Genomic DNA, 57671 nt, shown 5'->3' on the forward strand with positions numbered 1-57671 from the left:
GCCCAGGGGATGACTGTTGCCCGCTCCCGGAAGGCGGCAGCATTGTTGATGTCGTCATACGGCAGGTCGAGGTAGAAAGGGTTCTCTTTCGGCTTCATGTTGGCCGGCGCATAGCCGTTGGAACCTGACCGTGGCTCGGTCTCACAGCCGTCAGACGTGAGCCGGCCGTCACAACCGCCGTAACTGTCCATCCACTTCGAGTCATAGGTGGAGAAGACCTGGCTGCCGTCCGCGGCGTTGGGGTCAAAGACTTCTCCCACCCAGAAGGTGGTGGCCACAATGTTCGTGTGCCAGGGGTACTTCCCCTGAGACCGTTGCTCCGGCTCCGGAGGCGTGCACGCCGTGGCCACCATTGCCAGCAGCAGAACGGCGGCAGCAAGGCAGCGGAAACGGAACCGGCGGCGTTTGGAGCCTGGATCCTTCACTCTGGTCCCCCGAATCAATGAACTTCAGCCTGCGGTAAGAGAGTCCTGCGGTACACGTACAGCGGCGAGGGCGGCCGCACGTCCGGGGGGATTCCCCGGCTGCGCGGCCGCCCGTAGTGTCCAACCGGTGCGGGACCTGGCTACATTCCCTTCGGGAAGTTCAGGTTGTAGCGGTAGACAAACGCTGCCATGGCGTCCCTGCCGATCGGCTGGACCGGCCGGAACGTACCATCCGGGTACCCCGTGGTGATCGCCGTCGCTGCCAGCCAGCGGATCTCGTTGTAGAACTGGTTGCCGGTGGTGACGTCAGGGAACGTCGGGGCGGTAGTTGGTACGGCGGGCTTGCCGTTGTAGCGGTAGAGGAACGCCGCCATCGCGTCACGGTTCACAGGAGCCAGTGGCCGGTAGGTTCCGTCCGTGTAGCCCGTGGTGATGCCCTGGGCCGCCAGCCAACGGATTTCGTTGTAGAACTGGTTGCTGGGGGTCACGTCAGTGAATGTCGGTGCGTTGGCCGGCACTGCAGGGCTGCCCGCCAACCTGTACAGGAAGGCTGCCATCGCGTCCCGGTTGATCGATGCTCCCGGCCGGAACGTGCCGTCAGCGTAACCCTGGGTGATCAGGTTGTTGGAGAGCCAGCTGATTTCGTTGTAGAACTGGTTGGTGGCGGCAACATCGCTGAACGTCTTGATGCCTACCGTGTCGTACAGTTCATAGTCGTCCGTGACCAAGGTTCCGTTGTTGAGCATGTTCAAGCCGACGCTGATGGCCGTTGCACCGGCAGGAACCGCCGGAGTTGTGAACGACACCTGCGTCCAGACATTGTTTGTGGGCAGATACTGCGGGCCCGATGTCCAGTAGGTCCACGAGCCGGCGGCCGTTCTGTAGTGCAGATCGAACTGCGTATTTCCACCGGTTGATTTGTACCAGGCTTTGGCGAGGTACGTGTGCCCGGGGGTCGCGCTCGGAGCGCATTCGCCGGTGTCCAGCTGAGGCAGCAGCTTGCCGTCTCCGTCGGTGTAGCCCGAAATCACCAGTTGCTGGGCAGCCGTGGCTGTGCCGGCGTGGCCGGGCGTCACCGCGGTGAAGGCCCTGGTGTTGGTGCCGTAGCCGCCTCCCTGCCAGCAGCGCGGGAGCAGCGAACCGTTGAGTCCCGCAGTTTCAAGGCTCGGGTTCTTGATGAGGTTGCCGGCCGTTTGGGGGGTCGGCGCCGGAACAACTGCCGGAGCCGGCTTTGTGGTACCGCCAATGACTTCCTTCACGGTCTTGACCAGGACCGGGTTGGTGACGTTGGTGTCCCGCTGCCCCGCAAGCCAGTCGATGAACTGGTTGAAAGTGTCTGTGCTGACAGTCAGCGGATCCTTGACGGGCGATCCAATGAGGATGCCGGTACCGATGTGGTGGAAGGTCAGCTGCACCCAGCCGCCACCGTTGGCCTGCGCCTGGGTGACGAGCGTCTGGATGTCCGCGAGGGTCCACGTTTCATCCAGCTGGTCCGGGGCACCCGTGTAGTAGAGGTCGCCCGGCGTCAGGGATTCGGCGAACGGGAAGGTCTCCGAACCCACCACCTTGCTCCGGATATCACCCAGCCCGCGTGCACTGTTGTAGCCACAGGCCGCGACAGCGGCCGCGGCCGTGGGGCTGGACGAGGCAAACGGATAGGCGAAGTTCTGGACGTCCAGCCCGTAACCCATCAGCGTCGCGCGGTCGTTGCAGACCTGCCTGCCCAGTTCGTCGGTCCCCACCGCCGCAAGGTCGGCGTGAGTGACACTGTGCCCGCCGATCTCGTGTCCGGCGGCCTGCAACGCCTGGGCCTGGGCCGTCGTCATGTAGTTCGTTTGGTTCATGTAGCCGGAGGGCAGGAAGAATGTTCCCCGCATGCCAGAGGAAACCAGCTTGTCCGCGGCGGCGACCTGGTCGGCGTTGGCGTCGTCGAACGTCAGCGTGACGACGGTTTCGCCGACAGCGTTGGCGGCCGGGGCAGTCAACCCGAGCAGCGAGGCGGCGAGGGCCACCGTTGTGGAGGCGGCCAGCCAGCGGGCCTTTCGCCGGCCGGGAGGCCTTTCGGCCCTGTGCCGGGGCTCTGAGGCCGCAGTAGAGCGATGCAGAAGCGTCATGGAACTCAACTCTTTCGTCGAAGGTGCACATAACTTTTGACGGTTGCCGCCCCCCGTCCGGCGCGGCACCTCACGGACGGCTAGTTGGCCGCCATCGTGACTTTCCACCCGAGCGGGTCGGGTGCTTTCACCGGGCGGTGATCGGCCGCCACGTTCTGGATGATCTGGTCCAGCGTGGTCTTGGGGTCGAAGCCCACCAGATCTTTCGCTTTGCTGTTGTTTGGTACTCGGCGGCGCATATCCTCATACCCCTCCGCGTAGGCCTGTTCGTAGGGCACCAGGGTGATGGGGCTTTCGCTGCCGAGCAGCTCCACAATTCGCTGTGCGAGGGTCAAAATCGAGATCTCGTAGCTGCCGCCAAGGTTGTACGCGTTGCCGTAGGCGGACTCTTCCTCCGAGATTTTGGTGATGGCCGGGACGATGTCGCCGACGTAGGAGAAGCATCGCGTCTGGTGTCCGTCTCCGTAAACCGTCAACGGCTCGCCGGCCAACGCCTGTTTGACCAGGCGCGGAACCACCATCCCGTATCGGCCGGTCTGCCGCGGACCCACTGTGTTGAACAGCCGGACGATGGCAACCGGAAGGCCGAACTGCCGCCAGTAAGCGTGCGCGAATGCCTCGTCGATTCCCTTTGCCGCCGCGTAGGTCCACCGGGACTTGAGCGCTGAGCCAAGGATCCGGTCCGACTCCTCGGACAGGCTGTCCGAGGTGTTCTTTCCATAAATCTCACTCGTGGACGCCAGGAGCAGCGTGGCACCGGACTCCAGGACGGCGTCCAAGACCACTTCCGTGCCGTGGATGTTGGTGCGCAGGCTCTCCAGGGGATGCTCCACGATGAGGTTGACGCCGACTGCTGCCGCCAGGTGGAACACCCGGTCGGCACCGGCCACTACTTTGTCCACCGCCGCGCGGTCCAGGATAGTGCCCTCCACGAAGTGGAAGTTCCGGTGGCCAATCACCGTCCGGAGGTTCTCCAGGCGACCGGTCGAGAGGTCATCCAGTACGGTGACTGTGTCTCCGGCCGCGAGGAGATGCTCCACGAGATGGCTCCCGATGAAGCCGGCTCCGCCGGTGATTGCTGTTTTCACGTCTCCTACTTTCTTTTGAAGCCCAGCGGGGCCGCTGGAATCACAACCTGAATTCACAACCTCGTGACATTGGTTCCGGCCGGAAGCCGGTAGGTGGTGTCGAGGACGGCCGGCGCGTCGCGCAGCCACTCGATGTCCATGGCCGAGTGCCTCGTGTGAAGGATGACCAGGTCTGCGTCCCAGCCCGAGGGATCCTCCAGCGATTCGAGGGCACTTCCCTGGCCGTCGGGAGCCGTGGGGCACCACGGATCGTGGTAAGCAACTACAGCGCCGTGGGCGACCATTGCGGCGATGATTTCCAAAGCCGGCGATTCGCGGAGGTCCTCGACGTCCGGTTTGTATGCCACGCCAAGAACCAGCACACGGGCTCCGCTGATTCCGTGGTTACGGTCCGAGAGGATGCGGCGGGCCTTCTCCACCACCTGATGGGGCCTTCCGGCGATGCCCGCCATGGCGTGCTCGATGACCGGCGCCGTGACCCTTGCCTTCCTGAGCTGCCACAGCAGGTAGTGCGGATCGCAGGGAATGCAGTGGCCGCCGACGCCCGGGCCGGGGGTGAACGGCATAAAGCCGTATGGCTTCGTCGAGGCCGCGTCAATCACGTCCATGACCTCCATGCCCAGCTCGTGGCAAATATCCGCGAACTCATTGGCCAGCGCGATGTTCACCGCGCGGAACGTGTTTTCGACAAGTTTGGTCATCTCGGCAACATCTGCGGACGGCACCACATGCACCAGCTTGGTGCTGGCCTGGAGCAGTTCCGCGGCGGCCTCACCGCAAGCGGGCGTTACTCCGCCTACCACCCGGGGGACGTCTTCATGCGAGAAAGCGTCCACTCCCGGGTTGATCCGCTCCGGCGAGAAGGCTACGAACACGTCCGTGCCGGGGATCAGGCCCTTGGCGGCCAGCGGCACTGCCAGGAGATCCCGGGTGGAGCCAACGTAGGTGGTGGACGTCAACATCAGAAGCTGGCCCGGTACTGCGAACTCCACCACGGAGGCGCACGCCGCCCGCAGGATGCCGAGGTCCGGCACCAGGTACGGATCCACCGGGGTGGGAACACAAACCACCACTGCCGCCGCCCGTGCCAGCAGGGACAGGTCCGTGCTGATCATGAACGAAGGATCCTCCAGCGCGTTGCCCAGCCGGACCTTGTCGGAGTCCAGCAGGTCTGCCTGCCGGGACCGGATGACAGCCAGCCTGTTCTCCGACACGTCAAGTCCCAGGACGCGCCGGCCGGAGGCGTTGATGGCCAGCGCTGTCGGCAGGCCAACGTACCCGAGTCCGACTATCGCGACGTCGAACGTGAACGTGTGATCCTGAGCGGCGGCATCGTCCGCCGCTGCGGCAGATTCCAGGGCCTCGGGCGCCAGTTCGGGCACCCCTGTCCCGTTCTCCGGCCACTCCCGGGAATCCTCAAGCAACGGTGGAAGTTCGGCCCGGGTCAGCTGGGCCTTACGAGCCTTTAGTTTGGTGTTCGGTGTCATGCTAAACCGACCTCCCGGTATTCGATTTGTCCCGTTTGTGTGAAAGCCGGCGACATCGGGTGGCAGATCCCGGTCTCAGAGGACGCTGCCCGGTTCGTCGCCGGCTCGAATAGGGTGCCCGCTTTCGGCGGGATGCTGGTCGCCCTGGAGGAGTTTTCCAGGTGGATTGCCACATGAAATTCCGAAGGCCAGTTGTCAGCTGATTGATGCATTTAGAGACCCACTACTTTCCCCAATAGATACCTGCGGCCCAACAAGCTACAGCGTATTAACCAACCCCCTGCCGGGGCGCGAGTGGGCTCTACCCGTCTTTGCGGGTGCATCACTGAGGGGAATGGGGTGGTACCCGCCCGGTCCGCCCCCACCACTCGCATGAATACTCGTTTGAGGGCGGTGCGAACGCGGCGGCCGCCCCGGTTTCGGGGCGCGGGCAATCTTCCGACGGGTAGCCGGTGGCCTGACTACCGTTGGAAGGCGCTATTCAGTCCGGGATGGCACGGCCCAAGGCAGGGTCCTAGGAGTGACCCTAGGCAGGGTCCTGGGAGTGGCCCTGGGAATACGGGCCTTAGGCCGGTCCGGGCAGGCCCGCATGGCGGGCACCGTAGGCCACGGAAGCCAGATCCTCACGGTGGCTGATGCCGAGTTTCGCGAACATTCGGTAGAGATGGCCTTCCACCGTCCGCAATGACAGCCCCAGCTGGAGCGCGATTTCCCGGTTGCTTGCTCCCGCCTGGACCAAGGCCGCGATTTCCTGCTCGCGCCGGGTCAGCTTGTGCAGGTCCGGCGGGATTTCGGCCGCCGAAGCACCGGCTTTGTTGAGTGCCGCATTCCGCTGTTTGACGAGTTTCTGGGCCTCGAACTGCCTGGGTTTGTCGCCTCGGGTCTCAAGGATCCGCAGGGCGTGGCCGGCGCATTCCGCGGCCGCCAGGTCCAGGCCGTCCCGCGCTGCCGCATCGCTCATTTCCACGAGGCGGTTGACGTCCTTGGCCGCCAGGGCACGGCAGTACGCGGCCAGGAACTCCGCGCTCCGCCCTTCACAGCCCTCCGCCGCCGCAGCCAGCCGCGGCACAATGGACAGGTCCCCGAGCCGGAGCACCAGGGAGAGGATTTCCACTTCGTAACTGAGGAATCCGGAGGTCGCTGCCGCATCGGCAAGGGCGATCAGCTTTGACACTGCTGCCTGGACGCCGACCCGTTCGGCCCGCGCCGCCACGGTGTAGGCCTGCCCCAGCAGTGAGGCATGGCGATGGTCTGAGAGCAGCGCGTCGTAGGCGTTCGCGTTCGCAGTGGCCGTGTCCGTCCGGTTCAGGATGGAAGCGGCGTATGCGGTGGCCGCGAGCGCATCGGGCAAATCGCCGCCGGCGTCGGAAAGGCGAAGCACCTCGGCGGCCTGGCTCAGCTTCGGCAGTGCGGCCCCGATGGTGCCCCGCCGGAGGTCGGCCGTGCCCGCCGCGAGGTGCAGCATGCCGCCAAAGTAGATCAAGGAGTTCGACGCCTGGGCGATATGGTTTTGCAGGTAGTCGTCGAGGACGTCGAGTTCACCGGCATGGAGCAGCGCCAGCAGGTAGCGTCTCATCACGAACTCGGCGTACTCAAGCCGCCGGTCCCCGCTGGCGGCGAGGATGTCCTCGACGTCCATCACAATCTGCAGCGCAGATACGGAGCGTCCTGTCAGTGCCAGCGACTCTGCCAGCAGCGTTCCGGCCAGAAGCCGGGACTCGTCGTCGTCCGTGGATTCCCAGATTTCCTGGAGTTCCGGCTCCGCTTCCACATGGCGTCCTGCTGCCTGGTAGCCCTCCAGGGCAAGGAGCCTGCTACCCAGACGGGCGGTGGCCAGCTCCGTCGTGTCGAACCCCGGGGTGGCGTCTTCCAGCCTGGAGACGGCTTCCGCCCACGCATCGGCTGCCCGCAGCACGGCCTCCGGCCCGTTGCGCTTGCCCGCTGCAAGCTGGGCCGCCAGCATGGACGCCTGCCGGACGGTGCGCAGGTCGGTGGCTTGTTCCACCACGCCCTCAAGGCACAGGCCGGCTCCGACGGGATCGCGCCCGTAGAGTTTGGCGCGGGCCAGCTCCACTTGTGCCGCGAGTTTGAGGGACGGCTCCCGGATCGCCCCCACGACCCGTTCCACGTAGTCGGGAATGAAGAGCCTGTTCGCCAGCTGGGCGGCCTCGAGGATGTCGGCGTCCGGGACGGTTGCCCCGGACTCCAGCGCCCAGGTGACGTGCCGGAGCCTGCCGTCCAGGGTCTCGGGGCGGGAGTCCAGAAGGTCGACAATCCGCCGTCGGATGGTCACGCTGCGGGCGGTGGGCACCAGCTGCCTGATCACTTCGCCGATCAGCGGCTGCGCGAGGCGGACGTGCCGGGCGGCGTCGGCCGAGATCACGATGAACTGGAGTTCCTTAAGTTCATCGACGGCGTGGCTGTCGCTGGCACGCTGCAGGACGCTGAGCGGGATCGCCTCGGCCAGCGCCACCGATTCCAGGGCCTGGCGCTGTTCGGGGTTCAGCTGCATGATCTGGTTCCGGACCAGGTCCATCAGCCGGACGGTGGCCGCTCCGGGCTCGCCGAGGAGCACCCAGGTGTCATTTCGCTGGAGCAGGTGGCCGCGGGACTTGGCATGGGCTATCAGTTCCAGCAGGAACATCGGGTTTCCGCCGGATGACCTGAACAAGACGGCGCTGGCGCTGGGGACGAGGGGCGAGCCAAGCACGCGCGTGCACAACTCGTCCACTTCTTCCTTGGTTAGCGGCTGCAGTTCGAAACGGTCCACCAGCCCTTCCGACCACATCGACAGCACTTCCGGCGGCGCCGAAGGATGCGGGCGGCAGAGCAAAACCACCCTGGCGGCCTCTGCAGCGGCCAGCTGTGCAATGACCGCTGCACTGCTGTCGTCCAGATGCTGGGCGTCCTCGACCACCAGCACGGCCTGCGACTGGTCCCGCAGGCTCTCCGGATTGAGTTCCGTTACCAACGCCTTCAGCACTGCGCGCGGCTGGTCTGTCTGGCCGGGAGTCAAAGCCGTCAGCAAGGGTGCAAGGGCCGCGTACGGAACCTCGGAAAGCGAAGGACCCGCGTACACGTAGAAGGGCCGGATCCGGCTGCCAAGCTCAAAGACGACTTCGTTGATCAGGGCGGTCTTGCCGATGCCGGCGTCCCCCAGGATAAGCGCCCCGGGGCCGTTGGCGTCGAGGAGGCAGTCGACTACCGACGCAACCATGCCGAATCGCCCAATCAGCCGCTCTGCCGTGATGGTGGTTTCAGTCATGACTGGTCATCTCCTGTACTGCCAAGGGCTACCGGAAGCTCCAAACGCTCTTCGATTTTTAGCTTGCCGTAAATCTGGTAGAGGTGTCCCTCCACTGTCCGTACTGATACGTGCAGTTGGGCCGCGATGCTCTTATTACTCGCCCCGGCGGCGGCCAGCTGCGCTATTTGGAGTTCGCGGGCGGTCAGGGTGAGCCTGTCGTGGGTGCCGTCCTGTGGCGTCCGCAACCGCCGGCGGCACGTTTCCGCCAGGTGCTTGGCCTGCCGGACCAGGCTCCTTTCGAGGTGCGCCTGATCCAGGTTCAGGATTGACTCGGCGATGTCCAGGGCGAACCTGTCATTGTGCATCCTGGCAGCGAGGTTTGCGGCTGCCATGAGATTGTCGGCTTCACGGGTCATGACTCCCCGGGCGTAATGTGCACACAGTTCCGCGAAGGGTCCCTGGCTTTCGCCTGCACTGTCCAGCAGCCTCGGAGCCGCATCGGATTCCCCCAGCCTGACGGCCGAGCTCAGGCACAGCAGCTCATGACCGACATTGCCGGCGGCACGGTCATCCTCCGCCATCCGGAGCAACTGCTCAATTCCCGTCCGCGAGCCGTCCAGTTCCGCCCGCGCAAGGGCCGTGAAATAGCCTTCTGCCCGGGATACCTTCCAGGTTTTCCGCCTGGAAGCGGATTCCGTCTCCGCAAGATAGGCAAGTGCTGCTTCCCGTTCGCCCTGCAGCGCGGAAGCGTAGGCCGCCGCGGCACAGGCCAGCGGCAGGATGCCGTCGCTGTCCTGGATGCGCAGCTGGCTGATGCCGGGAACGAGCAGATCGAGTCCGTCGCGTCCACGGCCCTGCATGCAGGCGCAGATCGCTTCCGGTATTTCAGTGGCACTGAACCGCCGGTAGATAACGGATGACGGGAGCCAGTCCTCCGTTGGCAGAGTCTCGGTCGCCTCATCCCACCTGCCGGCCACCAGGTACGCAAAGCGGAGCCTTGAGATCACCGACTGCGCGATGGCCACAGGAATCTCAGGCCGCAGGCACTGCAACTTCAGCTGTTCGGCGAGCTCGGCGGCATCCGACTGGCGTCCCGTCACGGCCCACGCTTCACACAGCCAGCTGCCGGCCTGGAGCCTGAATTCCGGGCTGTGGAACTCGACATTGTTCAAGGAATCGGTGAGGTCTGCCGCCATGTCCCGGTAACTTCCTGCGTAGCCGGCGGCTTCAGCCTCGGCCAGCGTGAGCTGTTCCCTGATGCGCCTGAGCTCCGGTGCCGGCATTCTCTCTGCAGGACCGGACGTGTCGTCATAAAGGACTTTCCGGGCCTTGGCCAGGGACGCCGGGGCCTCGAGCCAGGCGTCCGGTGTGGCGAGGAACACCGAGCTCTCCGCCAGCAGTATGCCGATCGATTCGGCGAGCGCAGGCTCTGCCTGCGACAACTTTTGATGCCGCCGAACAACGGCCAGGGCCTCCTCCACTTCGCCGAGGGTCATCAGCGCCGCAACCTCTTCGGTCACCGCTTCAGCCAGCGCATCGTGTCCCGGGATGGAGCGGACGAACCGCAGCGCGAGTGCGGCATCCAGCCTCCTGTTGGCGAGCCGGGCGGCGGACAGGGATTCTTCGGTCGACAACGGGGCGCCGCAGTCGAGGGCCCAGACTGCGAACGGCAGTTCCGTGGCGGGTGTGCGGAGCGAGGGGGCGGCGGCCTGGAGGACCATTTCGCGGAGCTCGTTGCTCCGGCCGGGCGGAACGTTCTCGCGGACCACATCTGCCACCAGCTGGCTCTGGATCCTGACCCGGCGGGGCAGGGAGTCCTCGACCGCCAGGACCCCGCGCTCCTCAAGGGCGTCCACGTCGTCGGCAGCCACGAGCGTCAGCAGTGTGTCCAGCGGCAGGGTCTCGGCCAGCGAGAGGATTTCCAGGATCCGCCGGTCAGCCTCGCCCATCCGCCCCAGCCGGGTGGCGATCAGGTCGGTGATGGCCCGTCCATGGACCCGGTGATCGGCCGTCAGGACCCACACCCCGTCCCGGACCACCAGCGAACCGGAGTCAGCCAGCTCCATTGCAAGCATCTTGAGGTAGTGCGGGTTGCCATCGCTGGCTGCCCAGAGCGATTGGACGGCAGAGTGTGACACCTTGGCACTGAGGCCTTCTTCAAGCCAGCTGACCGCTTCCCGGAAGGAGAGTGGTTCGAGGTTCACCCGGGTCAGGAACCCGCCGTCGCACAGTCCCGAAATCTCTGCCGACAGCCGCAACGGATCAGAGCAGGTCAGGACCAGGCGCACTGCGCGGTTTCGGGCGAGCTGTGCGATTGTCACGGCCGTCAGTTCGTCAGCCTCGCCGGCGTTGTCGACAAAGAGGTAAACAGTCTTTCCCATGGCCCGTTCCCGCAGGAGCCGCATCAGACCGGACAACACCAGCACCGGGTGGTTGAGGTATCCCGGCTCCAGGTCGCTCAGCAACATGTTGAGGGCGCCGTACGGCGAACGGGACAGCGCGGCACTGCACCGAAGTGTCACAACCAGGGAATCGTCACGGAACTGCTTGAGTGCGTGGGTGGTCAGGAACGTCTTTCCGGTGCCCGAGGTTCCGGTCACCAGCACTCCCCCTGCTGACTCCGCCAGGGCGCGGGTAATATCGCTGACCGCCTGCTTGCGACCGATCAATGGCCATGCGGCGCCCCGTGACATTCCGGCGGACCTGGTGGCGTGTGAACTGGCCACATTATCAGCTGTCAACATGAGTGAGACCTCTGTATTTACGAGCGATTCCTGGTACCCCAAATTAACCAGCTGTCACGCCCGCGGGCACCAGTAGTGAGTACTCGATTTTGCGCTTGACCGATACCTGTACTTGGAAAGCAAGTACCCCTGGTCACCGGACCAAGGTACGCGGCCCCGCGGATCCAGCGCTGACACGCGGCTAGAGGTGCGCCCGGGGCGCTTCAAAATAGTTAACAAGTCGCCGTCGCCGCACCGTTTTGAGCGCCACGTCCGAGTAGGACCTCCCGGTCCAAGTACTCATTTCCCGGGTGCTGGTTTGGCCTTAACCGGCGGGTCCTCTCCGAGGCCCGCGGCGGCAGCCAACTCGTCACGTCCCGCGATGCCAAGCTTCAGGTAACAACGGTAAAGGTGGCCTTCCACCGTTCGGACGGAGATCTGGAGCTTGTCCGCGATCATCCGGTCGCTGAGTCCCGTGGCCGCCAGCCCCACGATGTTCCGTTCGCGCTTGGTCAGGATCGGGGCCACCGTGTCCGGCTGGGCTTCGTTGCCGGCGTGGCCCAGCTCTTCGTTGCATCGGGCGATGCCGGCGCGGGCCATGGCTGCCAGCTCCCGGTTCCGGCTCCGGTCCAATGAGGTCAGGGCTGCGGCATAGGCATCCGAGGCCAGCTGGAAGGCCGAGGCCGCGAAGAGCGACTCCCCCGCACGCAGGTACAGTTCGGCGCTGCCATCGGCGAGCGCGGCGGAGTATTCAGCCAGGGCCGCCGCCCAAGCGCCTTCCACCGAGCCGGCCAGCTCCTGCACACGCCCCAGCCGGGTGGTGTCTCCCAGGCTCATGGCCAGGGCGAGGGCGTTCAGTTCCAAGAACCCTGCGCCCTGTTGCGCGGCTTCCTCCGCGCTGCGGTGCAGGGCCGCGATGCCGGATCCGTTCCCTGCCTGGAGTTCCTCACCGGCAGCAAGGAAGTCCCGCGCAAATGCTGTCACAAGATGCATGCCGCGCTCGCCCCACGCTTCATAGTCCGACCGCAGCCTGTCGGCCTCGGCCTTGAAGCCCTGGGCCGCCGCCACGTAGTAGGCCATGGCTGCGCAGAACCGGAACATCTGCTGGGGATCACTGTCGCGGAGGGCTTCAATCCCGGTGACCAGCAATTCCAGAGCCTCGGCGAGCTTCCCCTGCCGGAGTGCAATGTAGCCCATGACGACATATGAGGCACCGCTGAAGGAAACCATGGCGGAACCGAAAGACGTCTGGGCGTAGCCATCCAGGAGTTGCTGGGCCTCAGCCCACTCCCCTGCGGCCAGGTCGCAGGCGACGAGCCGCACCACAGTGAACTCCGGAAGGAAGAAGATGTCGTTGTCCGGCGGCTGGACCTGGCCGTAGGCATCCATTGCGAGCTGGCGCCCTTGCAACGGATACCCCAGCGCACAGAGCCGTTCGGCCTGCAGGGCCAGTGCCATCGACCTGGTGAGCGCGCCGTCCGGTTCCCCTGCGGAAGCGTCGGCTGCCAGCAGGTCATCGAGCCCGGGACCCATCCGCCTGTAGTCGCCCGCGAGCGAGTACGCCATGAGTTCCACCAGGGAGGCCCGCCGTGCCGTGAGCCTGCGGATGGAGGCCGACTCCGCGGGGTGGGCAGCGGCCTCTTCTTCGCCCCACAGGCGAAGGCGCCGGGCGTCCTCCTCGATGGCAGAGGCGGGCTGCCCGAGTGCCGTCCGGGTGGCGGACCTCAAGAGGCTGTTGACCACCATGTGCGTGAGGCCGCTGCCGGCGTCCACATTCACGTTCAAGAGGGCGGCAGCCTCGTCGTAGTGCCCCAGGTTGTAGTGCGAGCGGGCCATCACGGCCCGTGCCGTCTGTTGCAGTTCAGGATCCCGGACAGCCCAGGCGATGCGCAGGGCCGTCTCGCTTTCGAAGAGCTTGCAGGCCAGCACGGCGGCCCGGATCAGCAGCCTGGCGGGGACTTCCGCTCCACAGTCCAAAGACCAGGAAACCATCCGGAGCAGGGACTCGGGTTTGTCAGCGGAGAGTTCCATCCGGGACACGAGCTCCCGGTGCAGCTGGAGGCTTCGGGCCGCGGGAACGATCCGGCGCAGCACTTCCCCGTAGACCGGGCTGACCAGCCGGAGCGTCGGTTCGCTGTCCACCGACTGGACCACCAGACGCTGGTCCAGCAGTTCCTTGACGGCGGGCTCACCCGCGATCTCTCCCACGAGGGTCCTGTCCACCGGTTCCGCCAGCGCGATCAGGTTCAGCGCCTCACGGCCGTCGGCCGAGATGCGCATGAGCTGGACCTTCACGACGGCGGTGAGTTCCAGCGTCCGTACATGGGAGGAACCTGCGTTGAGCCAGACCCCGTTGCGCTGGATCAGGTCGCCGGAACGCTGGGCCTCGCGGATCAGGGTCTTGAGCAGCAGCGTGTTCCCGCCGGCCTCCTGCCAGTATTCACGCGAGGTGCTGTTGAGCACTTTGCCCTCAAGCAGGGCCTCGCACAGTTGATGGCCCTGTTCCAGGGTGAGGGGGGCGATGTCGAACCGTTCGGCAGTGCCGTCGTGCCAGAGCCGGAGCAAGGGCTGGGGGATGCCGGGCCGCGGAATGCAGGTGGCGACGAGTTTGGCCCAGCCGGCCTGGACAAGTTCGGAAATCATCTCGGCCGTGGCGGTGTCGAGGTCGTGGGCGTCGTCCACCAGCAGCAGGGCCGGTCCCGGACCCTTCCGGCCGCTTTCGAGGTGCGCCCACAGCGCCCTGAGGACGGCCACTTTGGAGGTGACGTCCTCTACTGAGAGATCAGACAGGTACGGGGAAAGTGCACCGTACGGAACCGGTGAAAGTGACGGGCTTCCGTGGACGGTCATGACCGCCTGCCGGCCGTTCCCGGCGCTATTCAGTTGCGCCAGGAACGAAGACGCTCCCAATCCGGCGTCGCCGACGACGAAAACCGCCCAGCAGTCGTCCGATGCGAGGGCGTCTTTGACCGCGGACAGCATGTCCCCCCGGTCTATCCAGGGATCATCAGCATTCTGGCGCCGGGTCCCGGCGCGCGACCGCCCCGAAGCCTTCCCGTCAGACTTGAGCGGTTCCTTCAAGCTCACTCCTCGATGAAATCCCCATTTTCGTGAAGATCTGGTAGAGATGGCCTTCCACCGTACGAATGGAAAGCTGCAGCCGGTTGGCGACTTCCTTGTTGCTCAACCCCTGGCTGGCCATTCTGGCAACCTGCCGTTCCCGTTCGGTCAGTTCCGGTCCCACCGTGTGCGGCATCAGCGGCAACACCGGCAGCGTTTCCACGAGCCGGTCCAGCCGGTGCTGGGCGGCCCGTGCGGACTGGGAGTCCCCCTTTTCCCTGGCGATGTCCAGCGCCAGCACCACGCATCTGGACTCCACCGCGTCGAGGTGCAGCTCCTGGGCCAGTGACGCAGCCTCAAGCAGGAGTTTGGAATCCTTCTTTCTGCTCCCCTCCCCGACCAGACGGTTGACGCTGGCCATCTTTCCCTGCCTCCGGGAGGACACCTCGGTCAGCAGAACCAGTTCTTCCTCCGTTCCATGCACCGTAGCACCGAACAGGCTGATGGAGGCAGTGGTTGTCCGCCCCTTGGAAATGTCCTCGTGCGCGGACTCGATCAGCTTCTGCTTTGCACCCGGATCCTTGAGCCACCGCTTGGCCATCCGCACGCAGAACTCGGCCATCCACGAGGTGAACCAGGCGACATGCTGTTCCTCCTGGGCTGCGAGGTCGAGGAAGTTTCGCGATTCCTGGATGTCCCCGGCCTGGGCGTAGGCGAATGCCAGGGCTGAGCAGGCCAGTGACGGTCCGTAGTAGCTCCGCCTGATTTCCAGCTGCGCCTGGGCGCCGAGCAGCGTGTCGATGGCGAGGTCGGCCCGTCCGGCATAGGTGTAGGCCACACCCAGCGCAAGTTCTGCCGCCCCACCCAGGTACTGCATGATTTTGGGCTTCTGGTCCAGTGCGTCGGTGAGTATCCTGACGCAGTCCTCCCATTGGCCGCTGCACAGCAGGGCGGCAAACAGTCCTTCGGCCTGCCAGGCCAGCATTCCCGGCGCCACGTTGGACTGTTCCATCCGGTGCTGAATCTCGGCTGCCAGGGCAATGGCGTCCGCCTCCCTGCCTATGACCGCCCACGCCATGGTCAGCAGGCAGGCGCAGTTCAGGACGTACAGCGGGTCGCCGTCTTCTTTGTAGGACCGTTCCAGGTCTTCGGCGACGGCGGCGTATTCACCCTGGTGGATCATCTGCTCGAATTCGGCGAGCATGATCAGCTCGTGGGCACGGGCAAAGTCGGCCGGCGTCTCATTGCCGATGGATGCCCTTTCCCGCCGGGCCAGCTCCTGCCGGGCCGCCGACAGGATTCCGTCGATCCGCGTGTACCCTCCGTGGACCCAGAGCAGCGCGCTGCAGAAATCCTGCACGCAGCTCGCGTAGGCGGTCGCGGGTAGTTCAGCCAGTTGCTCGGGTGTGACCTCCTCGAGGACCGCCACGGCAGACTCATGCTCGGCCAGCGTCATGTAGGCGGCGGCCCGTTGCTGGGCGGCCTCAGCCCAGTGCGGGTCTCCGACGTGGATCTGCGCTAGCGCCTCCAAGGCGAACATCGGGTCGAACAGCCGGTTCGCCGCAGCGGCAGCGGCCAGTGCGAACGCCGGCTCCACCGGCTCACCGCAGTCAAGGGTCCAGGCGACATACCCGAGGAGCTCTTCGACATCCATCTCGGCAGGGGTTGCACCCACAACCCGTGCGACGAGCTGGTGGAGTTCCTTGCGCCGCGGCAGGTCCATCCAGCCCCGGATGACTTCGCCGACGTAGTCGTCCTTCAGGCTCACCCAGCGGCGGCCCGTCTCACCGACTTGCAAATACCCGGCCTTTTCGAGGTCGGCAACCACGGCCGGGTCCAGGACATCGAGGAGGACGAATAAGGGAACCCGGCGGATCAGGGCCAGCCACTCCAGGCCTTCCCTGACCTTGGGGGTTTCCCGTGCCAACCGGGACCTGACCAGGTCCACCAGGGCGTCGGCTTCCGCGAGGTTGATCCCCCCGCGCAGCGCCCAGACTTTCCCGGCGAGGTGGAGGTTGCCTGAACGCAGTTGCTCAATCACGATCGCCTGGAGAACCAGCGGGTTTCCGCCACTCGCCGCGTACAGCGAACTGGCGGCGGTGGCAGTCACGGGACGCCCCAGGACGCCGGCAAGCAGTTTGCTCACTTCCGGCCTGGTGAATACTTCGAGCCGGATTTCTTCGAGCGAATTGTTGCGCAGGAGCCGGATCAGGTCTTCGGGCATGTCCGTCACGTTGCGAACGGTGACCATGAGCTTCGCGGCGCCGCTCAGGATGAGGTGCATCAGGACTGCGGTGCTCATGCTGTCGATCGCCGGCAGGTCTTCGAGCACAACCAGGACCGGACGCCCGGCGGCGTCTTCGCGGATGAGCCGGGAAATGCCGTGGACGATTTCGCCCGGGGATTCCAGCACATGTCCGGGCAGCCGGGCCACGAGAAAGGCCAGTTGACCAAACGGAATGGCAGGATCAGTGGTGGTTCCGTGGAGGTGGATGATATGCATCTTGCCCACCAGCTTGGCTTCCACTGCGCGCGCAAAAGTGGACTTGCCGACGCCTTGCGCGCCGACGACTACGACGCCGTGGAGTTCGCTCTCAGACAGGATGGAGACGACGGACGCCTGGATGTCCTGCCTGACCAAAGACGACCACTTACGACGCTCGGAGGCTCCCATGCCCCGGCGTTCAGTCTCCAGGAGCCCCCCATGTTCAGAGCCTGGTGATGCAAGCACGATCGATCACGCTACCTTCGTGGCTCCAGCTGATGCGAGTTGGCTGAGCCGTCGGGTGTTCAGTTTTCCGATGCCGCCAAACGAGGCAACAAGACCTTGAATGTGAAAATTACCATAGCAGGTATGGCTAAACAATTAGGCCGCTTTATGCAACTGGTTAACCAATTGCATTGCACCAACCGTGACCAGTCCCCCACCCGCAGGCTACCGCTAAAGAGGCGGTTTCGAGGCAACGTTACTAAACCGACGTGTGATATTTCTGCTGCGCGGCAGCAAGGCCGTCCTTGATGACAATCTCCACGGCGTCGGCGGCGTCATCCAGGAGGAACGGCAGTTCCTTCTTTTCGGCCGTGGCGAAGTCCTTCAGAACAAAGTCGGCGGTATCCATCCGGCCCGGCGGGCGGCCCACTCCGACGCGGACCCGAAGGTAGTCCTTGGTGGCCAGCGCTTTGGAAATGTCCCGGAGCCCGTTGTGGCCGCCTTCGCCGCCGCCGATCTTGAGCTTGACGGTATTGAAGGGAATGTCGATTTCGTCATGGACCGCCACGACGTGCTCCGGACCGATGTCGTAGAACTTCGATAGGGCGGACACCGGACCGCCGGAGACGTTCATGTAGCTCATGGGTTTGGCCAGGATGACGCGGGGTCCTCCGATCCCGAGCCGGCCCTCCAGGACGTGGGCGCGGGCCTTGTGGACTTTGAAACTGCCGCCCACCCGGCTCGCGAGTTCATCCAGCACCATTTGGCCGACGTTGTGACGGTTGTGGCTGTATTCGCTGCCGGGGTTGCCAAGGCCTACGATCAGCCAGGTGTCAGTCATTCGTCAATCCTAGGGTTGTTGCAAACGGGCTTTAATACGGCAGTGGCCGGGCCCCGACAGGGACCCGGCCACGAGAAACGGGCTGCCGGAATTACTCGGCTGAAGCCTCGGAGGTGGCGCCTTCGGAAGCCTCTTCGTCGGAAACCTCGGTGGCCTCGGAGATGTTGACCACCAGGGACTCGGGGTCGGCCAGCAGGATGGAACCCTTCGGCAGGACGAGGTCGGAAGCGTGGATGTGCTCGCCGGCGGAACGGCCTTCGATGCTGACCTCGACGGCGGTGGGCAGGTGGGTTGCCTCGGCCTCGAGGGAAACAACGGTCATTTCCTGGTTGTAGGCGTTGCCCGGAGCCAGTTCACCGGTGAGGTGGACGGGAACGTCGACGGTAACCTTTTCGCCGGTGCGGACGGTCAGGAGGTCGAGGTGCTCGACGATCTGCTTGATCGGGTTGCGCTGGATGTCCTTGACGAGGGCCAGGTGCTGTTCGCCGTTGATGTCCAGGGTCAGCAGGGCGTTGGCGGTGCGGACGGCCAGGGTGGTGGCCTTCGCCGGGAGGGTGATGTGGATCGGCTCTGCGCCGTGGCCGTAGATGACGGCGGGGATCAGGTTGGCCATGCGTGCGCGGCGGGCGAAGCCCTTGCCGAATTCGGTGCGTACTTCTGCTGCGAGCTTCTGCTCAGACATGTAAATCTCCTTGAAATCTAAACGGGTGTTCAGCAAGGGCGGAGGTCTGTTTGCGACCTTCAACGCCGGGCGGCCCGTGGCCGGCCCTTCAAGAAGGGAGATTCAGACCCAGTCGATAACGGAGACTGCTCTCCCTCGCCAAGGTATCGTGGACCAGCCTACCAGCGTTGGGCCCTGTTACTGAAAACGGGGCCCAACGCCGGCGGGCTCGGATCCCCACCAGCTCCCTAAGCTCGCAAGCTCGCTCAGGGAACCCTGCTGGCGTGGGCCCTGGCTTAGGCGTTGCCGTCGAACAGGCTGGTGACGGAGCCGTCGTCGAACACTTCACGGATGGCGCGGGCAATCAACGGTGCGATGGACAGCACTGTCAGCTGCGCGAAGCGCTTGTCAGCCGGGATGGGCAGCGTGTCGGTGACCACCACTTCGCGGGCACCCGACTCGGCGAGCCTGCGGGCAGCCGGGTCGGAGAAGACGGCGTGGGTCGCCGCGATGATGACATCCTTGGCGCCGGCGTTCTTCAGCACCTGGACGGCCCCGGAGATGGTTCCGCCGGTGTCGATCATGTCGTCGATCAGGACGCAGGTGCGGCCTTCGATCTGCCCCACGACGGTCTTGGACACGGCCTGGTTCGGAACCGTGAGGTCGCGGCTCTTGTGGACGAACGCCAGCGGGGCACCGCCGAGGCGCTCGGCCCACTGTTCGGCCACGCGGACGCGGCCGGTGTCCGGGGAGACAACGGTGATGTTGTCCGCGGCGACGCGCGTGCGGATGTAGTCGGCCAGCAGCGGGATGGCCATGAGGTGGTCAACCGGACCGTCGAAGAAGCCCTGGATCTGCGAGGTGTGCAGGTCAACGCTCATGATGCGGTCCGCGCCGGCCGTCTTGTACAGGTCAGCCACCAGACGGGCGGAGATCGGCTCGCGGCCGCGGCCCTTCTTGTCCTGGCGGGAGTAGGGGTAGAAGGGCGAAACCACGGTGATGCGCTTGGCGGATGCCCGCTTCAGCGAATCAATCATGATCAGCTGTTCCATGAGGTGGTTGTTCAGCGGGGCCGGGTGCGCCTGGATGACGAAGGCGTCCGTGCCGCGGACGCTCTCTCCGGCGCGTACGTAGATTTCCCCGTTGGCAAAATCGTAGGCATCCACCGGCAGCAGTTCAGTGCCCAGCTCCTTGGCGATCTCCCGCGCAAGCTCGGGGTGGGCCCGCCCTGCGGCGAGAACCAGTTTCTTCTCGCCGCGTGCCGTAATTTCGGTCATGATTGCTTGCCCTCTTCTGTAGGTGCCGGGGTGCTTGAGGAATCCAGGGGCGGCTGTGCCGCGGCTGTTTCGCTGACCGGCGCCGTTGCCCCCGCGGCTTCGGCCAGTACTGCTGAGATGGAGCCCGGCCGGTGCGAGACGACCCAGCCTTCGGCGTTCCGCTGCTTGGCCACCGAGATGGCCAGCGCGCCGGCGGGAACGTCCTGCCGGATCACCGCGCCGGCTCCGCTGTAGGCACCGTCGCCCACCTGGACCGGAGCGACGAAGACCGTGTTGGAACCCGTGCGCACGCCGGAGCCGATCACGGTGCGGTGCTTGTGCTCGCCGTCGTAGTTGGCCGTGATGTTGCCACAGCCGATGTTGGTGTCCTCGCCGATTTCCGCATCGCCGGCGTAGCCGAGGTGCGACAGTTTGGAACCGCGGCCGATCGTGACGTTCTTGGTTTCGTAGAAGGCGCCGATCTTGCCGGTCTCCCCCAGCACCGTTCCCGGGCGGAGGTAGGTGAACGGTCCGACGCTCGCGTTCGCGCCGATCGCAGCTCCGGAGCCGTGCGTCCGCGTCACCTTGGCGCCCTCGCCAATGGTGACGTCCGTCAGCGTGGTGTCAGGGCCGACGACGGCGTCCCTCGCCACCGTCGTGGCGCCGTGCAGCTGGGTGTTGGGCAGGATCCGGACGTCCTCGGCGAGGGTCACCGTGGAGTCGATCCACGTGGTGGCGGGGTCCACGACCGTCACACCGGCGCGCATCCAGGCCTCCACCGTGCGCCGGTTGTGTTCGGCTCCGAGTGCCGAGAGCTGGACGCGGTCGTTGGCGCCTTCGACCTGCCAGCGGTCGTTGGTGACCACGGCGGCCACCCGCCCGCCGGCCGCGCGGGCAATGCCCAGAACGTCGGTGAGGTACATCTCGCCCTGGGCATTGTCCGTGGTGACGTGGGCCAGTGCGTCGCGGAGGACGGCGGCGTCGAAGGCGTAGATCCCGGAATTGATTTCTCGGATTTCACGTTCCTCGTCGGAGGCGTCCTTGTGCTCGCGGATTCCCGTGACGGTGCCGTCGGCCGCCCGCAGGATCCGGCCGTAGCCTGCCGCGTCGTCGAGGACCGCGGTCAGGACCGTGACGGCGTTGCGTTCGTGTTCGTGGATCAGGACCAGCTCGGCAAGCAGCTCCGCCGAGAGCAACGGCACGTCGCCGTAGGTGACCACAACGGTGCCGCTGAGCGGTCCGCCGGCGTCGAGGGCTTCCAGCGCCGCCTGCACGGCGCGGCCGGTGCCGGGGACTTCATCCTGGTCCACGATCAGCGCCGCGGGATCAAGCCGGGAGACGTGCGCGGCCACGAGGTCGCGCTCGTGCCGGACCACAAGGGCCAGCTGGCGGGGATCGATGGTGCGGGCAGCACGCAGGGCGTGGCCAACCAGCGAAAGGCCGCCGATTTCGTGGAGAATCTTGGGCGTCCGGGATTTCATCCGGGTACCGGCACCTGCAGCTAGGACGATGACGGCGGCGGGGCCGGTTGTCTCGGGGCTCACGTACAGGCTCTCCTTGCTTGGTGGATCTCAGTTGCGCGCACTTTCACACCTTTGCCGGTCTGTTCCGGATCCGGGATCCGTCCGCAGCGGCAGTTCCGCCCATAGGATTCGAACCTATACTCCACGGCTCCAAAGGCCGGGGTGCTGCCATTACACCAGGGCGGACCGTGCCCGGACCCGCAGCCCCGTGGCACGAGAACCAATTCTGCCACGAAGGTCGGCGGACTTGCGACTCGGGGCCCGGTGCATCCCTAAGGCATGATGGGACGGTGAGCAAGATCAACGGTGCGCCCGCTGGCGCCGGAAGCCCTCCCGGCCGGCCCGTCAGGGCACCCGGTTACATCCCCCGGCCCCGCATGACCGGTGCGCAGCGCCGCTCACAGCTGATCGACATCGGACGCGGACTCTTCGCCATCCGGGGTCTTGACGGCACCACGATCGAAGAAATTGCGGCTGCTGCGGGCGTATCGAAGCCCGTGATCTATGAGCACTTCGGGTCCAAGGAAGGCCTCTACACCCAGGTGGTGGAGTACGAGTTCCGGATCCTGCTGGCCGCCATCAATGACGCCCTCACGGACGAAGCCAAGCCACGGGTCCAGGTGGAGCGGGCAGCACTGGCCCTGTTGACGTACATCGAGGACCGCACGGACGGATTCCGGATCCTGATGCGGGACGCACCGCCGTCGCAGCCCGAAGGCGCCTTTTCCACGCTGCTCTCCCACGTCACCGCGCGGGTGGAACACATCCTGTCCGACGAGTTCGCCCGCCGCGGGTTCAGTGCGGCCGACGGCGCCATGTACGCCCAGATGCTGGTGGGCATGGTGGCCATGACCGGGCAGTGGTGGCAGGACAGCCGCACGCCGGACAAGCGCGCCGTGGCCGCCCACCTGGTGAACCTCGCCTGGAACGGCCTCACGGGGCTGCAGAAGGAACCCGAGCTCCGGTCCGACGTGGACTAAGGCCCGCCGCCCGGTGAGGCAGTCATCCTCTGCGTGCTGCTCCTTCGTCGCTTTGACGCACGCTGCCGGATAACTCCCTCACCCGCATTGCTGGCCGGCCCCCTTATTACTCTCCGAGCACTTCCAGCGCTTCGAGCCATTCGAGTTCCAGGGCTTCGCGTTCTTCGGCCAGGGTTTTGAGTTTCTTGTTCAGGTCTGCCATGGCGTCGAAGTCGTTGTCGGCGGTGCTCTTGACCATCTGGGCGTGGATCTTTTCCTCCTGCTGGGTCAGTTTGCCCAGCTGGCGGTCGATCCGGTTCTTGGCTTTGCGGGCGTCGCGCTTCTGTGCTTCGGAGGGGCCGGCCGGGCCCTCGGCGGCGGGTGCCGAGCTGCCGCTGGCGCCGATGACGGGGTTGCCGCCGCCTGTGATGGTGGAGCCGGCCAGGGCGCCTTCGCGCAGTTCCAGGTACTGGTCCACGCCCCGCGGCAGCGCGCGGATCTTGCCGTCGCCCAACAGCGCCATCTGGTGGTCGGTTACGCGCTCCAGCAGGTAGCGGTCGTGGCTCACCACAACGAGCGTGCCCGGCCAGCCGTCCAGGACGTCTTCGACGGCGGCGAGCGTGTCGGTGTCCAGGTCGTTGGTGGGCTCGTCGAGCATCAGCACGTTGGGTTCGCCAACGAGCAGGCGCAGGAGCTGGAGGCGGCGGCGTTCGCCACCGGACAGGTCCTTGACCGGGGTCCACTGCTTCTCATTGGTGAAGCCGAGCTGTTCCACCAGCTGGCCGGCGCTGAATTCCTTGCCGCCAACATTGAAGGACCGCTTTTCGCGCTCGATCACTTCGATGACCCGCAGGTCCTTGACGTCGTCGAGTTCCTTGACCTCCTGGGTCAGCACGGCGGTAACAACGGTCTTGCCGCGCTTGACCTTGCCGGAGGTGGGCTGGATTTCGCCGTTGAGGAGCTTGAGCAGGGTGGTCTTGCCGGCGCCGTTGACGCCCACCAGCCCCAGCCGCTCCCCCGGTGCGAGGCGGAGGGTGATGTTGTCGAAGAGCTTCTGGCCGGCTTCGCCACCGAGGAAGTCCAGGGAAACGTGCTCAAGGTCCAGCACGTCCTTGCCGAGGCGCGCCGTGGCCATCTTGCTCAGCGCCATCGAGTCGCGGGGCTCCGGGACGTCGGCGATCAGCGCGTTGGCGGCTTCGATGCGGAACTTCGGCTTGGCGGTGCGGGCGGGGGCGCCGCGGCGCAGCCAGGCGAGTTCCTTCTTGACGAGCTGCTGGCGCTTGCCTTCCATTACCGAAGCCGAGCGGTCCCGTTCGGCGCGGGCCAGGACGTAGGCCGCGTAGCCGCCTTCGAACGGGTCCATGATTCCGTCGTGGATTTCCCAGGTCTTGTTGCAGACTTCGTCGAGGAACCAGCGGTCGTGGGTGACCACCAGGAAGGCGCCCTGGTTGGCGCGCCAGCGGGTCTTGAGGTGGCGGGAGAGCCAGGCGACCCCTTCGACGTCGAGGTGGTTGGTGGGCTCATCGAGCATGATGACGTCGTGGTCTTCGATCAGCAGCTTGGCCAGCGCAACGCGCCGTTTCTGCCCGCCGGAGAGGGCATGTACGTTGGCGTGCCAGTCGACGTCGGACACCAGGCCGCCCATGACCTCGCGGATCTGCGGGTTGCGGGCCCATTCGTAGTCCGCCTGGTCGCCGACGATGGCGGCACCGACCGTGAGGTCGCCGTCGAGCACGTCGCTCTGGTCGAGGTAGCCGATGTTGACTTCGCTGCGCTTGGTCACGCGGCCGGAATCGGGGGTGGAGCGCATCGCCAGCAGGCGCATGAGGGTGGACTTGCCGTCGCCGTTTCGGCCCACCATGCCGATCCGGTCACCCTCTTCAAGGCCGAGGGTAACGCCGTCGAGGACGGTGCGGGTTGCATACGAGACCGTGAGGTTCTCGCCGCCGAGCAGGTGAGCCACTGGGAACTGCTTTCTTCGGTGGAAATTCGTCGAACGTAAAGGGTCGAACGGGGTCGGAAGTACTAAAGGAGCGTATCGGAGATGATGCGGGCCCCGTGCACCGGTCCATGGACGGCCAGTGCGTTCAGGCCGTGATGGCCGAGGTCCTCCGCGAGGCTGGCAGCCGCTGCAGGGCTGTGCGTGAGCAGGGCCACGGTGGGGCCGGACCCTGAAACAAGTCCGGCGATCGCTCCGCACGATTCGCCAAGTCCAAGGATATCGCGCAGTCCCGGCGCCAGCTCAATGGAGGCCCGCTGGAGGTCGTTGACCAGGACGCGGCTCAAGGCGTCCGCGTCCCCGCTGCGCAGCGCCTGCAGGATCTTCGGATCCACGGCGTCGGGCTCTTCCACGGTGACGCCTTCGGCGAGGCGAAGGCGGTCCAGGGTGCGGAAGACCTCCGGCGTGGACAGCCCGTAGTCGGCCGTGACCAGGACCCAGTCCATTTGCGCTTTGGCCAGCGCGGGAGACAACTCATCCCCTACGCCGAGTCCCACCGCGGTGCCGCCGAGGAGGGAAAACGGGACGTCGGCCCCGAGTTCTGCGGCCAGGTGGGCGAGCTCATCACGGGACAGCCCGCTGTTCCAGAGGGCGTCGCAGGCGAGCAGCGTGGCTGCGGCGTCTGCTGATCCTCCCCCCATGCCGCCGGCCACGGGGACCCGCTTGGTGATTTCCAGGTGGACACCGGTGGAGTGCTCGGACACGTCTGCCATGATGGCGGCCGCCTTGTAGGCGAGATTCCGTTCGTCGAGCGGTATGTCCACGTCCGCCAGATCCAGCGTGCTGGCCGGACTGATGCTGACCGTAATGCCCTCCGTGGGAGTGCTGGTGGCAGCCACTTCCTCGTAGAGGGAAACGGCGAGGTAGACACTGGCCACGGAATGGTAGCCGTCCTCACGCAGCGGGCCCACATCCAGCGAGACGTTGATTTTGCCGGGAGCCTTGACCCGGACCGTCCTCGCGGCAAAGCGCCCTCTCACTGCGTTCATGAGTCCAAGCTATGGCATGGCAGCGTCAGGCTCCAAGCATGCGCACCCATGGTGACACCCGATGCGGCAGCGCCCCTGCGACTCAACCCTGCGCGGCCTGACGGGCTTCGGCAATCCGCGCGAACGCCGCGATGTCGATTACTTCGCCCCGGGCAGTGGGATCAACACCTGCCGCCAGCAGGCAACGTTCGGCCTCCGCGGCGCTTCCGGCCCATCCGGCCAGGGCGGCACGCAGGGTTTTCCGGCGCTGCGCGAACGCGGCGTCGATGACGGCGAAGACCTGTTCGCGGGTGGCCGACGTCACCGGCGGCTCACGGCGGGTGAAGGCGACAAGCCCCGAGTGGATCTTGGGTGCAGGCCAGAAGACATTCATGCCGATCACGCCGGCCTTGCGCATGCTGCTGTACCAGGCGGCCTTCACCGACGGCACACCGTAGGTCTTGGACCCGGGGCCGGCGGCGAGCCGGTCCGCCACCTCGTCCTGGACCATGACCAGGCCGTGCCGGAGGCTCGGGAAGTGCTGCAGGAGGTGGAGCACCACCGGCACCGCGACGTTGTACGGGAGGTTCGCCACGAGGGCAGTGGGTTCCACCGGCAGTTCCGTGACCCTCATGGCGTCGGCCAGCACCAGATGGAAATCCTTGGCGGCGTCGGGGCGCCACTGCTGCACAGTGCCCGGCAGTTTGGCGGCGAGGACCGGATCGATTTCGACGGCGACGACCGACTTGGCGGCGTCCAGCAATCCCAGGGTGAGCGAGCCCAGTCCGGGACCCACCTCGAGGACGGTCTCGTCGGCGTGGATGTCAGCGGCAGCGACGATCCGGCGGATGGTGTTGCCGTCGATCACGAAGTTCTGGCCCAGGGTCTTCGTGGGGCGGACCCCGATTTCCTCGGCGAGCCGGCGGACGTCGGAGGCGCCAAAGAGTGGTGCGGGCGCGGTGCCGGAGGCGGCGGGGGTCGGTTCAGTCACCTAGGTATCCTATCCCGCCGGCCTGCGGCGGCCGTGTCCGACGCCGGCCGGCGCTGCCGTCCCAGGCGGCAGTATTCGGAGGGGTCGCCATGGGGACGGCAAAGGGCCAGGTCCGGCGTTCCGGACCTGGCCCTTTATTGCGTCGCGGCGGTGGTCAGCTGCCGCGATACACGATCAGTAACTGCTAGCTGGTCGCTGCCCAGCCGCAGCCCCAGGGCTGGAGGCCGCGCTGTGCGTACACGCGGTTGGCGATGTCGATCTGCTGCGCCTTGGTGGCGAGGCTGGCGTTGGGTGCGTACGCCCCGCCGCCGGAACCAATCCAGGTCTGGATGTCGAACTGCAGTCCGCCGTAGTAGCCGTTTCCGGAGTTGATGGACCAGTTGCCGGTGGATTCGCACTGCGCGATCTTGTCCCACATGGCTTCGTTCATCATGGCGGGGGCTGCTGCGCCGGTGTTCGCGGCGGCTTCAGCCTTGGGCTTTTCCTTGGTCCCCACGGAGACCTTTTCGGTCACGGGCTGGACGGAGACGGTCTCGGAGACGAGGGTCCGGGCGGCTTCGCGGCCGTCCACCAGCACGAGCTTGAAGTTCTTGTCCACCTTGCCGGGGACACCGGCCTGGGTGACCTTCTTCTCGCCCACGAAGAGATCGGCGCTTTCGGAACTCATCGTGTCGAAAGGAACCTCCTCGGAGGTGGCGGCTGTCTTGGTGGAATCCACCCGGGACACCTTGATGGCCATGTCATTGACGACGTGGGCGTTGCGGGGCTGGGACAGCCGGTCGCCTGCGCCGACGGTTACTCCGGCGTCATTGAGGACCTCAGCCACGGTTGCCGCAGTGGTGGTCGCCTTGGTGGCCTTGCCGTCCGCCAGGATGCTGACGGTCTTGGGGGTGGAGATGGCCACAAAGGAACCGGAAACGGCAAGCTGGGCGTCCTTCGGCACGGAGACTTCCGAGGCGCTGGCAACGCCGAGTTCCGTGACCAGTCCTTCGACATTGGCCGAGGTGGTGTTAATGGTCTTTTCTGCCCCGTCGAGGCTGATCTTCACGGCCTTGGCGAGATTGACGTTGATGACCGAGCCATCCTCCACGCGGGCGTCCGCAGACGGGGATACCCGGTCCGCGGCCTGCAGCTCCACCTTGGCACTCTTGACCACTTGGCCTACGGTCCCGCCGAAGGTCTGGACGGAGCTGACTTTGCCGTCCACGTTCAGGGTGACTGTCTTGTTGTTGCCTACGAAGGCCACGAGGCCCAGCACGAGTGCCGAGAGCACAACCAGCTGGGCGCCGACCTTGACGAAACTGAATTTACCGTCCGAAGTGAAGAACTTGACCACGATTGCCCGTAACTCTAGGACCATCCGGGCACGGGGAAAAACGCACATCACCCACCGACGCAAACACCCTCAGGGCAACTCCGGACATGGTCCGGATGTTTGCAGCAGACGTGTGCGCCGCCATGCTCAGGACTCCGCAGACCAGCCTCTCGGCAGGTCCGGAACTGAGCGAAATTATCCGAAGGCCTTCCCCGACCCCGGCTAATAGTTATCCACTGTAACCGAAGCGTTATAAAGCATCCAAGATTTTGTGCATACCTGGTATTCCTGAGGGTTCCCTGATCGGGGCTCTCCTCAGTCCCAGGATCCGTACGCCTGCAGGGAATTCCGGGCAATCCGAGCGCAAATGTCGGACAAATCAGTGCTTGTCAACTCGGCCATGGCACGGACCGTATGAGGGATCAGGTAACTGGCGTTGGGCCGGCCGCGGAAGGGGTGCGGGGTCAGGAAGGGCGCATCGGTTTCCACCAGGACCCGGGCAGGGTCGGCAATCACAAGTGCTTCACGGAGGTTGGCCGCGTTCTTGAACGTGACCGTTCCTGCGAACGACATGTACCAGCCTTCGTTGTTGCAGGTGCGGGCGAGCTGTTCATCTCCGGAGAAGCAATGGAACACCACCCGCTCGGGGGCGCCCTCTTCGCGCAGGACCTGGACAACGTCGTCGTGGGCGTCCCGGTCATGGATCTGCAGCGTCAGGCCGAGGCGCTTGGCAATGTCGATGTGGCGCCGGAACGAGTACCGCTGGTGCTTCAGCCCCTCCCCCTCGGTGCGGAAGAAATCCAGGCCCGTCTCACCAATGGCACGGATCCTGGGATGCGCTGCCAGGGCCTCGATCTCGGCCAGCGCATCCTCCAGTTCGCCGCGGGCGGCGTAGTCCGGGGCGTCGTTGGGGTGGATGGCCACAGCACCGAGAAGGCGGGGGTCCAGGTCAACGGCCTGCACCGTGAACCGGGAGGATTCCAGGTCGCAGCCAACCTGCACGGCTCCCTGCACGCCTACTGACGCCGCAACGTCCAGTGCGGCGGCCACCTCCACCTTCACGTCGGCGTTGGGGAAGTCCAGGTGCGTGTGGTTGTCCATGACCGGGACGGGCAGCGGCTCGGGAGCGGGCGGATAGCCCTGCCGGCCGGAGCCGTCGCTTCCGGGCACGCGAAACGGGGCTGGCGTCAACGGGGTGTTCATCCTTCTACCCTAGCTTCCCGGGCTTCCCGGATCCTGCCGGGAAATACCGGAACTCTCTGTTAGCCCCGGCAGTTGTGTTAGTAGTCTGGTGGCATACGGGCGAACGCCCGACGGCGGGCGCCGGCACTTCCTGCCAACCCGTGCCAGGCTTCCCCAGGTCTGAAAGGCTGCCGATGGACTCCCACAGACGCACGACAGTAGATGAAGCCCTCCCTGACGGGCAGGTCTTCCCCGACGGTGCGGGAGTGGCGGGAAACCCACTGAACGGGACCCGGCCGCCGGCCATGGACGCCGAAGCCTTCCACGCCGCCAGCGAGCGCATCCTGTCAGCCATTAATACGGTCATCGACGGCAAGGCCGAAGCGGCGAAGCTTGCCCTGACGGTTCTTCTGGCCCAGGGGCACCTGCTGCTTGAGGATGTTCCCGGTGTGGGAAAGACGCTGCTCGCCAAGACACTCGCCCGCACCATCGACTGCTCGGTGAGCAGGATCCAGTTCACCCCGGACCTCCTGCCCTCGGACGTCACAGGTGTGTCCATCTACAACCAGGCCTCGCGGCTGTTCGAATTCAGGCCCGGCGCCGTGTTCGCGAACATTGTCATCGGGGACGAGATCAACCGCGCTTCCGCAAAGACCCAGTCTGCGCTCCTGGAGTGCATGGAAGAGCACCAGGTCACAGTGGACGGGCACTCCTACAAGCTGGACGAGCCCTTTATGGTGGTGGCCACCCAGAATCCCATTGAGATGGAAGGGACCTATCCGCTGCCGGAAGCGCAGCGCGACCGGTTTATGGCCCGGATCTCCATGGGCTATCCGGACAAGGACTCGGAGATCGAGATGCTGGAGACGCACCAGGCGACCTCGCCGCTGACCCGGGTGACCGCCGTCGTCACTTCGGCCGATGTGGCCGGCATGATCGCCGCCGTCCAGCGCGTCTACGTTTCGCAGGCAGTCAAGGAGTACACCGTGGCGCTGGGGCGCGCCACCCGCGAAAGCGCCATGCTCCGCCTCGGCGCCAGTCCCCGGTCCATGCTCCAACTGCTGCGGGCGGCGAAGGCCACCGCCGCGCTGGAGGGCCGGAACTTCGTGCTGCCCGACGACGTCGTCACCGTTGCCGAAGCCGTGCTGGCGCACAGGATCATCCTCGACCGCAAGGCCGCCAGCACGGGCGAAACCCCGCACAGTGTCATCCGCAGCATCCTGGCCAAACTTCCTGTGCCGCAGGAAATGTCCGCAGCCCCCTCCCGGGCCGGCAGCCCGCGCGGCGGCGCGGACCTTCGGCACAGCCGCTAGCGGACGGCGCCACGATGGCCCTCACCGACAGGCTCCCGCGGCATCTCTTCAGCACTCGCGGCTGGGGGTTGCTGGCTGCCGGTGTGGTCTCATTGCTGGCAGCACAGGTCATGGGCAGGCGCGACCTCCTCTCGCTCGGCATCCTGCTGATCGTCCTCCCGCTGGTTTCACTGGCAGGGATACGCCTCCTCAAGCCCCGGTTCAAGGTGTACCGGGAATTCAGCCCAGCCAGTGTGGAAACGTCCTCGACCACCACCGTGCGCCTCGCTGTGGCCCGGACCGGCCCGGCCACCGGCCAGGTCATCATGGAGGAACGCCTCCCGTCGCGGTTCGGTGAGTCGCCGGCCTTCCGTTTCCCGTCACGCTCGGCGACCGGCGGGACCAGCCGCTACGAATACCACCTCCGGTCCGGCAAACGGGGTCAGTTCGTCATTGGCCCGGTGACGGCCGAGTTCACCGATCCCTTTGGACTTTCGCTGCACCGCCACGCAATCGACGACGGCGACACCCTGACGGTGACGCCCGCCGCCGTCGAACTCCCCGCGACGGGACTTGCCGGCGCACGCGGCAACGACGGCGTCACGGCCACGCGCATCCGGGCAAACCCGAGCGACGACGACGTCATGACCCGCGAATACCGCCACGGAGATCCGATGCGCCGGGTCCACTGGGCCGCGACCGCCAGGCACGGGGCCCTGATGGTGCGGCAAGAGGAATCCGTGACCACGCCGGAGGCCACCATCATCCTGGACCAGCGGTGGTCGGCGTTTGCGCGCGGACCGGGCGCCGCCTTTTCTGCCACGTCCGGTGAGGACGGCCACGAACTGGTCACCAGCGACGCCTTCGAATGGGCGGTTACGGCCGCCATGTCGGTGAGCGCCCATCTGGCCGAACGCAACTACGCCCTGCGGTTCCTCGACCCCGCGGGGGAAGCGGCCTTCCTGCAATCCCCCTCCGCCCCGGAACCGGAGGCCGAGGAATACACCGGGTCCGCGGGCCTGCAGTCCATCGCCGAGAGCCTGGCGGCCATCCAGCTCTCCGGCGCCCACCATGCAGCGCACCATGCAGCGCCCGAATCGGGTCAGCGGGCCTTCGACGACCGGCTCATGGACAAGCTTTCCGCCCACCGCCAGCGCGGCCCCATCATGGCGATCCTGGGCCACGTGCAGGCAGCCGAGGCACGCTCGCTGTCCGCCGCCGCCGGGTTCGGGGCCAACGCCTTTGCGATCATCGTCACCGACCATCCCGGAGAGTGCCGCGACGCCGTTGAGGTCCTGCGGTCCGGCGGCTGGCGGGCCGTGGCCATCACCCCCGGCACATCGGTGGCAGCGGCGTGGTCCTCTTTCGACCAGCGCGATGCGGCTGCCGCCACGGCCGCCGCGGACGTCCGCCGCGCCACAGGAGTCAGCCGATGACCATGACTCCCCAGCGGCACTCCGGTCCGGGGACCGGCCGCACGTCCGAGGTCCTGGCACCAGCCACGGCGCCGGCTCCACGGCCGCGCCGGGTCGGCGCGCAGCCCTGGGTCATGGCCGCTGCCGTCGCCCTGGCCGTCGCCGGCGCCGCCCTGTCCCTGAACGGAGTGCTGCGGGGCTGGGCCTGGTATCTTCCGGTGCTGACCACAGTCTTTGTTGTTGCCCTGGCCATGGCCGCCCTGAGGTCGCTGCGGGCGCAACCCTTCCTGGTGGCGCTCGGCGGCTTCGCAGCGCTCGTCTTCATCCTGACCTTCACGTTCTTCCGCAGGTTCAGCATCGCCGGGTTCATTCCGTCCGGGGACACCATGGAGCAGTTGGGCCGGTATCTGCGCCGGGCCAGCGAAACCGTCCTGGCCGAGAGCTCCCCCGTGGCCCCGAACGCCGGCATCGTACTGGTCACCTGCGCGGTCCTGGGCCTGGTGGTCATCTTGGTCGATGCCCTTGCGGTGCCCCTGGCTCTTCCGGCAACCAGCGGGCTGGGGCTCGTGGCCGTCCTGGTGGTACCGGCCATGGTCAAACCGCAGAGCGTCGGGCCGTGGGCGTTTGCGGCCGCTGCCGCCGGCTACCTCATGATCCTTGCCTGCAGCCAGTGGTTCGCCCCGGCTGACCGCACCGTGGCCGACACCGCCCGGAATCCCGGACAGTTCCGCCGTGCGGCCCTCACGGGGGGCATGGCGCTGGTGATCACGCTCCTCCTCCCCCTCGCCATTCCGGGCTTCGACCAAGGCACGTTTCCGCAGGGTTCCAGGCTCAACCCGTGGGGTTCGTCCACCGGCCTCAACCCCATGATCAGCCTGGGCAACAGCTTGCGGAGTCCATCCGGCGACGGGCGCATCACCTATGCCACCAGTGCCAGCAGGCCCCCTTACCTGCGGTCCGTCACCGTGGACCGGTTCGACGGCGATTCGTGGTCACCGGACGACCGTGACGGGTCCCGCCGGGTGGGCGTCGGGCGGATGGACACCGGGTATGAGATCGTCGCTGACGAGCAGGTCCGGCAGGTCACTGCGATCAATACCGGGCGTTTCACCAGCCCCTACCTGCCGGCGCCGTACGCTCCGGACTCGGTCAACGGCCTGGACGGGCGGTGGAGCTGGGATCCGGCCACCCTGAGCATCAAGGGCGTGGACACCAACTCACGGAACCAGCAGTACGTTGTGCAGTCCAGCGCCCCCAGGCTCACGCCCGAACTGTTGTCCCGGTCTTCGGCGGCGGTTCGCGGGATCTCGGAGGAATTCATCCGGCCGCCCAACAACGTGCCGGACATCGTGCGCAGCACCGCGGACACGGTGACCGCGGGAAGCAGCACGGCGTATGCCAAGGCAATGGCCATCCAGAACTACCTGCGCTCCGTCGAATTCACCTATTCCCTGCAGTCCCCCGTGCAGGGCGGCTACGACGGCAACGGGCTCTCCGTTCTGGCGGACTTCCTGACCCAGAAGAGCGGCTATTGCATCCATTTCGCCTCGGCCATGGCCGTGATGGCCAGGCTGGAAGGGATCCCCAGCCGCATCGCCGTGGGGTATGCACCGGGCCGGTCCACGGGCGGCACGGTTTCGGTTCCCGGGCAGGGCGCACTGACAGAATACGAAGTTGACTCCAGGGACGCGCACGCCTGGCCGGAACTGTATTTCCAAGGACTCGGCTGGGTGGCATTCGAACCCACACCTTCCCGTGGCATGGTGCCGGACTACGCAGCGCAGGCCTTCACGCCGGGCGGCGCCGGCACCAATGAAAACAACGACGACCTCATCCCGTCCAATGCCGCCACACCGGGTGCCACACCGGAAACACCCGCGCCGCTCCCCGGGCTGGATTCGGCCGGTGAGGCAGGGCACCCGCTGACGCTCCCGCTCTACGGCGCCGCCGGCCTCCTGGTCCTTGCGCTGATCGCCGCATCGCCCCGGATGGTCCGCACCGGCCTGCGGTCACAACGGCTCAGGCGCGCACCGTCCCCGGGGGGCAACGCGGCCGCGGCAGCCTGGGCCGAGCTACGGGATCTGGCCACCGACTACGGACTGGCTCCCGGCCTCAGCGAAACTCCGCGGCACTTCTCCGGCCGGTTGCGCTCGTCGGCTGCCCTGGGCGGGCCGGACAATGCGGACGACGCCGGCGCCCGGGCGGTTGCGTCGCTGACCGCTGACTACGAACGCCAGCAGTACGGGCCGCCGGCCGGGACGCCCGACGGCGCCGCCGCTGCCGGGGCTGCGGGAACTGCCGGGGCCGCCGGCGCCGCCGCACCCTCCGCGGCAGACAGGATGGCGGTGGTGCAGGCATCGCTGCGGAGGCACTCGCGGCCGGCCCGCAGGCTCCGGGCGGAATGGCTGCCGCCGTCGGTCATGAACCGGTGGGGGCGCATCGTCACCGCCCCGTTACGTGCCGTCGCACGGGCCGCCGCCATACCGGCGCAGGCCGCCGCGCGGTCCTGGCGGACGGTGCGCGACGGCCTGCGGAGGCTGCGGCAGGGTTAGCCTGCCGGCCGGACTGCGTCCGGACTAGCCGGCGTAGGGGTCGGCGATGCCGATGTACTGGGTGTACAGGTATTCCTCGATGCCCTCCAGGCCGCCTTCGCGGCCCAGGCCGGACTGCTTGACGCCGCCGAACGGGGCGGCCGCGTTGGACACGACGCCGGCGTTCAGGCCGAGCATGCCGGTCTCGAGGCGTTCGCCCATCCGGATGCCCCGGTTCAGGTCCCTGGTAAACACGTAGGCCACCAGGCCGTACTCGGTGTTGTTGGCCAGGCGGACCGCCTCGTCCTCGCTGCCGAAGGTGATGATCGGCGCGACCGGCCCGAAGATCTCCTCGGACAGGATCCGGGTGCCCTCAGTGACGCCCTTGAGGATGGTGGGCTGGTAGAAGTAGCCCGGACCGTCCACCGGACCGCCGCCGGCCACTGCCACGGCGCCGGAGTTCACGGCGTCGGTGACGAGCTCGTGGACCTTGTCCCGGCTCTTGGCATCGATCAGCGGACCCACCTTGGACTCCGGCTCGGTGCCGCGGGCGGTGGTCATCTCGCCCATTTTCGCGGCGAACTTCTCCGCGAACTCGTCCGCGACGGACTCGTGCACAATGAACCGGTTGGCCGCGGTGCAGGCCTCGCCCATGTTCCGCAGCTTCGCCAGCATCGCCCCGGCCACGGCGGCGTCCACGTCGGCGTCCTCGAAGACCACGAACGGGGCATTTCCGCCGAGTTCCATGGAGGTCCGCAGCACGGTTTCGGACGCATCCGAGAGCAGCCGGCGGCCCACCTCGGTGGAGCCGGTGAAGGAAAGCTTCCGCAGCCGGGAGTCCTTGATCAACGGGCCCGTCGTGGCGCCGGCCGTGGAGGTGGGGATGACGTTCAGGACACCGGCGGGCAGTCCGGCCTCCTGCATCACAGCGGCGAACAGCTGGGAGGTCAGCGGGGTCAGGTTGGCGGATTTGAGCACCATGGTGCAGCCGGCGGCAACGGCCGGGGCGATCTTGCGGGTGGCCATCGCCAGCGGGAAGTTCCACGGCGTGATCAGCAGGCAGGGCCCCACCGGCTTCTTCGTCACCAGAAGGCGGGACTTGCCGTCCGGGGACACCGAGTAGCGGCCGAATGCACGGACGGCTTCCTCGGAGAACCAGCGCAGGAACTCGGCGCCGTAGGTGACCTCGCCGCGGGCTTCGGCCAGCGGCTTGCCCATCTCCATGGTCATCAGCAGCGCGAAGTCCTCGGCGCGGGCGGTGACCATTTCGAACGCACGGCGCAGGATTTCGCCGCGCTCACGGGGCGGGACCTTGGCCCAGGAATCCTGCGCGGCAACGGCAGCATCGAGGGCAGCCTTGCCGTCCTCGGCCCCGGCGTCAGCGATGCTGAGCAGGACCTTTCCGGTGGCGGGATCTTCGACGTCGAACGTCTTCCCGGACGCCGCCGGGCGCCATTCGCCGTTGATCAGCAGGCCGGTGGGAACAGAGGCCAGCAGCTCGCTCTCGCGCTCCGCAGTAACAGTGGGCTGTGCAGTTACAGTCACGATGACTCCCTCGTCAGCAATTGGGGTGTGGGATGGGTTCAGCTCTCGGCTGCTTTACAGCCACGGTACTGCCGTCCGCTCCGGAGCGTCTATGCATGGGCGCACTACGCACTTTGGAACTTGCTGTGCAGCTGCACAAGGCCCGAGCCCGGCTTCTAGCGGGCGGCCAGGACCGCTGAGTAGAGCTCCCGCTTGCTGACTTTCGCGTCCTCGGCGACGGCGGCCACGGCTTCCTTCAGCCTGATGCCCTGCGCAATAAGCCCGTTGACGGCGGCCACGTGGTCCTCCGTCCGGCCCGGCTCGCGCTCCGGAGCGCCGCCCACCACCACTGCTATTTCACCGCGCACCTCGTTGGTTTCCGCCCACTGCAGCAGGTGGCCCAGCGTGCCGCGGATGACCTCTTCGTAGGTCTTGGTGAGCTCACGGCAGACGGCGGCCGGGCGGTCGCCGCCGAAGCGCTCACGGAGGGCCCGAAGCATCGGTTCCAGCCGGTGCGGCGCCTCGAAAAAGACCATGGTCCGGCGTTCGGCGTCGAGTTCGGACAGCCGGGAAGCCCGCTCGCCGGCCTTGCGGGGCAGGAAACCTTCAAAACAGAACCGGTCCGTCGGGAGCCCGGAGAGGGCCAGCGCAGTGAGGACCGCCGACGGCCCCGGCACCGCGGTGACCGTCAGGCCCGCCGCCACCGCGCCCTCTACCAGCCGGAACCCCGGATCCGAGACGGAGGGCATGCCCGCGTCAGTCACCATCACGAGGGTCTTTCCGGCCCGCACCTGGTCCAGGAGTTCGGCCGTTTTCGCGGCTTCGTTGTGCTCGTGGTAGCTGATCACCCGCCCGGCAACGGCGATCCCCAGGTTCTGCACCAGCCGGTGCAGGCGCCGGGTGTCCTCCGCGGCGACGATGTCAGCGGTGGTGAGGAGTTCAACGAGCCGGGGGGACGCATCGCCGACGTTTCCGATGGGCGTCGCAGCCAGCACAATCCTGCCCGGCTGCCCTTCCGCGGCGGGGGCCGCAGGTTCGGCTGCCGGAGCCCAGGCCTCATCGAAGGTGCCGTCATCATCGGAGCTGCTCGCGGGGGAGGTACTGAGTTGTTGGTCCACACGACCAGCCTACTGCTGGCAGGCTCTTCCAGCGCCAAAAGGTAGCATGGGCACGTGACGCAGACCTCCGTACCTCCTGTCGAGGCCGACCCGGCCGATCCGGCCAAGCCAGCACGGCCGGCCCCAGGGACATCGGGACGCAACCTTGAGGGGCAGCGGTGGATCCGCCGCCCCCGGGAAGCGTTCACCGAAGGCGCCCTGCAGGAGCGGCTGATCGGCGGCATCCGCAGCTGGCGTGACTATCCGCCGTCGCTGCGGCTCTGGTTCTGGCTCATCCCCGTCATCACCGCGGCGATCGGCGGCATCCTCCGCTTCGTCCGCCTGGAGAATCCGCGCAGCCTGGTGTTTGACGAAACCTATTACGTCAAGGACGGCTACTCATTCCTGGTCAGCGGGTACGAACGCAGCTGGCCGGACAAGGCCAACGAATCCTTCGTGGCAGGGAACCCCGGCGTCATCCTGTCCTCGCCCGAGTATGTTGTGCATCCGCCGGTGGGCAAGTGGATGATCGCGGCAGGAATGTGGCTGTTCGGCCCGGACAACCCGCTGGGCTGGCGGTTCGGCGCCGCGCTGACCGGGACCCTGTCCATCCTGCTGATCACCCTGATCGCGCAGAAACTCTTCCACTCGCTGACGCTGGGGGCCGTGGCGGGCCTGCTGCTCGCGGTGGACGGCCACCACCTGGTGATGTCCCGCACCTCCTTGCTGGACATCTTCCTGATGTTCTGGGTCCTTGCAGCCTTCGGCGCGCTCCTGATGGACCGCGACGACGGCCGACGGCGGCTCGCGGCCAGGCTGGGGCGCCAGGCCGGCGCCGCGCCGGACGGCAGGCCCTCCGTGGTCCAGCTCGTGTCCGGGCCCTGGCTCGGCATCCGCTGGTGGCGCGTTGCTGCGGGCGTCTGCCTGGGGCTTGCCGTGGGCACCAAGTGGTCGGCGCTGTTCTTTATGGCGGCCTTCGGGCTCCTCACGGTCTTCTGGGACCTGAGCGCGCGCCGGATCGCAGGCATCCGGGGCTGGATCAGCGGCGGCATCATCAAGGACGGGATTCCCGCTTTCATCAGCATCGTGCCTGTCGCCGCCCTGGTGTACCTTTCCACCTGGGCCGGCTGGTTCCAGTCGAAGGATGCGTACTTCCGCCATTGGGCCGACACCAACCCCTCGGCCCAGTGGGGCTGGCTCCCCAGTCCGCTGCGGTCCCTGGCCCACTACCATCTGGAAGCGTACAAGTTCCATCAGGGGCTCAGTTCCGACCACCCCTATGAGGCGAGCGCCTGGAGCTGGCTGGTGATGGGGCGGCCCACGTCGTTCTTCTATGAGTCCCCCAAACAGGGCAGCCCCGGTTGCGACGTCGCCAGCTGCACCTCGGCCATCCTTTCCGTGGGCAACCCCCTGATCTGGTGGAGCGCCACGGTTGCGCTGGTGATCCTGCTGTTCTGGTGGGCGGGCCGCCGGGACTGGCGGGCCGGTGCCATCCTCGCCGGGGTCGGCGCGGGCTACCTCCCTTGGTTCATGTACCCGGAACGCACCATGTTCACGTTCTACGCCGTGTCCTTCGAACCGTTCCTGGTCCTGGCCCTGACATATTGCCTGGGGCTGGTGCTCGGACGTCGCTCGGACCCGTTGTGGCGCCGGCGTTCCGGCCTGTACCTCGTGGCAGTCTTCGTGGTCGGAGCGGTGCTGGTCTCGGCGTTCTTCTACCCCATCTGGACCGCGGAAATCATTCCGTACCAGGACTGGCGGTTCAGGATGTGGATGCCGTCCTGGATCTAGGGCAGTATGGCAAGGGTGCCGGGACACCGCATCACGGATCCGGAAGGGAGACTGGCTGTGAGGGAAGCAAGCACTGAACTGCTCGTGGAGCTGGATCAGGGCAGCAACGTGACTGACCTGCTGCTGGGGCAGCACGCCAAGGACCCGTCGCACGCTGTGTATGCCCGAAAAGGTCCCAACGGCTGGGTTGAGGTCCCCGTCCAGCAGTTCCTGGACAAGGTGGTGGCGCTTGCCAAGGGGTTGATCGCCGGAGGCCTGGCGCCGGGCGACACGGTGGCTGTGATGTCCGGGACCCGGTACGAATGGACCCTGGTGGACTTCGCCATCTGGTTCGCCGGCGGTGTGACCGTTCCAGTGTATGAAACTTCCTCGGCAAGCCAGGTCGAGTGGATCTTGCATGACTCCGGCGCCCGCCGGGTGTTCGTTGAGGACCCTGCCAAGGCCGGGCTCGTAGCCGGCGTCCTGGCCCATTCCGAACTGCTCGGCGACGCTGTGGTGACGGTCGTGCGTATGGACGACGACGGCGGCGCACCGAACCTGGCGAGCCTCGCCGCCGCCGGCGCCGGCGTCACTGATGCCGAGCTGGAGCGGCACCGCAGCACGGCAGGCCTGGCCGACGTCGCCTCCCTGGTGTACACGTCCGGTACCACGGGTAAGCTCAAGGGCTGCGAGATCACGCACGGCAACTTCGCCCTGGTGGCCACCAACATCGTGGACTTCCTGCCCGAAATCCTGCGGCAGGAGGGCGCCCGGACACTGATGTTCCTCCCTCTCGCCCACGTCCTGGCCCGCGCTGTCCAGGTGGTGTGCCTCAGCGCCGGAGTGACCCTGGGCCACACCTCCAGCGCCGCCCAGCTGCTGGAGGACCTCGCCTCGTACAAGCCCACCTTCCTGCTGGTGGTGCCCAGGATCTTTGAGAAGGTCTATGCGGGTGCCGGCCACAAGGCTGCCCTGGCCGGCAAGGAGCGGCTCTTCGCGGCCGCTTCCGCAGTGGCCATCGACTACTCCAGGGCGCTCGATGCCCGGGTCCGGGGAAAAGGCAGCGGACCCGGATTCATGCTCCGCGCCAAGCACGCCGTCTTTGACCGGCTGCTCTACCCCAAGCTCCGGCAGGCCTTCGGCGGACAGGTCAAGTACACGGTCTCCGGTGCCAGCCCGCTCAGCTCCAACGACGCGCACTTCTTCCGCGGTGCCGGCATTCCCGTACTGGAGGGCTACGGCCTCACCGAAACCACCGCCCCCTGCACCGCCAACACCCCGTCACGGACCAAGGTGGGCACGGTCGGCATCCCCGTGCCGGGCACCACTGTGCGGGTCGCAGACGACGGCGAGATCCTGGTCAAAGGCATCGGCGTCTTCAAGGGTTACCACGCCAATGAGGCAGCCAACGCGGAGGCTTTCGTGGACGGGTTCTTCCGCACCGGGGATCTCGGCTCGCTGGATGAAGACGGCTTCCTCACCATCACCGGCCGCAAGAAGGACCTCCTCGTCACGGCTGGCGGGAAGAACGTGGCACCCGGGCCGCTCGAGGAAAAGATCCGGGAGCACCAGCTCGTGGCCCAGGCCGTGGTGGTGGGCGACGGAAGGCCGTACGTCTCCGCCCTGGTCAACCTCGATCCGGAGGGCTTGGAGAACTGGTGCGCCGCCCAGCGGATTCCGGTCCTGGGTGTGGCCGAAGCAACGTCGGATGTCCGGGTCCGGGAAGCCGTGCAGGGCGCTATCGACCAGGCAAACCTGCTGGTGTCGAAGGCGGAATCGATCCGCAGCTTCGTCCTGCTGGCTGCCGATTTCACGGTGGAGTCAGGTCACCTGACGCCGTCACTGAAACTCAAGCGGGCCGCCGTCGTCCGCGACTTCGAAGCCCACATCAACGGCCTGTACCGCTAGACCCGGGCCGGTCCCCCGGCATGCGCCCACACAACACCCCGGCATGTGCCCACACAACCATGAAGGCGACCGGCCTGCGCCGGTCGCCTTCATCGTGTTCATGCCTCTGCGGAGCCCGCTAAACCGTCGCGGAGTTTCCCCGGGTGCGCCGCTGCGCGGCGTCGGGGAGGTCAGTTGTCCCGGCGTCGCTGTCCGTGGCTGAGGCGTCCTGGGCGTCTGTGTCTTTGTCGTTCGTTTTCCTGGCAAGGCCGCGGCGCTTCCGCGTGGGCCAGGTGAGGATCAGGGTGGCAACGGAGGCGATCAGGACCAGTGCGCCGATAACGATCCCGGAATCAACCCAGAACTGTCCCGGGAAGAGCCGGATCAGGGTGTCGTCCAGGGCGAATGTCCACGTCCCGTTGGCGAAGAAAATCCGGTGGAACTCGGTGAAGAACTGCTGCCAGCCCAGGGCGGCCAGAGTGCCCAGCCCCAGGATGATCACCAGGGTGGCGACGGAGCCGGCGAAGAGGCCGCGGCGGACTCCCCCGGTGCTGCGCCGGCGCAGGTAGATGATCGCGATGATGCCCAGCAGGATCAGCAGCGCCCCGCCGCCGAACGTTGACAGGATGACGAGCTTGACGTCTGCCATGTGGCTGACTTCGCCTTCCTGGAACAGCGCATCGCCGCTGCGGTTCACCAGTTCGCCGAGATACCGCGGGCCGGACCAGTTGCTGAGGTAGTCCACGGCGTAGGACCCGTAGGTCATGCGGTCATCGGCGCTGAAGCCGTAGCCATCGCCGGGGAATCCCGGGCGGTTGTATTCAACCCAGAGGAACAGGGGACTTGCGACGGCCCGGACGGCCAGGACCAGGAGGATCAGCGGGTAGAAGACAGCCAGCAGCACCTGCATCACGCGCGGCAGGACGGGCTTGGTGTTGTTCGCCAGCTCCCGTTCGGCGTTCCGGCGTTCCACCTCGTCCTGCGGCGGGCGCACCTGGAGGGCCGAAGTGGGCAGGGGTTCGCGGAAATGCGTGCCCCTCCCCTGCGGCTCTGCGGCCGGTTCGACGGCGGACTCCGCCGCCTTGCGGTCGGCGCGGCTCCCGGCCTGGGAGACAGGGGTGCTGGCCTGGGAGACAGGGCTCCCGGCCCGGGAGGCAGGGATGCCGGCGGACGCTGCCGGCTGGCCCTTGCCTGCGTCAGTGCCCGGAACAGGGGACGTGTGTCCGGCCGGGGTTGTTCCCTGTGCTTTTGCCGCCCTTCCTGCCCCAGTGCCGGCAGACTTCATCCAGTCGAAGGCGGGCTCGGCAGTGTCGTCGGCCGGATCCAGATGCGGATCCTGCCGATTCGGCGGGGTGGGCGTCTTTTCAGTCACTGCAGTTTCACTTCCGTAGGCGTCCGCGTTGCCGGACACCGCCAGGCAACGCTACTTATCTCCAGATGAGCCTACCGTCAGGCACTCCGTGGCGGCAGGTGCCACCCCGTTCCGCCACGTATTCACGCAGCCAACGCCGTGTAGCCTGCATCAGCGCTATCCAGGTCGCCGCTGGCCCCGGAACGATAGGCACGCCTGCCCCACACCAGTACATACGTCCAGTACGTAGCCAGGACCGCCGCGCCGATCGTGATCTTGGCCCACACCGGAAGGCTGCTGGGGGTGACGAAGCCTTCCACGAGGCCGGAGACAAACAGCACCACCACAAGTCCCAGCGCCACGGTGATCAGCGAGCGCCCTTCCGCGGCCACTGCCTGGCCCCTGGTCCGGGGTCCGGGGGAAACCATGGCCCAGAAGATCTTCAGGCCCGCAGCGCAGGCAATGAACACCGCGGTGAGTTCCATCAGGCCGTGGGGAAGGATGTAGCTGAAGAAGACATCGGACTTGCCGACGGCAGCGAAGACCCCGGCCGCGATTCCCAGCCCCTGGGCGTTGCTGAAGAGGATCATCGGAACCCAGAAACCGGTAATGCCCAGCGCCACCGCCTGGGCAGCGATCCAGGCGTTGTTGGTCCAGACGGCACCGGCGAACGACGCTGCGGGATTCTCGGAGTAGTAGTCGACGAAGTCCCGCTCGACGTACTGCTTGACGGTTGCGTCCGAACCGAGGGCCCGGAGCGCATCGGGCGACGTGGCGATCCACAACGCGTACGCCCCCGCGACTAGGCAGAACGCCAGGCCGCACCAGACGGTAAGCCAGCGGATCCGGTACAGCGCCGCCGGAAGTGCGATGACGAAGAACCGTGCGAGGTCATCCATGAAGTTGGAGCGGGCCCCGGTGAAGCGTGTGCGGGCTTGGGCCAGTGTGGCCGACAGGGAGGCCGAGAGGCCACTTTCGGGGGCAACCGACCGCAGCAGGGAAAGGTGGGCGGAGGTGGTCTGGTAGAGGCGCAGCAGTTCATCGGCCTCGCTTCCGTCCAGGCGCCGCTTGTACGCCAGCACGTAGAGCCGCGCCCACTTGTCCCCGTTGACCGCGGAGAACGCATCGATGTCCACGGCACTACCCTAGCGCCCCCGGATTAGACTGTGAGCGTCCGTAGGCGGCGTGTAGGGGACGGGGACCCGGTTTGAGCTCGATCATCACAGGTGAAGCAGTTGTCTTGGAGCTCCGGCCGGCGTCGTTCGCTGCGCGGGCGCTGGGCCTGATCCTGGACGTCGTTGCGAACGTCGTCCTCCTCATCGTGATGATGACGGTGATCTCCTCGGCCTACAGTGACCTCGACGGGGCGGCCGCGCGTGCCCTGGTCCTGGTCAGTGTGGTGTTCTGTTTCGTGATCCTCCCGGTGGCGGTGGAAACCCTCACCCGCGGCCTCTCGCTGGGGAAGCTGGCGGCCGGGCTCCGGATCGTCCGGGACGACGGCGGCGCCATCCGCTTCCGCCACGCGCTGATCCGCGGGCTGATCGGATTCCTGGAGATCTACCTGACGTTCGGCGGACTGGCCATCGCCGTCGCGCTGTTCAATGACAAATCCAAGCGGCTCGGTGACGTGGTGGCGGGAACCTATTCCCTGCGCCGCCGGGTGCCTACCGAACCGCCGTTCGTGCCGTTCGTGCCTCCGCACCTGAGGTCCTGGGCGGCGCTGGCCGATATCGGCCGGATACCGGACGCGGTGGCCCGCCGCTCGGCGCAGTTCATCCGCCAGGCGGGACGGATGTCGCCGGCGTCGCGCGCCTCCATGGCGGTGTCCCTCGCCACCGAGGTTTCAGCCTGTGTTGCCCCGCCGCCGCCGGCCGGTACGGGTCCGGAGGAGTATCTGGCAGCCGTCCTGGTGGAACGCCGCGAGCGGGAACTGGCCCGGCTGACCCGGGCGCGGGCGCGGAGCACCGGCGTGGGGGAACGGCTGGACCGGCTCCCCTACAGCCGGGATGGCCGGTAGGCCGCGGGCACTACCGCTTGGCGTACTGCGCCCAGGGAATGTTCCAGTCGCCGTAGCCCTCCAGCGGCTCCACCGGCGGAGCGCCCGTGTTGAGGGTCTGGACCACGTCGCCGGTCTTCATGTTGTTGAAGAACCACGCTGCATCCGCGGGCAGGAGCCCCACGCAGCCATGCGAGACGTTGGATTTTCCGACGTAGCTCCAGGCGGATTCGAGGGCCTGGTGGACGTAAACGCCGGACGACGTCAGCCTGTTGGCGTATTCGACGGTCAGCGGCGGGTAGTAACCCTTGTCCCCGGGCTTGAGGCCGATGCTTCCGGCATTGAACTTGGAGTGCCGCTCCTGCTCCATGATCACGGCGTAGCCGGTGGGCGAGAGCCATTCGGCGTCGCCGAGGGTGACGGGAGCCGTCCGGACCAGCTGGCCGTCAAAGTAGACGTTCATGGTCTTGGTGACATCGTCCACGATGGCCACCCGCTGCGGGCCGACCTTGAAGCTGACCTTGGTGTCCACGTTGCCCACCATCTTGTTCCCGAAGTCGACGCCGAACAGCTTGAGGTCCACCGTGACCTGGCTGCCCGAGGCCCAGAACGCTTCGGGACGGATGCGCACGCGCTGGTCTGAGTACCAGCGCCAGGCGACCGCCTGGCCGGAGGATGAGGTGACGGTGACGGCCTTCTCCATGGCCTCCTTGTTCAGGACCGGCTCGGAGAAGACAATTTCAATCGGCTGGCCCGAGCCCACGGTGGAACCGTTTTTCGGGTACACGGCGGCGTCCGCCTCGTTGGCCGTTGCCACCGTGGTGAAAGTCTGGGTCTTTTTCGTTTCGCGGCCTGCCTGGTCCACGATCGTGAAGGCGTAATCGTAGGCGGCGTCGAATTCCAGCGGGTCCAAAGCGGTCCAGGTGGAACCGTCGGCGCTGAGGGTGCCCTTGACGGGCGCACCGCCGTCGGCAGTCGCCAGGACGACGTCCTTCACGGTGCCGTTGACGGCTTTGACGGACGGCGCGACGGCGGGATTGACTCCCGCGGCGCCGTCCGTGGGGGTTACGCCGAGTTCGACTGCCTTGACGACAGGAGCCGCGAGCCCCGGTTCGTTGCGGACCGGGCTGGAAGACTCCGACTGGAATACGGGTTCGGCCCAGCTGGGAGCCGTGGCCACGCCGATCCCGCCGGCCGCGACCGCAACGCAGATGGCGGCAATCCCCAGGATTTTCATGGTCTTCCGATTGTGGACTTTAGTCATGACCTTCTCCATGTCCCCCGACAGGCCCGTGATCAGCCCAAATACCGTCTTGAATCTTCAGTTGATACGTTCGTCAGCGCGTTAGTGAGGTGTTCAGCACTCACCGGTGACCAGACGATTTTACCGTATGCCGAACGGATCAATTGGCGTACTGCGCCCAGGGGATGTTCCAGTCGCCGAATCCGTCGTCGAAGTTGGCGTTTTCACCTTCGGTGTTGACTACCTGGACAACGTCGCCCGTGGTCATGTTCTCGAAGACCCACTGGGCGCCGTCCGGGCCCAGGCCGATGCAACCGTGCGAGAGGTTGCTGACACCGATGTACGGCATTGCGGAGTCCGTGGCCTGGTGGATGAATTCCCCGCTGGGTGTCAGGCGGGTGGCGAAGTTGACGTCCAGCTCGCCGTAGTAGGCCGGGTCGCCCGGCTTGAGCCCGATGCTGGCGGCAGACATATGCTCCACCCGGTACTTCTCCATGAAGACGAGGTAGCCCCTGGCCGAAGGGAACCGGGTGTCCCCCATGGTGGCCGGCCATGTGCCGGCCGGCTTGTCATTAACGCTCACCGAAAAGGTGTGCGCCGTAGCGTCGGCCACGGCGACCTTCTTGTCGCCGATGTGGACCGTGACCAACTTGTTAAAGTTTCCGATCTGGCCGTTGCCGAAATCAACCCCGAAAAGCTGCAGGTCCATGGTGACCGTGCTGTTGGCCGCCCAGAAATTCTCGGCCCGGTACCGGACCATGCTGTCGCTGAACCAGTGAAAGTCGCCCGCCTGGCCGGACGTCGAGGAGACCTTGATGGCTTTCTCCACCGCGTCCTTGTTCAGGACAGGTTCGCTGAAGGTGATCTGCAGCGGCTGCGCGACGCCGACCTTCATTCCGTCCAGCGGGTAGACCGCGGCATCCGCCTCGTTGGCGGTGGACACCGTGGTGAACGTGCGGGTGCTGTTGGTCTTGCGGCCCGCAGCGTCGGCCACCACAAAGCTGTAGGTGTAGCTGCTGTTGAACTGCAAGGGCCCGGCGGCCGACCAGCCCGTACCGTCCGAGCTCAGGCTGCCCTCGACTGCTGCGCCGTCGCCGCCCGTGAGGGCCACGCGTTCAATGGTTCCGTTGGTGACTTTCAGCGATACCGGGGCTGCCGGATTTACCTGCTGCGCGCCGTCCGCCGGCGACGCTGCCAGTTGCACCGGCGCCACCACCGGCGCCGCGAGTCCCGGCGTCGTTCGCTCCGCGGAACCCGCTTCGGATTCGAAGGCGGCGTGGGCGGCCCCTGGTGCCACGGCGGCGAAAACGCCGCCGCCGGCTGCCAGCAGGCAGAGCGCCCCAAGCAAAAAGGCCTTCCGGCCGGTGGTCCAGCGTTCCCTTGCCGTCACGGCGCGGGGACCTTTGCAGTCATCATGGGCACAGCATAGGGCACGCTCCTTAGAGTTGACGGGGTATCCGGCAACCCGAAGGCCACGGCGAAGGGCCCCGGAAGTCATTCCGGGGCCCTCGCGATGCTGCTTTTACGGCCGCCTGGGCGGCTGCGCGCTTAGTAGCGGTAGTGGTCCGGCTTGTACGGGCCGGCAACGTCCAGGTCCAGGTACGCGGCCTGCTCCTTGGACAGTTCCGTCAACTCGACGCCCAGGGCGTCCAGGTGAAGCCGGGCAACCTTCTCGTCAAGGATCTTCGGCAGCACGTAGACCTGCTTTTCGTACTCCCGTTCGCCTTCGGGCTGGTCCCGCTTGGTGAAGAGTTCGATCTGCGCGATCGTCTGGTTTGCGAACGAGTTGCTCATGACGAAGGACGGGTGTCCGGTGGCGTTGCCCAGGTTCAGGAGGCGGCCTTCGGAGAGGACGATGATGGAGCGTTCGTCCGGGGTGCCCTGGTCAAAGACCCATTCGTGGACCTGCGGCTTGATTTCCACCTTCTTGATACCCGGAATCCGGGCCAGGCCGGCCATGTCGATCTCGTTGTCGAAGTGGCCGATGTTGCCGACGATGGCCTTGTCACGCATGCCGGCCATGTGCTCGGCCATGATGACGTCCTTGTTGCCGGTGGTGGTGATGAAGATGTGGCCTTCACTGAGGACCGATTCCAGCTTCGCCACCTGGTAGCCGTCCATGGCTGCCTGCAGTGCACAGATCGGGTCGATTTCGGTGACGATGACGCGCGAGCCCTGGCCGCGGAAGGCCTCCGCCGCACCCTTGCCGACGTCGCCGTAACCGCAGACGACGGCGATTTTGCCGCCCATGAGGACGTCGGTGGCACGGTTGATGCCGTCCGGCAGCGAGTGCCGGATGCCGTACTTGTTGTCGAACTTGCTCTTGGTCACGGAGTCGTTGACGTTGATGGCCGGGAAGAGCAGCTTGCCCTGCTCCGCCAGCTGGTACAGACGGTGCACGCCCGTGGTGGTTTCTTCCGTGACACCCAGCAGGCGGGAGCCGATGCGGGTCCATTTCCGGGCATCCGCTGCGAGCGAGGCACGCAGGACATCGAGGAAGACACGCCCCTCATCGGACTCGTCCGCGGCTGCCGCCGGAACGGACCCGAGGGCTTCGAATTCGACGCCCTTGTGGACCAGCATGGTGGCGTCGCCGCCGTCGTCGAGGATCATGTTCGGACCGAGGTCCGGGTTGCTGTCCGCGCCGGGCCAGGTGAGGATCTGCTCGGCGGTCCACCAGTATTCCTCGAGGGTCTCGCCCTTCCAGGCAAAGACGGGGACGCCCTGCGGGTCTTCGACCGTGCCGTTGCCCACCACAACGGCGGCGGCGGCTTCGTCCTGGGTGGAGAAGATGTTGCAGGAGGCCCAGCGGACCTCGGCGCCCAGAGCGGTGAGTGTTTCGATCAGCACGGCGGTCTGGACGGTCATGTGGAGCGAACCGGCAATCCGGGCGCCCTTGAGCGGCTGGCTGGCGCCGAACTCTTCGCGCAGGGACATGAGTCCGGGCATCTCGTGCTCCGCGAGGCGGATCTGGTGGCGGCCGGCCTCAGCCAGTGAAATGTCGGCAACCTTGTAATCGAAAGTCATGTGAGTCCTTGTGTTGTATCCGGAAAATTCAGGAGCGGCGGAAGTCCGTGTCCGTTCGGCGAACCATGGGAAGTTCGACGCCAAGCGGAAGGGCGATGGGCCGGCCGGGCGGTTATTCGGGCCGGCGGTGAAGCTATACGGCGTTGGCGGGCCCTGATGCCGCAGGGCTTGATGCCGCGGGGCTTGTTGCCGCGGGGCCGTGCCCGCCGTCATGCTGGTCCGACGCCGCGGCGTTCGCGGCGGCGACGAGTTCCGGCGGCAGCAGCAGCGGAATGCCGTCCTCGATGGCGTAGCGCAGCTTCTCCCCGGAGGCACCGGCGGCAGTCGAGACGAGTTCTTCGCCTTCCTGCACCAGTGTTGAGCCGGTTACGGGACAACGCAGGACGGACAACAGGTCAGGACTGATCTTTGGCATGGTGAATGCTCCCTGATGGGCGCCGCAGCAGGCGCCGGTGGCCGATGGATTTGCAGCTTCCAGCGTACAAGCTTCGCGGCGCGGCCGGGCTCAGGACGGTTCGCGGAGGACCCGCAGGTGTCCCCGCCGGGCGCCTTCCGAAGCCGGCGGGGCCTCAAGCGCCGCGTGCGCGGAACGCTGTCCCGGGGCAGGGTCCGCCGCGGACGGTCGCAGGGCAGCCTCGCGGACGGCGTTGGCGAGGGCCAGCAGGTCATCGGGCCCCGGCTGCGGCGGCGTTGCCGGCATGGCCAGGCGCAAAACTTCCCAGCCCCGCGGCACTGTCAGTGACCCGGCATGCTGTTCGCACAAATCGTAACAATGGGGCTCGGCGTACGTGGCCAGTGGCCCCAGGACGGCCGTGGAGTCCGCGTAGACGTACGTCAAAGTGGCCACCGCAGAGTTACGGCAGGCTGACCTTGAACATTGACGAATAGCACCCACGACATCACAGACTACTCCCCGTTGGCCGTTGTGCCGTACATTCCTGCCCGCAGTGTCCTGTGGTGTCGTCCGTGCTGCCGCAAGTTGCCGGGATGGTCCGTGTGGCGTTTCTAGTTATGTCGCGTATTTCAGGCGGCGGGTTTAGAGTCAATGTATGCAGCAATCGCACCACGTTCCGGGTTTTACGGTCCGGTTGGCTGACCCGGGAGCCGGCCAGCCGGCGGACACCGCCGCGCCCGCGTCAACAGTCCGCGGGAAGAGCTTCCGGGAGCGCCGCAGGAACCGCCATGGGCGTGGCCTGCGCGGCGAACTGATGCTGCCTACGCTTCCGGGCTACCGCACCCGTTCGGACCGCTTCGACGAGATGGTCATGGACTCCGCCCAGCGTCTCCACGACATCTGGGGCAAGCCCCTGGACGGTGTCAGGTTTGCTGTTGATGAGATCCCGCAGGGCCTGGAGCAGCTGGTTGCGGACCGCTCCCCGGCGCCGATGGGTCTTTATGAGCCCGCCGCCGGCGGCGAAGGTCCGGTGATCACGCTCTACCGCCGGGTCATCGAGAACGCCTGCTCCAGCCGCGAGGAACTCCAGGACCTGGTGCACGACGTCGTGGTGGAACGCACCGCTGAAATGCTCGGGGTGGCACCGGAAACACTGGACCCCGTCTACCGGCGCCGGTACTAAGCGCCGGCACCGGCTGGTGCTAGTAGCCGAGCTTCACCGCGACCTGTTCCTGTCCCGCGGCGCCCGGCGCCACCGCCACTGCGCCGATATCCGCGCGCCCGTCCTGCTCCAGCAGCACTGTGCCGTACGCAGCATCTCCGGACGCTGACACGACGTACCCCAGCACCGCCGAATCAGCCACCTCCGCGGGCACCTTGATGACTGCGGTGGTGCCGCCGGCGATGTCCGCGGCGGCCGCACTGCGGACCTTGCCGTCAGCAGTGATGGGTGTGTAGGTGATCTTGGCCCGGTCCTCGGGTGCACCGAAGACCAGGTAGCGTTCTCCACCTCGCGGCACCGCCACCACGTGCTGGCTCCCGAGCCTGGCGGATGACGGCGACCAGGCAAAGTCCGTGGCGCCGTCCGACTTGAGGCCGCGGGTTACCCGCGCCGCAGCGGCGAACGACACGTCGGAACTGGCCGCAACGGTGTATTGGCCGGCCGGAACACCCGCCAATGAAACCTCCGTCACGGATCCGCCCTTGGCCGTCACCACGCCGCCGCCCGGCAGGGCCTTTTGACCATCGCGGCCGTACAGCTTGATTTCCACCACGGCGTCTGCAGGGCCGGGGACGGCGATCTGCAGCGCCGCCGCGGCGTCAGCAAAGCCTTGTTTGGCCGTGAGTGCCTTGGCGGAGGCCGGGTCCTGGATGTCCAGTCCGGACATGACCTGCCGCGTCGCCGGTGCCGCGCCGGGCACAATAAAGTCCACGCCGCCGGGAGTTAGCCCTCTCAGGACGCTCTGCTGGACCACGGCGGTGACCGGACCTCCGGCGCTCCGGGCGTGGATGCTGAGCTTTGCCTGGCCGGGCGCCAGTCCGGCCAGGACGATGGAGCGGGTGGTTCCCGGCGCAACCAGGAGTCCGCGGCTGCCGGGGGCCTGGATCTGGCCTTCGGCGCCGTACAGGTCCAGGCTGACGGTCGCCGGGGTGCTGGAGGCGTTGCTGAGGTTGAGTACTGCGGTCCGCCCCAGTGAAGTGTTCGCACCTACAAGCCACAGGTCGTTCGACGGCGCCTGGCAGCCGGCCGCGGCCAGGCCCTGCAGGTCACCGTCGGTGGCGGTGTAACTCATCACTCCACCGGCCGTGGCCTGCTGGTTGCCTGCCGCATCCGCGCTCAGGACGCTGACGGAATCCACCGAGCGTTCGGACACGACCCCTGCCAGCAGCGCAGGAGGGGCGGTGGCAGCGGTGGGGCTTCCGGGATCCTTGGCGATTTCGGCCAGCGGATTTCCGTTGAGCTCGGCAAGCCTGCTTCCGGGCAGCACTCCTGCGTTGGTACTCAGCACTACGCCGTTGACCAGGGTCCTGGCGGTGGCCGATTCCGGGCTGAACTGCGGGTCGGTGCCCACGGGGGTGCCCTCCAACAAGCGGGCGGGGCCGGGGCAGATCCCCACGTTGCTTCCCGCAGGTACTGCTGCCAGCGGTGCTTCGAGCGTGCGGCTGCCGGCGCTTTGCGGGCCCATAGACGCCGCCGCCACCAGGCTTCCGGCCGCAGCCACGATGACCACTGCCGAGGCCAGCCCCGCCACCGTTCCGCGCACAGCTCTCCCGCGGCCGGTGAGTCCCTTCAGGCGTGCTGCCGCGGGCGCGGCTTCCCCTGCGTGGTCAGCCTCGTGGTCCGCGGTCGCTGCCTGCGGCACGCCGTCGTTCCCGTCCTTATGCATGCTGATGTTCCTTACGCAGGGAGCCTTCATCGCGGGAGAGGCCGGTGTTCGGCCGGCGGGCGGGCATGGGAATGGCTAGCAGCACGGTCAGTCCAATGACCGTGGCCTGGACGACGGCGGTCCACCCCGCCCACGGGTTTTCGTAGCGGATGGTGAGCTGTCCGGCCTGGGCGGGAAGGGTGAACGCCTGGGACCAGCCGGACGTTGTGGACGTCAGCCGCCTGCCGTCCAGCCATGCCGACCACCCCGGATCGGAACGTTCGGCGAGAACCACCAGCCGGCCTTCCGGCCCTTCCGGAACTGCGGCATCAACCGATTCCAGTCCGGAGGGCAGGAGCCCTATCGCTGCTCCGGCACCGTCCACGATGCGCACCCGGTGGGCGACATCCGCGGCGTCGATGACAGGCTGGTTGAGCGGGCTGATCCGCCAGAGCCAGCCGACGTTGGTCTGCCCCACGGCGACCAGTCCGGGCACGGCATCCATCCGGCTCGCAGTCAGCTGCGCGGCGGTGTCCGAGGACCGGAGGACAACGAAGCCTGCCCCCAGGCGTTCCAGTTCAGGGCGCGGGTCAACGCCCTGGCCGGCGACCACGGTGGCCACGACGCTGCGCAGGGCTGCGGTAACGGCGTCGTCATCCCTGACGGTCTCCTTGCCCGGGTCGCCCATGATGTTGCGGGCGGCAGCAATGGCGGACAGTCCGTCCAGGGTGGTGCCTGCACCCCTCACGATCGAGGCGTTGAAGCTGCCGTCCTCAGCCGTGTCGATCACCAGCGTCCGGGTCTGCTCCGGTCCCTGGCCGCGGTCGATGGCCGTTGCGGGCAGTGTGCGGGCAGAGGTGGAAGCAATCTGCCGAGGGGTGCCCCAAGGGGCCGTTCCCGCAGTCTCAGGGGCAGCACCGGCAGCTGCGGCCCCGGAGGCGGACTGCAGCAGGTTCTGGGCTGCCCAGGCGCTCAGTCCGGCCACGGGCCCCGCGACGAGCAACACCATGGCAAGGACAGACATGCACCTAAGAGCGATCCGGCGGGCGGCCGGTGCGGCAGCTGTCCGCTCCGCGAAGCAGAGCAGACCGTCGGCCCCGATCAGGGCGGCACCCAGCAGCAGGAATCCGGACGCAGACACGGCAGGTCCCGTAAAGGGCGTGACCAGCGTGTCGGCGCTGGCGCCCGTGGCGACGTGGCCGGCGAGCCAGCCGCCCGCGAGGATGATCAGGGCGGCCACCCACAGGGCACGGGCAACGCGGGTGCGCTTGCCGGGGACAAAGAGTGCCGCCGTCGCCAGGGCGACGACCGGGAAACCGACCAGGAGGGCAAGGAGCAGCGCCCACGGGACGGCAGTTCCGTCGAAAACCGGAAGGCCGGCCAAACCGCCGTCGGCATCAAAGTACAACGGCTGTCCCAGCAGCTGCTGCCACAACGGCGCGCCATCAAAACCGAGCGGCACGCCGGGGTCGGCCAGCAGTGCCCGCGGGCGGTCGAGGACGGAGAACCCGAAGGGAACAAAAAGCGCTGCGCTCGGAAGCAACGCCCACCAGACAGTGCGTCCGCGCCGGCCCAGCAGGATCCCGGCAAGGACAACCACGGCGGCGGACGGAAGCAGCAGCGACGGTGCCGCGGCTGCCACCACAGCCAGCGCCAGGCCGGCGGCAGCTGCGGCGGTCCACGATGGCATCCCGTTGACGCCGGGCTTGGCGGGAGGCTTTTCCAGGAAGCGGCGGTCCCCCGGTTCGGGCACGGCAAAGCGGCCCTGGCCACGGGCAGTGCCGGTGGCACGCAGCAGGGCCACCACCAGTAGCGGAATCATGATGTGGGCTACCAGCGCACCCAGGCGTCCCTGGTTCAAAGCGACCTGCAGGGCGGGCGCCCCGCCCCACACGAGTGCAGCCACGAGGCGGAACCGTCGCCGCGTGGTCAGGCCGCCGGCTGCAAACCAGGCGGCGAGGCCGGAGAGCGGCATGGCCAGGAGCAGCAGCCAGGCCAGGGCGCTGTTGGCATCCCCGCCGCCCGCAATGCCAAGAACCCAAAGGAGGAGGGCGAAGGGGTCGCCGTGGCCGGGGAGTCCGGCGCCCAGCCCGATCCACCAGCTGGTGGCGTGGTGCCAGATGTCCGAGACCTTCGACGAAACGGGAATCAGGCCACCGCCGGAGACTGCTTCGGCACGGAACAACCCCGAAAGCCCGATCAGCGACGCGGCCGCTGTCAGGATCACGGCCAGCAGGGCGCCGTTGCCCACCCAGCCGCGGTCCGAGGTGGTCAGCGCGGCGAAGTCGTCCGTGGAGTCACCGCTGGGCTGTTCGGCCAGCGGATCGGTTCTGGCCGAGTCGGGGCCCTGGTCGTCGGAGCCCAACGCTTCAATGAGGGAGCGCCGGTGCGCCCAGACCTCGCGCCGCGGGGTCTGGAGTCCTTTGATCACCGAGCGGCGAATCCGCCGCGTCCGTGCTGCGTCGCGGCGCCCGCGGATCACCGCCGCGGGACGGCCCAGCGCCACAAACGTCGCCATGAGCTGGGAGAATCCGTGGCCGGGATCCTTGACGGCAATGCTCAGGACAAGCTTGAAGAGGCTCCCCAGCAGTGCCCCCGCCGCGTGCAGCGGCACCTTCCACCACACGGTGTGCTTGAGGCGGAGGTAGACCTGGGCCTTGCGGGCTGCGCTGGCGCTCCCCAGCGCATGCGGCCGGTGCGACACGTGGAACATCCGCGCTGTGGGAACCACCACCACGCGGTGTCCGGCAAGGCGGTTGCGCCAGCAGAAATCCACATCGTCCCCGGTTCCGGGCAGGGCGGCGTCAAAACCGCCCAGTTCCTCCCAGACGTCCCGTCGTACCAGCATGCCGGCGGAGTTGACCGCGAAGGTGTCGCTGCGGCCGTCGTACTGCCCCTGGTCGAGTTCATCCGCTTCGATGAGGGTCAGCCGTTCAGCCCAGCGGCTGGTGGAAAGTCCGACGTCGATCAGCCGGCGCCTGGCATGCCAGTCCAGCTGCTTGCAGCCGGCCACCGTCACCGACGGTGCCCGCTCCACGGCATGGAGCAGTTCGGCGAGCGCTTCCGGCGCGGGCGCGGCATCATCGTGCAGCAGCCAGATCCATTCGGCGTCGGCCGCCGGCCGGTCGCTGTCGCGGGGAACACTGTCCTGGGGAACGCTGTCCCCGGGATCTCCGTTTCGGGGGGCCAGGGCGGCCAGGCCGGCCTTGACCGCATCCCCCATCCCGGCCCGTCCCTGCTGGAAGGTGGTGACGTTTGCCTCGCCGAACGCCTGGTCCAGCAAGGCCAGGGAATTATCCCGTGAGCCGGTATCGACGCCGATGAAAGCATCAACGGGTCGGGTCTGCTCCGACAAAGCCGCCAGGGTTCTGGGGAGATAGTCACCGCCGTTGTGGGCGACCACAACGGCGGTGACATGTACTACTTGAAGAATTAGACCGCTCGCTTCCTCAGCCGACGGCGCTCGCGCTCGGAGAGGCCTCCCCAAATGCCAAAGCGTTCGTCGTTCGACAGTGCGTATTCGAGGCACTGCGAGCGTACGTTGCAGGCGCCGCATACTTTCTTGGCGTCGCGGGTGGACCCTCCCTTTTCGGGAAAGAATGCCTCCGGATCAGTCTGGGCGCACAAGGCGTCCGTCTGCCAGCCGAGCTCCCCTTCGTCGTCGAAGTCCTGCTCGAAGGGTAGCCCGATCCAGACCGGTTGCGCGGTGGTTTCCGAGTGCAGTGTCTGCAGTTCCATCGGAGGATCGTGGAGATCGTTGTCCTGGTCGGGGTTGCCCGCCAGGAGTGCTTCATGTGCTGCCAGGAAGGCCGTAGCCTGGTCCTGCAGCAGATCGTTGGTGCTCTGGTTATACCGCTCGGCGGCATCCGGATCGGCCGGATCGACATACCAATCACTTGGCACACCGCGCGAACGGTATTTTGCCGACGCCTGACCCGCGACGACTGCATCTTCATGGATACGCTCAACTTGCCCCATTATGGCGTCCCTCCTGATGTTGCTGCCCCTGACTGAATACCTGGACACTCGGTTGTGTGGCCCGTATCTGCGCAATGGCGTTCGATAACTAATTACACGTGTGTAAGTCGTTGGGAGTCAAGCGGCTGCCGGGATAATAATCAACTTCATGCTCAATCCGCCGCCGCGCCACGCCCATGAATTTTCGGACGACTCGCCGCCATCACAGGACTTTCAACAGCATACTGACTAGTTTTCTGGGAATTTACCGGGAATCCCGGGAAATCCTCCGTCCATCGTGATTTAGGCAATCAAAGTGATCAAAAACGACGTGTCGCAAATCACACACACTTCGGCGGGTGCCACTTCCCCGTAGCCCCGCATACCACCCTCCCGTCCAGGCCTCCCGCCCAGGCAGGCACCGTGGCAAGATGTTCGCATGAGCATCCCCGCGATCGAATTGATGACTGCACTGCGGTCCGGCCATTCCACTTCTCCCCGGCTGACCTGGTACGGACCGGACGCCGAACGGGTGGAACTGTCCGGCCGGGTCCTCGACAACTGGGTCGCGAAAACCAGCAACCTGCTACAGGACGAACTAGACGCCGAGCCCGGGATGCGCCTCCGGCTGGACCTGCCGGCGCACTGGAAGTCGATGGTCCTGGCCCTTGCCGCCTGGCAGCTCGGGATGGAAGTGGTCCTCGACTCCGCTGACGCAGAGCTCCTTGCCACCGGCTCGCCGGAGGCGGAACCCCAGGGCGGGTTCGACGCCGTCATTGCAGTTCCGCTTCCGGCGCTGGCCATGCGCTGGCCCGGCGAACTGCCGCCCGGCGTCGTCGATTTCGCTGCCGAAGTGCGTTCGCACGGCGACGTCTTTATGGCCCATCAGGATCCGGAAGGGTCACAGCGGGCCATCGTGTCGGCTGCCGGCACATCGCATCCGCACGCAGAACTGCTGGAAGGCTTCGCCGCCACGCACGATACCGGTGTGCGGTTGCTGGTCCGGGCCGGCGACGGACTGGAGCAGGCCTTGGTCCAGTCGCTGGGCGCGTGGCAGAACGGCGGTTCGGTCGTCCTGGTCCACCCTGACGTTTCGGTGACCGAGAAGCTCCTCAACGACGAGCGCGTGCAGGGAGACTAGGCCCCAGCCGCTCCGGCCGTCCTAGCTGCGGGGCGGCCCGGGGAGGTCCGGATCCTGCACCTTGGCCAGCTCGTCGTTCGCGGGAACGCGGACCGCGTGCTTGTCCTGGTGGTGGTGCAGTTCGATGATCTCGTGGTCATGCGAGAACGACGGCTCTTCGTCCAGTTCCTTGTTGAAGACGAGGAACCGGTAGGCGAAGAAACGCACCACGGTGGCCACGAGGATACCCGCCACGCCGGCCAGGAACAGCATGTTCTTGTCCGTGATGCCGAATGAATACTTGGCCAGGGCGGTGAAGCCGGTGGAGATGCCGATACCGATGCCGTTGATCAGGATGAACATGAAGAATTCGCGGATCACGTTGTCCTGGCGGCGGTGGCGGAACGTCCAGAACCGGTTCGCGATCCAGGAAAAGACCGTGGCCACCGAGGCGCCCACGAACCGTGCCTTGGCCTCGCTGTCCGTCATCGGGCCGTGCATCAGGTAGTACGTCAGGCCGTTGTCGATCACGAAGGCGACACCGCCGACGGCGCCGAACTTGGCCACCTCGCGCCAAAAAAGCGAGGCGAGTCCGCGCAAACGTTCTGCAAGTGTGTAAATCATGACCCTCCATGGCCGTCTGAGATTTCGGGCCACAGGGCCGGGTACCCATTTTAGCCCGTTAGCTGGAAACAGTCTGAACGGGCCGGGCAGCCCAGCCTCCCGCCGGCTCTAAATAACGTAAATTCCGGGCCGAAACGGTGGTGAAGCCCGGAACTCCCCTGCACTTCTGTAGGCTGGTTCTTGTGACTTTTCCAGTAATAGGCGTAGTTGGCGGCGGCCAGCTTGCCCGCATGATGGCCCCCGCCGCAACGGCCCTGGGCTTTGAACTACGTGTCCTGGCCGAGGGCGAAGACGTGTCCGCGGTCTCCGCCGTGCCGACGTCGCCGGTAGGTGATTACAAGGACCTCGACGCCCTGCTGGAGTTTTCCCAGGGCCTCGACGTCATGACGTTTGATCACGAACACGTCCCGAACGACCACCTGCGCGCGCTGCAGGAGGCGGGGGTCAACGTGCAGCCCGGCCCCGACGCGCTGGTGCACGCACAGGACAAACTCGTGATGCGCGCCGCCATCGACAGGCTGGAGCTGCCGAACCCGGCATGGGCCTCTGTCGCCGACGTCGATGCCCTGGTTGCCTTCGGCGAGCAGACCGGCTGGCCGGTGGTGCTGAAAACGCCCCGCGGCGGATACGACGGCAAAGGCGTCCGCATTGTCGGCTCGGCTGAGGAAGCCGCCGATACCGACGACTGGTTCGCGGCCATGTCTCCCCTGCTGGCCGAGGCCAAGGTGGAATTCAGCCGCGAACTGTCCGCACTCGTCGCGAGGACACCGGACGGCGAATCCCGCGCCTGGCCGGTGGTCCACACCATCCAGGTGGACGGCGTCTGCGACGAAGTGATCGCCCCCGCCCAGGACATCCCCCTCGAGGTGGCGGCGGCCGCCGAAGACGCCGCAATCCGGATCGCCAACGAACTGGGCGTCACCGGCGTCATGGCCGTGGAGCTCTTCGAGACCCCCGGCGTCGGGTCCGGCTTCCTGATCAACGAACTCGCGATGCGTCCGCACAACACCGGCCACTGGACCCAGGA

Annotated in this window: 39 protein-coding genes, 1 tRNA gene and 1 pseudogene (1 of these 41 running past the window's edge); 10 read left to right on the forward strand and 31 right to left on the reverse strand. The window is 66.6% G+C overall.

What is annotated here, in order from left to right; all coding sequences use genetic code 11:
• The 13 genes and pseudogenes from BS38_RS0108435 to BS38_RS0108505 form a co-directional block, all read right to left on the reverse strand.
• Window positions 1-425 (reverse strand): annotated as a pseudogene (locus BS38_RS0108435) (hypothetical protein); the annotation flags it as partial.
• 140 nt (window positions 426-565) lie between these two features.
• Window positions 566-2539 (reverse strand): S-layer homology domain-containing protein, encoded by a 1974-nt coding sequence (locus tag BS38_RS24740; RefSeq protein WP_231511153.1) that lies wholly within the window; start codon window positions 2537-2539, stop codon window positions 566-568.
• Between the two features lie 80 nt (window positions 2540-2619).
• Window positions 2620-3627: a dTDP-glucose 4,6-dehydratase gene (locus BS38_RS24745; RefSeq protein WP_043438127.1), complete on the reverse strand. Its 1008-nt coding sequence runs from the start codon at window positions 3625-3627 to the stop codon at window positions 2620-2622.
• A gap of 53 nt (window positions 3628-3680) precedes the next feature.
• Window positions 3681-5114: a nucleotide sugar dehydrogenase gene (locus BS38_RS0108455; protein ID WP_028270401.1), complete on the reverse strand. Its 1434-nt coding sequence runs from the start codon at window positions 5112-5114 to the stop codon at window positions 3681-3683.
• 565 nt (window positions 5115-5679) lie between these two features.
• Window positions 5680-8379: a helix-turn-helix transcriptional regulator gene (locus BS38_RS0108465; protein WP_028270402.1), complete on the reverse strand. Its 2700-nt coding sequence runs from the start codon at window positions 8377-8379 to the stop codon at window positions 5680-5682.
• Complete coding sequence (locus BS38_RS0108470) at window positions 8376-11105, reverse strand: helix-turn-helix transcriptional regulator (protein ID WP_081818855.1); 2730 nt, start codon at window positions 11103-11105, stop codon at window positions 8376-8378. The genes BS38_RS0108465 and BS38_RS0108470 overlap by 4 nt, the downstream gene beginning before the upstream one ends.
• A gap of 279 nt (window positions 11106-11384) precedes the next feature.
• A complete protein-coding gene (locus tag BS38_RS0108475; RefSeq protein WP_156037093.1) occupies window positions 11385-14165 on the reverse strand; it encodes a helix-turn-helix transcriptional regulator in 2781 nt (926 codons plus the stop codon).
• Window positions 14143-16875 carry a helix-turn-helix transcriptional regulator gene (locus BS38_RS24750; protein ID WP_156037094.1) on the reverse strand — a complete coding sequence of 911 codons (2733 nt, stop codon included), beginning with the start codon at window positions 16873-16875 and terminating at the stop codon, window positions 14143-14145. Before BS38_RS24750 ends, BS38_RS0108475 begins: the two co-directional genes overlap by 23 nt.
• 238 nt (window positions 16876-17113) lie before the next feature.
• The gene (gene pth, locus BS38_RS0108485) at window positions 17114-17695 is read right to left on the reverse strand and encodes an aminoacyl-tRNA hydrolase (protein WP_028270405.1); all 582 of its coding nucleotides are present in this window, start codon (window positions 17693-17695) and stop codon (window positions 17114-17116) included.
• 91 nt (window positions 17696-17786) lie between these two features.
• Window positions 17787-18377, reverse strand: coding sequence for a 50S ribosomal protein L25/general stress protein Ctc (locus BS38_RS0108490; RefSeq protein ID WP_028270406.1), 591 nt, complete (start codon window positions 18375-18377; stop codon window positions 17787-17789).
• A gap of 275 nt (window positions 18378-18652) precedes the next feature.
• Complete coding sequence (locus BS38_RS0108495; RefSeq protein WP_028270407.1) at window positions 18653-19633, reverse strand: ribose-phosphate diphosphokinase; 981 nt, start codon at window positions 19631-19633, stop codon at window positions 18653-18655.
• Entirely contained in the window at window positions 19630-21156 is a 1527-nt protein-coding gene (glmU, locus tag BS38_RS0108500; protein ID WP_028270408.1) for a bifunctional UDP-N-acetylglucosamine diphosphorylase/glucosamine-1-phosphate N-acetyltransferase GlmU, read from the reverse strand. Before glmU ends, BS38_RS0108495 begins: the two co-directional genes overlap by 4 nt.
• Window positions 21157-21249: 93 nt before the next feature.
• A tRNA-Gln gene (locus BS38_RS0108505) sits at window positions 21250-21321 on the reverse strand.
• A gap of 191 nt (window positions 21322-21512) precedes the next feature.
• Here BS38_RS0108505 and BS38_RS0108510 point away from each other — a divergent pair.
• Window positions 21513-22115 (forward strand): TetR/AcrR family transcriptional regulator, encoded by a 603-nt coding sequence (locus tag BS38_RS0108510; protein ID WP_028270409.1) that lies wholly within the window; start codon window positions 21513-21515, stop codon window positions 22113-22115.
• Window positions 22116-22221: 106 nt separating this feature from the next.
• On the opposite strand, the gene BS38_RS0108515 is transcribed toward BS38_RS0108510, so the two are convergent.
• The 5 genes from BS38_RS0108515 to BS38_RS0108535 form a co-directional block, all read right to left on the reverse strand.
• Window positions 22222-24057: an ABC-F family ATP-binding cassette domain-containing protein gene (locus BS38_RS0108515; RefSeq protein ID WP_028270410.1), complete on the reverse strand. Its 1836-nt coding sequence runs from the start codon at window positions 24055-24057 to the stop codon at window positions 22222-22224.
• 62 nt (window positions 24058-24119) lie between these two features.
• Window positions 24120-25082: a 4-(cytidine 5'-diphospho)-2-C-methyl-D-erythritol kinase gene (locus tag BS38_RS0108520; RefSeq protein WP_028270411.1), complete on the reverse strand. Its 963-nt coding sequence runs from the start codon at window positions 25080-25082 to the stop codon at window positions 24120-24122.
• 82 nt (window positions 25083-25164) lie between these two features.
• Entirely contained in the window at window positions 25165-26052 is an 888-nt protein-coding gene (rsmA, locus tag BS38_RS0108525) for a 16S rRNA (adenine(1518)-N(6)/adenine(1519)-N(6))-dimethyltransferase RsmA (protein ID WP_028270412.1), read from the reverse strand.
• A 184-nt stretch (window positions 26053-26236) separates the two neighbouring features.
• Window positions 26237-27388, reverse strand: coding sequence for a resuscitation-promoting factor (locus BS38_RS0108530; RefSeq protein ID WP_028270413.1), 1152 nt, complete (start codon window positions 27386-27388; stop codon window positions 26237-26239).
• 294 nt (window positions 27389-27682) lie between these two features.
• A complete protein-coding gene (locus BS38_RS0108535; RefSeq protein ID WP_028270414.1) occupies window positions 27683-28570 on the reverse strand; it encodes a TatD family hydrolase in 888 nt (295 codons plus the stop codon).
• A 173-nt stretch (window positions 28571-28743) separates the two neighbouring features.
• Between BS38_RS0108535 and BS38_RS24755 the strand changes: the two genes are divergently transcribed.
• The 3 genes from BS38_RS24755 to BS38_RS0108550 are packed head-to-tail and all read left to right on the forward strand — an operon-like array spanning window position 28744 to window position 33808.
• The gene (locus BS38_RS24755) at window positions 28744-29862 is read left to right on the forward strand and encodes an AAA family ATPase (RefSeq protein WP_043438132.1); all 1119 of its coding nucleotides are present in this window, start codon (window positions 28744-28746) and stop codon (window positions 29860-29862) included.
• A 14-nt stretch (window positions 29863-29876) separates the two neighbouring features.
• On the forward strand, window positions 29877-31277 hold the full coding sequence (locus BS38_RS0108545; protein WP_028270415.1) for a DUF58 domain-containing protein: 1401 nt from the start codon (window positions 29877-29879) through the stop codon (window positions 31275-31277).
• Window positions 31274-33808 carry a DUF3488 and transglutaminase-like domain-containing protein gene (locus BS38_RS0108550; RefSeq protein WP_028270416.1) on the forward strand — a complete coding sequence of 845 codons (2535 nt, stop codon included), beginning with the start codon at window positions 31274-31276 and terminating at the stop codon, window positions 33806-33808. Before BS38_RS0108545 ends, BS38_RS0108550 begins: the two co-directional genes overlap by 4 nt.
• 24 nt (window positions 33809-33832) lie before the next feature.
• Here BS38_RS0108550 and BS38_RS0108555 read toward each other — a convergent pair whose 3' ends face one another.
• Both BS38_RS0108555 and rsmI read right to left on the reverse strand, forming a co-directional pair.
• A complete protein-coding gene (locus BS38_RS0108555; RefSeq protein ID WP_028270417.1) occupies window positions 33833-35332 on the reverse strand; it encodes an NAD-dependent succinate-semialdehyde dehydrogenase in 1500 nt (499 codons plus the stop codon).
• Window positions 35333-35487: 155 nt separating this feature from the next.
• The gene (gene rsmI / locus BS38_RS0108560; RefSeq protein WP_028270418.1) at window positions 35488-36429 is read right to left on the reverse strand and encodes a 16S rRNA (cytidine(1402)-2'-O)-methyltransferase; all 942 of its coding nucleotides are present in this window, start codon (window positions 36427-36429) and stop codon (window positions 35488-35490) included.
• A gap of 54 nt (window positions 36430-36483) precedes the next feature.
• On the opposite strand from rsmI, the gene BS38_RS0108565 reads away from it, so the two are divergent.
• Window positions 36484-38199: a dolichyl-phosphate-mannose--protein mannosyltransferase gene (locus BS38_RS0108565; RefSeq protein WP_028270419.1), complete on the forward strand. Its 1716-nt coding sequence runs from the start codon at window positions 36484-36486 to the stop codon at window positions 38197-38199.
• A gap of 57 nt (window positions 38200-38256) precedes the next feature.
• Window positions 38257-40086 (forward strand): AMP-dependent synthetase/ligase, encoded by a 1830-nt coding sequence (locus tag BS38_RS0108570; RefSeq protein WP_028270420.1) that lies wholly within the window; start codon window positions 38257-38259, stop codon window positions 40084-40086.
• Window positions 40087-40204: 118 nt separating this feature from the next.
• Here the strand turns inward: BS38_RS0108570 and BS38_RS0108575 are convergent, their stop codons facing one another.
• Both BS38_RS0108575 and BS38_RS0108580 read right to left on the reverse strand, forming a co-directional pair.
• Window positions 40205-41437, reverse strand: coding sequence for a TIGR01906 family membrane protein (locus BS38_RS0108575; RefSeq protein ID WP_028270421.1), 1233 nt, complete (start codon window positions 41435-41437; stop codon window positions 40205-40207).
• Window positions 41438-41559: 122 nt separating this feature from the next.
• Window positions 41560-42552: a stage II sporulation protein M gene (locus BS38_RS0108580; RefSeq protein ID WP_028270422.1), complete on the reverse strand. Its 993-nt coding sequence runs from the start codon at window positions 42550-42552 to the stop codon at window positions 41560-41562.
• 71 nt (window positions 42553-42623) lie between these two features.
• Between BS38_RS0108580 and BS38_RS0108585 the strand changes: the two genes are divergently transcribed.
• Complete coding sequence (locus tag BS38_RS0108585) at window positions 42624-43433, forward strand: RDD family protein (protein WP_028270423.1); 810 nt, start codon at window positions 42624-42626, stop codon at window positions 43431-43433.
• Window positions 43434-43443: 10 nt separating this feature from the next.
• On the opposite strand, the gene BS38_RS0108590 is transcribed toward BS38_RS0108585, so the two are convergent.
• The 5 genes from BS38_RS0108590 to BS38_RS0108610 form a co-directional block, all read right to left on the reverse strand.
• Window positions 43444-44676: a L,D-transpeptidase gene (locus BS38_RS0108590; RefSeq protein ID WP_231511157.1), complete on the reverse strand. Its 1233-nt coding sequence runs from the start codon at window positions 44674-44676 to the stop codon at window positions 43444-43446.
• Window positions 44677-44815: 139 nt separating this feature from the next.
• Entirely contained in the window at window positions 44816-46045 is a 1230-nt protein-coding gene (locus BS38_RS0108595) for a L,D-transpeptidase (protein ID WP_028270425.1), read from the reverse strand.
• A 158-nt stretch (window positions 46046-46203) separates the two neighbouring features.
• Window positions 46204-47682, reverse strand: a complete 1479-nt coding sequence (ahcY, locus tag BS38_RS0108600; RefSeq protein WP_028270426.1) for an adenosylhomocysteinase — start codon at window positions 47680-47682, stop codon at window positions 46204-46206.
• Between the two features lie 133 nt (window positions 47683-47815).
• Window positions 47816-48097, reverse strand: a complete 282-nt coding sequence (locus BS38_RS0108605) for a Trm112 family protein (protein WP_028270427.1) — start codon at window positions 48095-48097, stop codon at window positions 47816-47818.
• A 90-nt stretch (window positions 48098-48187) separates the two neighbouring features.
• Entirely contained in the window at window positions 48188-48577 is a 390-nt protein-coding gene (locus tag BS38_RS0108610) for a DUF3499 domain-containing protein (RefSeq protein WP_028270428.1), read from the reverse strand.
• 154 nt (window positions 48578-48731) lie between these two features.
• Between BS38_RS0108610 and BS38_RS0108615 the strand changes: the two genes are divergently transcribed.
• Entirely contained in the window at window positions 48732-49259 is a 528-nt protein-coding gene (locus tag BS38_RS0108615) for a metallopeptidase family protein (RefSeq protein ID WP_028270429.1), read from the forward strand.
• A 19-nt stretch (window positions 49260-49278) separates the two neighbouring features.
• Here the strand turns inward: BS38_RS0108615 and BS38_RS24760 are convergent, their stop codons facing one another.
• Genes BS38_RS24760 through BS38_RS26665 form a run of 3 tightly spaced genes read right to left on the reverse strand, consistent with a single transcriptional unit; the run spans window position 49279 to window position 54921 of the window.
• Window positions 49279-50964 carry a DUF5719 family protein gene (locus BS38_RS24760; protein ID WP_081818857.1) on the reverse strand — a complete coding sequence of 562 codons (1686 nt, stop codon included), beginning with the start codon at window positions 50962-50964 and terminating at the stop codon, window positions 49279-49281.
• Entirely contained in the window at window positions 50957-54346 is a 3390-nt protein-coding gene (locus BS38_RS0108625; RefSeq protein ID WP_028270430.1) for a glycosyltransferase family 2 protein, read from the reverse strand. The genes BS38_RS24760 and BS38_RS0108625 overlap by 8 nt, the downstream gene beginning before the upstream one ends.
• 29 nt (window positions 54347-54375) lie before the next feature.
• A complete protein-coding gene (locus BS38_RS26665; protein ID WP_081818858.1) occupies window positions 54376-54921 on the reverse strand; it encodes a WhiB family transcriptional regulator in 546 nt (181 codons plus the stop codon).
• A gap of 418 nt (window positions 54922-55339) precedes the next feature.
• Between BS38_RS26665 and BS38_RS0108635 the strand changes: the two genes are divergently transcribed.
• On the forward strand, window positions 55340-56041 hold the full coding sequence (locus BS38_RS0108635; RefSeq protein ID WP_028270432.1) for a TIGR03089 family protein: 702 nt from the start codon (window positions 55340-55342) through the stop codon (window positions 56039-56041).
• A 21-nt stretch (window positions 56042-56062) separates the two neighbouring features.
• On the opposite strand, the gene BS38_RS0108640 is transcribed toward BS38_RS0108635, so the two are convergent.
• Window positions 56063-56644, reverse strand: a complete 582-nt coding sequence (locus BS38_RS0108640) for a GtrA family protein (RefSeq protein WP_028270433.1) — start codon at window positions 56642-56644, stop codon at window positions 56063-56065.
• A gap of 230 nt (window positions 56645-56874) precedes the next feature.
• Here BS38_RS0108640 and BS38_RS0108645 point away from each other — a divergent pair, with 230 nt between their 5' ends.
• A protein-coding gene (locus tag BS38_RS0108645) for a 5-(carboxyamino)imidazole ribonucleotide synthase (protein WP_043438135.1) crosses the window boundary here: on the forward strand, window positions 56875-57671 show its 5' portion. The gene runs 352 nt beyond the window's last position; the window shows 797 of its 1149 coding nt (coding positions 1-797); it begins with the start codon at window positions 56875-56877; the stop codon falls past the right edge of the window.

The organism is Arthrobacter sp. UNC362MFTsu5.1, from assembly GCF_000685965.1.
In the GTDB taxonomy this organism is placed as follows: domain Bacteria; phylum Actinomycetota; class Actinomycetes; order Actinomycetales; family Micrococcaceae; genus Arthrobacter.

What these genes read in the sequence shown, in the direction of transcription:
- BS38_RS24740 (WP_231511153.1), bottom strand. Translation starts at nt 2,539, where the DNA reads ATGACGCTTCTGCATCGCTCTACTGCGGCCTCAGAGCCCCGGCACAGG.
- BS38_RS0108455 (WP_028270401.1), bottom strand. Translation starts at nt 5,114, where the DNA reads ATGACACCGAACACCAAACTAAAGGCTCGTAAGGCCCAGCTGACCCGG.
- BS38_RS0108465 (WP_028270402.1), bottom strand. Translation starts at nt 8,379, where the DNA reads ATGACTGAAACCACCATCACGGCAGAGCGGCTGATTGGGCGATTCGGC.
- BS38_RS0108470 (WP_081818855.1), bottom strand. Translation starts at nt 11,105, where the DNA reads ATGTTGACAGCTGATAATGTGGCCAGTTCACACGCCACCAGGTCCGCC.
- pth (WP_028270405.1), bottom strand. Translation starts at nt 17,695, where the DNA reads ATGACTGACACCTGGCTGATCGTAGGCCTTGGCAACCCCGGCAGCGAA.
- BS38_RS0108490 (WP_028270406.1), bottom strand. Translation starts at nt 18,377, where the DNA reads ATGTCTGAGCAGAAGCTCGCAGCAGAAGTACGCACCGAATTCGGCAAG.
- BS38_RS0108495 (WP_028270407.1), bottom strand. Translation starts at nt 19,633, where the DNA reads ATGACCGAAATTACGGCACGCGGCGAGAAGAAACTGGTTCTCGCCGCA.
- BS38_RS0108510 (WP_028270409.1), top strand. Translation starts at nt 21,513, where the DNA reads ATGACCGGTGCGCAGCGCCGCTCACAGCTGATCGACATCGGACGCGGA.
- BS38_RS0108520 (WP_028270411.1), bottom strand. Translation starts at nt 25,082, where the DNA reads ATGAACGCAGTGAGAGGGCGCTTTGCCGCGAGGACGGTCCGGGTCAAG.
- BS38_RS0108535 (WP_028270414.1), bottom strand. Translation starts at nt 28,570, where the DNA reads ATGAACACCCCGTTGACGCCAGCCCCGTTTCGCGTGCCCGGAAGCGAC.
- BS38_RS24755 (WP_043438132.1), top strand. Translation starts at nt 28,744, where the DNA reads ATGGACTCCCACAGACGCACGACAGTAGATGAAGCCCTCCCTGACGGG.
- BS38_RS0108545 (WP_028270415.1), top strand. Translation starts at nt 29,877, where the DNA reads ATGGCCCTCACCGACAGGCTCCCGCGGCATCTCTTCAGCACTCGCGGC.
- BS38_RS0108550 (WP_028270416.1), top strand. Translation starts at nt 31,274, where the DNA reads ATGACCATGACTCCCCAGCGGCACTCCGGTCCGGGGACCGGCCGCACG.
- BS38_RS0108590 (WP_231511157.1), bottom strand. Translation starts at nt 44,676, where the DNA reads ATGACTAAAGTCCACAATCGGAAGACCATGAAAATCCTGGGGATTGCC.
- ahcY (WP_028270426.1), bottom strand. Translation starts at nt 47,682, where the DNA reads ATGACTTTCGATTACAAGGTTGCCGACATTTCACTGGCTGAGGCCGGC.
- BS38_RS0108605 (WP_028270427.1), bottom strand. Translation starts at nt 48,097, where the DNA reads ATGCCAAAGATCAGTCCTGACCTGTTGTCCGTCCTGCGTTGTCCCGTA.
- BS38_RS0108615 (WP_028270429.1), top strand. Translation starts at nt 48,732, where the DNA reads ATGCAGCAATCGCACCACGTTCCGGGTTTTACGGTCCGGTTGGCTGAC.
- BS38_RS24760 (WP_081818857.1), bottom strand. Translation starts at nt 50,964, where the DNA reads ATGCATAAGGACGGGAACGACGGCGTGCCGCAGGCAGCGACCGCGGAC.
- BS38_RS26665 (WP_081818858.1), bottom strand. Translation starts at nt 54,921, where the DNA reads ATGGGGCAAGTTGAGCGTATCCATGAAGATGCAGTCGTCGCGGGTCAG.
- BS38_RS0108635 (WP_028270432.1), top strand. Translation starts at nt 55,340, where the DNA reads ATGAGCATCCCCGCGATCGAATTGATGACTGCACTGCGGTCCGGCCAT.
- BS38_RS0108640 (WP_028270433.1), bottom strand. Translation starts at nt 56,644, where the DNA reads ATGATTTACACACTTGCAGAACGTTTGCGCGGACTCGCCTCGCTTTTT.